Annotated in this window: 55 protein-coding genes, 1 tRNA gene and 1 pseudogene (1 of these 57 cut by a window edge); 23 read left to right on the top strand and 34 right to left on the bottom strand. The window is 71.6% G+C overall.

The genetic code is table 11. The features are described 5' to 3' along the window. The 3 genes and pseudogenes from AB0B33_RS41585 to AB0B33_RS41575 form a co-directional block, all read left to right on the top strand. A pseudogene (locus AB0B33_RS41585) lies at window positions 1-189 on the top strand (AsnC family protein); its annotated part reaches 90 nt to the left of the window's first position; the annotation flags it as partial. Between the two features lie 154 nt (window positions 190-343). Beyond that, window positions 344-673 carry a hypothetical protein gene (locus tag AB0B33_RS41580; protein WP_360782305.1) on the top strand — a complete coding sequence of 110 codons (330 nt, stop codon included), beginning with the start codon at window positions 344-346 and terminating at the stop codon, window positions 671-673. Further along, the gene (locus tag AB0B33_RS41575; protein WP_360782303.1) at window positions 580-993 is read left to right on the top strand and encodes an Lrp/AsnC family transcriptional regulator; all 414 of its coding nucleotides are present in this window, start codon (window positions 580-582) and stop codon (window positions 991-993) included. Before AB0B33_RS41580 ends, AB0B33_RS41575 begins: the two co-directional genes overlap by 94 nt. Before the next feature lie 3 nt (window positions 994-996). Here AB0B33_RS41575 and AB0B33_RS41570 read toward each other — a convergent pair whose 3' ends face one another. Continuing rightward, on the bottom strand, window positions 997-1,629 hold the full coding sequence (locus tag AB0B33_RS41570) for a methyltransferase domain-containing protein (RefSeq protein WP_360782301.1): 633 nt from the start codon (window positions 1,627-1,629) through the stop codon (window positions 997-999). Window positions 1,630-1,674: 45 nt separating this feature from the next. After that, window positions 1,675-1,851, bottom strand: coding sequence for a zf-HC2 domain-containing protein (locus tag AB0B33_RS41565; RefSeq protein WP_247018569.1), 177 nt, complete (start codon window positions 1,849-1,851; stop codon window positions 1,675-1,677). Between the two features lie 316 nt (window positions 1,852-2,167). Here AB0B33_RS41565 and AB0B33_RS41560 point away from each other — a divergent pair, with 316 nt between their 5' ends. Then, a complete protein-coding gene (locus tag AB0B33_RS41560; RefSeq protein ID WP_247018567.1) occupies window positions 2,168-2,416 on the top strand; it encodes a hypothetical protein in 249 nt (82 codons plus the stop codon). Window positions 2,417-2,767: 351 nt separating this feature from the next. Beyond that, window positions 2,768-3,784 (top strand): chitinase, encoded by a 1,017-nt coding sequence (locus AB0B33_RS41555; RefSeq protein ID WP_360782361.1) that lies wholly within the window; start codon window positions 2,768-2,770, stop codon window positions 3,782-3,784. A gap of 25 nt (window positions 3,785-3,809) precedes the next feature. On the opposite strand, the gene AB0B33_RS41550 is transcribed toward AB0B33_RS41555, so the two are convergent. The 5 genes from AB0B33_RS41550 to AB0B33_RS41530 form a co-directional block, all read right to left on the bottom strand. Then, window positions 3,810-4,556, bottom strand: coding sequence for an alpha/beta fold hydrolase (locus AB0B33_RS41550; RefSeq protein WP_360782299.1), 747 nt, complete (start codon window positions 4,554-4,556; stop codon window positions 3,810-3,812). Between the two features lie 133 nt (window positions 4,557-4,689). Beyond that, complete coding sequence (locus tag AB0B33_RS41545) at window positions 4,690-5,532, bottom strand: carbohydrate-binding protein (RefSeq protein ID WP_247018563.1); 843 nt, start codon at window positions 5,530-5,532, stop codon at window positions 4,690-4,692. A gap of 80 nt (window positions 5,533-5,612) precedes the next feature. After that, the gene (locus tag AB0B33_RS41540; protein ID WP_247018560.1) at window positions 5,613-6,509 is read right to left on the bottom strand and encodes an AraC family transcriptional regulator; all 897 of its coding nucleotides are present in this window, start codon (window positions 6,507-6,509) and stop codon (window positions 5,613-5,615) included. A 131-nt stretch (window positions 6,510-6,640) separates the two neighbouring features. Beyond that, window positions 6,641-7,774, bottom strand: coding sequence for a thioester domain-containing protein (locus tag AB0B33_RS41535; RefSeq protein WP_360782296.1), 1,134 nt, complete (start codon window positions 7,772-7,774; stop codon window positions 6,641-6,643). A 282-nt stretch (window positions 7,775-8,056) separates the two neighbouring features. Further along, on the bottom strand, window positions 8,057-8,665 hold the full coding sequence (locus tag AB0B33_RS41530) for a TetR family transcriptional regulator (RefSeq protein ID WP_360782294.1): 609 nt from the start codon (window positions 8,663-8,665) through the stop codon (window positions 8,057-8,059). A 67-nt stretch (window positions 8,666-8,732) separates the two neighbouring features. Between AB0B33_RS41530 and AB0B33_RS41525 the strand changes: the two genes are divergently transcribed. Then, window positions 8,733-9,953: a cytochrome P450 gene (locus AB0B33_RS41525; RefSeq protein WP_360782292.1), complete on the top strand. Its 1,221-nt coding sequence runs from the start codon at window positions 8,733-8,735 to the stop codon at window positions 9,951-9,953. A gap of 79 nt (window positions 9,954-10,032) precedes the next feature. Here the strand turns inward: AB0B33_RS41525 and AB0B33_RS41520 are convergent, their stop codons facing one another. The 4 genes from AB0B33_RS41520 to AB0B33_RS41505 all read right to left on the bottom strand — a co-directional run bounded on the left by AB0B33_RS41520 (window position 10,033) and on the right by AB0B33_RS41505 (window position 12,483). Then, complete coding sequence (locus AB0B33_RS41520; protein WP_360782359.1) at window positions 10,033-10,308, bottom strand: isoamylase; 276 nt, start codon at window positions 10,306-10,308, stop codon at window positions 10,033-10,035. A gap of 333 nt (window positions 10,309-10,641) precedes the next feature. After that, window positions 10,642-11,079: an STAS domain-containing protein gene (locus AB0B33_RS41515; RefSeq protein ID WP_360782290.1), complete on the bottom strand. Its 438-nt coding sequence runs from the start codon at window positions 11,077-11,079 to the stop codon at window positions 10,642-10,644. Window positions 11,080-11,550: 471 nt separating this feature from the next. Further along, complete coding sequence (locus AB0B33_RS41510) at window positions 11,551-11,958, bottom strand: STAS domain-containing protein (protein ID WP_360782288.1); 408 nt, start codon at window positions 11,956-11,958, stop codon at window positions 11,551-11,553. Between the two features lie 168 nt (window positions 11,959-12,126). Next, window positions 12,127-12,483, bottom strand: coding sequence for a hypothetical protein (locus AB0B33_RS41505; protein WP_360782286.1), 357 nt, complete (start codon window positions 12,481-12,483; stop codon window positions 12,127-12,129). Between the two features lie 488 nt (window positions 12,484-12,971). On the opposite strand from AB0B33_RS41505, the gene AB0B33_RS41500 reads away from it, so the two are divergent. Genes AB0B33_RS41500 through AB0B33_RS41460 form a run of 9 tightly spaced genes read left to right on the top strand, consistent with a single transcriptional unit; the run spans window position 12,972 to window position 22,850 of the window. Beyond that, entirely contained in the window at window positions 12,972-13,805 is an 834-nt protein-coding gene (locus AB0B33_RS41500; RefSeq protein ID WP_360782357.1) for a hypothetical protein, read from the top strand. After that, window positions 13,802-14,761 (top strand): polysaccharide deacetylase family protein, encoded by a 960-nt coding sequence (locus tag AB0B33_RS41495; RefSeq protein WP_360782285.1) that lies wholly within the window; start codon window positions 13,802-13,804, stop codon window positions 14,759-14,761. Before AB0B33_RS41500 ends, AB0B33_RS41495 begins: the two co-directional genes overlap by 4 nt. Further along, the gene (locus AB0B33_RS41490; RefSeq protein WP_360782283.1) at window positions 14,758-15,996 is read left to right on the top strand and encodes an O-antigen ligase family protein; all 1,239 of its coding nucleotides are present in this window, start codon (window positions 14,758-14,760) and stop codon (window positions 15,994-15,996) included. The genes AB0B33_RS41495 and AB0B33_RS41490 overlap by 4 nt, the downstream gene beginning before the upstream one ends. After that, window positions 15,971-17,026 (top strand): glycosyltransferase, encoded by a 1,056-nt coding sequence (locus AB0B33_RS41485; protein ID WP_360782282.1) that lies wholly within the window; start codon window positions 15,971-15,973, stop codon window positions 17,024-17,026. The genes AB0B33_RS41490 and AB0B33_RS41485 overlap by 26 nt, the downstream gene beginning before the upstream one ends. Next, the gene (locus AB0B33_RS41480) at window positions 17,023-17,901 is read left to right on the top strand and encodes a hypothetical protein (protein ID WP_360782281.1); all 879 of its coding nucleotides are present in this window, start codon (window positions 17,023-17,025) and stop codon (window positions 17,899-17,901) included. Before AB0B33_RS41485 ends, AB0B33_RS41480 begins: the two co-directional genes overlap by 4 nt. Further along, window positions 17,898-19,157 (top strand): glycosyltransferase 87 family protein, encoded by a 1,260-nt coding sequence (locus AB0B33_RS41475; RefSeq protein WP_360782279.1) that lies wholly within the window; start codon window positions 17,898-17,900, stop codon window positions 19,155-19,157. Before AB0B33_RS41480 ends, AB0B33_RS41475 begins: the two co-directional genes overlap by 4 nt. Further along, window positions 19,154-20,590, top strand: a complete 1,437-nt coding sequence (locus tag AB0B33_RS41470) for an oligosaccharide flippase family protein (RefSeq protein WP_360782277.1) — start codon at window positions 19,154-19,156, stop codon at window positions 20,588-20,590. The genes AB0B33_RS41475 and AB0B33_RS41470 overlap by 4 nt, the downstream gene beginning before the upstream one ends. Next, window positions 20,587-21,696: a glycosyltransferase gene (locus AB0B33_RS41465; protein ID WP_360782275.1), complete on the top strand. Its 1,110-nt coding sequence runs from the start codon at window positions 20,587-20,589 to the stop codon at window positions 21,694-21,696. Before AB0B33_RS41470 ends, AB0B33_RS41465 begins: the two co-directional genes overlap by 4 nt. After that, entirely contained in the window at window positions 21,693-22,850 is a 1,158-nt protein-coding gene (locus tag AB0B33_RS41460) for a glycosyltransferase family 4 protein (protein ID WP_360782273.1), read from the top strand. The genes AB0B33_RS41465 and AB0B33_RS41460 overlap by 4 nt, the downstream gene beginning before the upstream one ends. Here AB0B33_RS41460 and AB0B33_RS41455 read toward each other — a convergent pair. Both AB0B33_RS41455 and AB0B33_RS41450 read right to left on the bottom strand, forming a co-directional pair. Continuing rightward, window positions 22,798-24,090 (bottom strand): putative glycoside hydrolase family 15 protein, encoded by a 1,293-nt coding sequence (locus tag AB0B33_RS41455; protein WP_360782272.1) that lies wholly within the window; start codon window positions 24,088-24,090, stop codon window positions 22,798-22,800. The genes AB0B33_RS41460 and AB0B33_RS41455 overlap by 53 nt on opposite strands. Beyond that, window positions 24,072-25,502 (bottom strand): exopolysaccharide biosynthesis polyprenyl glycosylphosphotransferase, encoded by a 1,431-nt coding sequence (locus tag AB0B33_RS41450; RefSeq protein ID WP_360782270.1) that lies wholly within the window; start codon window positions 25,500-25,502, stop codon window positions 24,072-24,074. Before AB0B33_RS41450 ends, AB0B33_RS41455 begins: the two co-directional genes overlap by 19 nt. Before the next feature lie 229 nt (window positions 25,503-25,731). Between AB0B33_RS41450 and AB0B33_RS41445 the strand changes: the two genes are divergently transcribed. Both AB0B33_RS41445 and AB0B33_RS41440 read left to right on the top strand, forming a co-directional pair. Beyond that, window positions 25,732-26,544: a glycosyltransferase gene (locus AB0B33_RS41445; RefSeq protein WP_360782268.1), complete on the top strand. Its 813-nt coding sequence runs from the start codon at window positions 25,732-25,734 to the stop codon at window positions 26,542-26,544. Window positions 26,545-26,551: 7 nt separating this feature from the next. After that, window positions 26,552-27,880, top strand: coding sequence for an NAD(P)/FAD-dependent oxidoreductase (locus AB0B33_RS41440; RefSeq protein ID WP_360782266.1), 1,329 nt, complete (start codon window positions 26,552-26,554; stop codon window positions 27,878-27,880). On the opposite strand, the gene wecB is transcribed toward AB0B33_RS41440, so the two are convergent. Further along, complete coding sequence (gene wecB / locus AB0B33_RS41435; protein WP_360782264.1) at window positions 27,850-29,013, bottom strand: UDP-N-acetylglucosamine 2-epimerase (non-hydrolyzing); 1,164 nt, start codon at window positions 29,011-29,013, stop codon at window positions 27,850-27,852. The genes AB0B33_RS41440 and wecB overlap by 31 nt on opposite strands. Window positions 29,014-29,117: 104 nt before the next feature. On the opposite strand from wecB, the gene AB0B33_RS41430 reads away from it, so the two are divergent. Next, entirely contained in the window at window positions 29,118-30,056 is a 939-nt protein-coding gene (locus AB0B33_RS41430) for a lysyl oxidase family protein (RefSeq protein ID WP_360782262.1), read from the top strand. 172 nt (window positions 30,057-30,228) lie between these two features. Here the strand turns inward: AB0B33_RS41430 and AB0B33_RS41425 are convergent, their stop codons facing one another. Continuing rightward, a complete protein-coding gene (locus AB0B33_RS41425) occupies window positions 30,229-31,122 on the bottom strand; it encodes a hypothetical protein (RefSeq protein WP_360782260.1) in 894 nt (297 codons plus the stop codon). Between the two features lie 189 nt (window positions 31,123-31,311). Next, window positions 31,312-32,148, bottom strand: a complete 837-nt coding sequence (locus AB0B33_RS41420; protein WP_360782258.1) for a hypothetical protein — start codon at window positions 32,146-32,148, stop codon at window positions 31,312-31,314. Between the two features lie 439 nt (window positions 32,149-32,587). On the opposite strand from AB0B33_RS41420, the gene AB0B33_RS41415 reads away from it, so the two are divergent. Continuing rightward, window positions 32,588-32,785 carry a hypothetical protein gene (locus AB0B33_RS41415; RefSeq protein ID WP_360782256.1) on the top strand — a complete coding sequence of 66 codons (198 nt, stop codon included), beginning with the start codon at window positions 32,588-32,590 and terminating at the stop codon, window positions 32,783-32,785. A gap of 124 nt (window positions 32,786-32,909) precedes the next feature. Here the strand turns inward: AB0B33_RS41415 and AB0B33_RS41410 are convergent, their stop codons facing one another. Beyond that, on the bottom strand, window positions 32,910-33,506 hold the full coding sequence (locus tag AB0B33_RS41410; protein WP_360782254.1) for a TetR/AcrR family transcriptional regulator: 597 nt from the start codon (window positions 33,504-33,506) through the stop codon (window positions 32,910-32,912). A 66-nt stretch (window positions 33,507-33,572) separates the two neighbouring features. Here AB0B33_RS41410 and AB0B33_RS41405 point away from each other — a divergent pair, with 66 nt between their 5' ends. Then, complete coding sequence (locus tag AB0B33_RS41405; protein WP_360782252.1) at window positions 33,573-34,496, top strand: alpha/beta fold hydrolase; 924 nt, start codon at window positions 33,573-33,575, stop codon at window positions 34,494-34,496. A 35-nt stretch (window positions 34,497-34,531) separates the two neighbouring features. Here AB0B33_RS41405 and AB0B33_RS41400 read toward each other — a convergent pair. From AB0B33_RS41400 to AB0B33_RS41385, 4 genes are all read right to left on the bottom strand, one after another. After that, window positions 34,532-34,608, bottom strand: a tRNA-Leu gene (locus tag AB0B33_RS41400). A gap of 23 nt (window positions 34,609-34,631) precedes the next feature. Continuing rightward, window positions 34,632-35,960, bottom strand: coding sequence for a ricin-type beta-trefoil lectin domain protein (locus AB0B33_RS41395; RefSeq protein WP_360782250.1), 1,329 nt, complete (start codon window positions 35,958-35,960; stop codon window positions 34,632-34,634). Window positions 35,961-36,146: 186 nt separating this feature from the next. Then, entirely contained in the window at window positions 36,147-38,285 is a 2,139-nt protein-coding gene (locus AB0B33_RS41390; protein WP_360782249.1) for a hypothetical protein, read from the bottom strand. Beyond that, window positions 38,282-39,160, bottom strand: a complete 879-nt coding sequence (locus AB0B33_RS41385) for a 5'-methylthioadenosine/S-adenosylhomocysteine nucleosidase (protein ID WP_360782247.1) — start codon at window positions 39,158-39,160, stop codon at window positions 38,282-38,284. The genes AB0B33_RS41390 and AB0B33_RS41385 overlap by 4 nt, the downstream gene beginning before the upstream one ends. Window positions 39,161-39,329: 169 nt before the next feature. On the opposite strand from AB0B33_RS41385, the gene AB0B33_RS41380 reads away from it, so the two are divergent. Both AB0B33_RS41380 and AB0B33_RS41375 read left to right on the top strand, forming a co-directional pair. Then, a complete protein-coding gene (locus tag AB0B33_RS41380; RefSeq protein WP_247018399.1) occupies window positions 39,330-40,040 on the top strand; it encodes an NUDIX domain-containing protein in 711 nt (236 codons plus the stop codon). A 79-nt stretch (window positions 40,041-40,119) separates the two neighbouring features. Then, the gene (locus AB0B33_RS41375; protein ID WP_247018397.1) at window positions 40,120-40,311 is read left to right on the top strand and encodes a hypothetical protein; all 192 of its coding nucleotides are present in this window, start codon (window positions 40,120-40,122) and stop codon (window positions 40,309-40,311) included. Between the two features lie 241 nt (window positions 40,312-40,552). Here AB0B33_RS41375 and AB0B33_RS41370 read toward each other — a convergent pair whose 3' ends face one another. The 3 genes from AB0B33_RS41370 to AB0B33_RS41360 all read right to left on the bottom strand — a co-directional run bounded on the left by AB0B33_RS41370 (window position 40,553) and on the right by AB0B33_RS41360 (window position 43,311). Then, a complete protein-coding gene (locus AB0B33_RS41370) occupies window positions 40,553-41,887 on the bottom strand; it encodes an NAD(P)/FAD-dependent oxidoreductase (protein ID WP_247018393.1) in 1,335 nt (444 codons plus the stop codon). 84 nt (window positions 41,888-41,971) lie between these two features. Beyond that, window positions 41,972-42,655: a uracil-DNA glycosylase gene (locus tag AB0B33_RS41365; protein ID WP_360782245.1), complete on the bottom strand. Its 684-nt coding sequence runs from the start codon at window positions 42,653-42,655 to the stop codon at window positions 41,972-41,974. Then, window positions 42,652-43,311, bottom strand: a complete 660-nt coding sequence (locus tag AB0B33_RS41360) for an endonuclease V (RefSeq protein ID WP_360782244.1) — start codon at window positions 43,309-43,311, stop codon at window positions 42,652-42,654. The genes AB0B33_RS41365 and AB0B33_RS41360 overlap by 4 nt, the downstream gene beginning before the upstream one ends. Window positions 43,312-43,342: 31 nt before the next feature. On the opposite strand from AB0B33_RS41360, the gene AB0B33_RS41355 reads away from it, so the two are divergent. Beyond that, window positions 43,343-44,836: a peptidase S10 gene (locus AB0B33_RS41355; protein ID WP_247018388.1), complete on the top strand. Its 1,494-nt coding sequence runs from the start codon at window positions 43,343-43,345 to the stop codon at window positions 44,834-44,836. Here the strand turns inward: AB0B33_RS41355 and AB0B33_RS41350 are convergent. From AB0B33_RS41350 to AB0B33_RS41305, 10 genes are all read right to left on the bottom strand, one after another. Next, on the bottom strand, window positions 44,814-45,605 hold the full coding sequence (locus AB0B33_RS41350; protein ID WP_360782242.1) for a hypothetical protein: 792 nt from the start codon (window positions 45,603-45,605) through the stop codon (window positions 44,814-44,816). The two genes, AB0B33_RS41355 and AB0B33_RS41350, sit on opposite strands and share 23 nt — an antisense overlap. Further along, window positions 45,602-46,429, bottom strand: coding sequence for a hypothetical protein (locus tag AB0B33_RS41345; protein WP_360782241.1), 828 nt, complete (start codon window positions 46,427-46,429; stop codon window positions 45,602-45,604). Before AB0B33_RS41345 ends, AB0B33_RS41350 begins: the two co-directional genes overlap by 4 nt. Continuing rightward, complete coding sequence (locus tag AB0B33_RS41340) at window positions 46,426-47,220, bottom strand: hypothetical protein (RefSeq protein ID WP_360782240.1); 795 nt, start codon at window positions 47,218-47,220, stop codon at window positions 46,426-46,428. The genes AB0B33_RS41345 and AB0B33_RS41340 overlap by 4 nt, the downstream gene beginning before the upstream one ends. 166 nt (window positions 47,221-47,386) lie before the next feature. Next, a complete protein-coding gene (locus AB0B33_RS41335) occupies window positions 47,387-48,142 on the bottom strand; it encodes a hypothetical protein (RefSeq protein WP_360782239.1) in 756 nt (251 codons plus the stop codon). A 45-nt stretch (window positions 48,143-48,187) separates the two neighbouring features. Continuing rightward, window positions 48,188-49,024, bottom strand: coding sequence for a hypothetical protein (locus AB0B33_RS41330; protein ID WP_360782237.1), 837 nt, complete (start codon window positions 49,022-49,024; stop codon window positions 48,188-48,190). An 80-nt stretch (window positions 49,025-49,104) separates the two neighbouring features. Continuing rightward, window positions 49,105-50,796 carry a S8 family serine peptidase gene (locus AB0B33_RS41325; protein ID WP_247025510.1) on the bottom strand — a complete coding sequence of 564 codons (1,692 nt, stop codon included), beginning with the start codon at window positions 50,794-50,796 and terminating at the stop codon, window positions 49,105-49,107. 103 nt (window positions 50,797-50,899) lie between these two features. Continuing rightward, window positions 50,900-51,898 carry a dipeptide ABC transporter ATP-binding protein gene (locus AB0B33_RS41320; protein ID WP_247018375.1) on the bottom strand — a complete coding sequence of 333 codons (999 nt, stop codon included), beginning with the start codon at window positions 51,896-51,898 and terminating at the stop codon, window positions 50,900-50,902. Continuing rightward, on the bottom strand, window positions 51,891-52,886 hold the full coding sequence (locus tag AB0B33_RS41315) for an ABC transporter ATP-binding protein (protein ID WP_247018373.1): 996 nt from the start codon (window positions 52,884-52,886) through the stop codon (window positions 51,891-51,893). Before AB0B33_RS41315 ends, AB0B33_RS41320 begins: the two co-directional genes overlap by 8 nt. Before the next feature lie 6 nt (window positions 52,887-52,892). Next, window positions 52,893-53,846, bottom strand: a complete 954-nt coding sequence (locus AB0B33_RS41310) for an ABC transporter permease (RefSeq protein WP_247018371.1) — start codon at window positions 53,844-53,846, stop codon at window positions 52,893-52,895. Then, window positions 53,839-54,768: an ABC transporter permease gene (locus AB0B33_RS41305; protein ID WP_247018370.1), complete on the bottom strand. Its 930-nt coding sequence runs from the start codon at window positions 54,766-54,768 to the stop codon at window positions 53,839-53,841. Before AB0B33_RS41305 ends, AB0B33_RS41310 begins: the two co-directional genes overlap by 8 nt. Between the last annotated feature and the right edge of the window lie 130 nt (window positions 54,769-54,898).

The raw sequence follows: 54,898 nt of genomic DNA, 5'->3' as shown, positions 1-54,898 counted from the left end.
TCAGCAGCACGGCGAGTGCGGCCCAGCGGTGACGCGTGGTGGTCGGCACGAGGTGTCCCCTTCGTTGGCCGCCACTCTGGATCGAACGCCGCCGTGCTCGACCGCGCGCTGCACGTCGACGGCCGGGCGCCGTTCACGAAGGTTGGTGACGTCCTCGGTGTCTCCACGCAGACCGTCGCGCGGCGCTACCGGCGGCTTCGCGCCGAACCGGAACTTCGCGTCGTCGGCTTGCCGGATCCGCAACGCCCCGGGCAAGCCGAGTGGATGGTCCGGCTGACCGCGACACCGCACGCCGCGCGGGACCTCGCCCGCGCGCCGCGCCGATACCGCGTGGATCAAGCTCATGTCCGGCGGTACCGAGATCTGCGTGAACGTCCAGACGCCCGCCGCGAGCGACCATTCCCTGCTGCTGCGGGACATCCCGCGCACGGCGAGCGTCACGGTCGTGTCGGCGCACCAGCTCCTGCACCGCTACTTCGATGGCCCGACCGCGTGGCTCGGCCGGGCGAACGCGCTCGACGCGGCGCTGACACCGCCGTCGCCGGGCGAAGGCAAGCCGCTGACCGGTGACGACGCCGCGTGCTGGCCGCGCTCCAGCGCGACGGGCGCGCGAGCCTCGCCGAGCTGGCCACGGCCACCGGCTGGTCGGCGGCGACCGTCGCCCGACGGCTGACCGATCTCCAGGCCGGGGGCACCGTGTTCTTCGACCTCGAGTTCGACCCCGCCCTGCTGGGCGCGACGACGCAGGCGCTGCTCTGGATGGGCGTCGCGCCGGCGCACCTCGACCACGTCGCGAAGACGCTGGCGACGCACCCGGAACTCGCCCTCGTCGCCGCGACGACCGGCCCGGCCAACCTGGTCGCGCTCGCCCTCTGCCCGGACGCGGCCGCGTTGCACCACTACCTGACCCACCGGCTGGGTGCGCTCGACGCGATCCGGACGCTGGAGACCGCGCCCGTGCTGCGGACGATCAAGGCCGCCGCGTCCCGCTGAAGTTCACTCCGGTTTCCGCGCCAGCACCCTCCCCTGCGGCACCCGCGCCGCCGGATCGCGCAGCACCTGCGTGACGACCTCGAACCCGGCGTCGGTCACCAGCCCGCAGACCCGCTCCACCGGCAGCCAGTAGATGTCGAGCGAAAACCCGTCGTGGCCGTAGCCGTCGCTGCGGTGGTGCCGCCGGTCGCCGACGTGGAAGCCCAGCTGCAGGTAGCCGCCCGGGCGCAGCACCCGGAACAGCTCGGCGCACACCGCAGGCAGCCGCGACGGCGGGGTGTGGATGATCGAATACCACGCCACCGCGCCGGCGAGACCGCCGTCCGGCAGGTCCAGCGCGAGCAGCGATCCCTCGGAAAACCGCAGGTCAGGGTGTTCACGACGGGCGACGGCGAGCATCTCCGGCGACAAGTCGACACCGACGGCGTCCAGGCCGGCTTCGGCCAGGAACGCCGTCACGCGACCCGTGCCGCAGCCGAGATCGGCGACCGGGCCGCCGCGGACGAGGTCGGCGAACGCCGTGAACAGCGCGCGGTCCTGGACGTCTTCGGCGAGCGGGGGCACGAAGCTGTCGTAACTCTCGGCCACGATCGCGTACGTGGCCCGGGTGGGGTCGAGGAACTGGTCGTCGGTCACGCTGCGGACCGTACCGGCGGGCACCGACATTTTCCGGCGACCGTCCTAAGTGGACTTCACCTCGGCGAGGTGGTCGAGCATGCTGCGGACGGCCTCGAACTCGCGGACCTCCTGGCGGCAGTCCTGGCACGCCGCCAGGTGCCGCTCCACGCGCGCCGCCTCGGCGGTCTCGAGCAACCCCAGGCTGTAGGCCCCGAGGTCGGTCCGGTCGTACCGGCCCATCGATCGCGTCTCCGTTTCCGCGTCCCGCGAAGGAACACCCGCACTACCGGACGTCTCCAGGGTCCTGGCCGGGACGCGCCATCGGCGAGGTTCCCTCGTTTTCCACCCGATCGGCGGACAACTACCGGCGGCGGACGGTCCGTGTGAGTGACAAAAGCGGTCACGGTACCCACCGGTCACGACACGGAAAGCATTTGTGCGCGGAACTTCGGCGATTCCGCGTCATGGGTCCCCGGCTGCGTCGTCCGACCTGCGTCGGACCGGGATTTTCCGGCTTCGACCTGAAGAAGCAGGGCGATCCGAAACGAGGAGAGCGATGACCGTACGGAGCCACCGGGCGGACGACGTCGTGGACGAGGTCGGGGTGTGGCTGGCCGGGGAGTTCGCGGGGCGGCTCCCCGCCTCGGAGATCGACCGCGTCGTCAAGGTGACGCGGGTCGACCTCGAAGGGAGCATCGCGCCGGAGGAGCTCGGGGAGATGCTCCACCGGCTGGGCCGCGCCCGGCTGCAGCGCATCCTGCAGTTCGCGCCGGCCGCACGGGTGCGGATCCCGCAAGCGCGGTGACGAGGAACGGCCGGGCACCGTCCCGGCCACTCCCGCGCTCGAACCCACGCACGGCCACGACCTCCGAAACCGCGTGATCCCGCGGTGAAGTACCGCCTCGCCGACCGGATCCGGGGCCACGTCCCGGCGGACGTTCGCGCAGACCCGTTGCCCGGATCGCCGGGTTTCTTGACTGGACTAGACCAATCTGCTCTAGTGACCGGTGTCACCCTCGTCTCGGCCGGATGAGCACAACCCCCTCCGACACCGGGCGCCCCCGCGTCCGGACTCCGTCGTGGCCGAAGGAGTGAGCCAGTCTTGAGAAGACGTCTTGTCGCGGTCCTGTCAGCATTCGCCGCCGCCGCCGCGCTCGTGCTCGGCGTGCCCGCCGCCACCGGCCAGGCCCCGCGGGCCGCGGCCGCCGCCTGCAGCGGGCCCAACTGGGTCGCGGGCCAGTGGTACGACGTGGGCGCGGTCGTCAAGTACACCAACGGCAGCTACTACCGCGCCAAGAACGCGAATCCGGGCTACGACCCGATCATCAGCACCTGGTACTGGGAGCCCTACAGCTGTGACGGTGGGGGCGGCACGACCTGCACCGCGCCCAACTGGGTCGCCGGCCAGTGGTACGACGTCGGCGCGGTCGTCAAGTACACCAACGGCGGCTACTACCGCGCCAAGAACGCCAACCCGGGCTACGACCCCGTCATCAGCACCTGGTACTGGGAACCGTACGACTGCGGCGGCGGCACGAACCCGGGCAACCCCGGCTCGTTCGTCGTCAGCGAGGCCCAGTTCAACCAGATCTTCCCCGGCCGCAACAGCTTCTACAGCTACAGCGGCCTGACCGCGGCCCTGTCGGCCTACCCCGGCTTCGCGAACACGGGCAGCGACACCGTGAAGAAGCAGGAAGCGGCCGCGTTCCTCGCGAACGTCAACCACGAGACCGGCGGCCTCGTCTACATCGTCGAGCAGAACACGGCCAACTACCCGCACTACTGCGACTACGGCCAGTCCTACGGCTGCCCCGCGGGCCAGGCGGCGTACTACGGGCGCGGCCCGATCCAGCTGAGCTGGAACTTCAACTACAAGGCCGCGGGTGACGCGCTCGGCATCGACCTGCTCGGCAACCCCTGGCAGGTCGAGCAGAACTCGGCCGTCGCGTGGAAGACCGGGCTCTGGTACTGGAACACCCAGAGCGGCCCCGGCACGATGACCCCGCACAACGCGATGGTCAACGGCCGCGGCTTCGGCGAAACGATCCGCAGCATCAACGGCTCGATCGAGTGCAACGGCGGCAACCCCGCCCAGGTCGAGAGCCGGGTCTCGAAGTACCGCCAGATCGCTTCCGTCCTCGGCGTCGACCCCGGCGCGAACCTCTACTGCTGATCCGGGACGCGGACGGCTCGCTCGCTCAGCGGGCGAGCCGTTCGCCGATCAGCCGGATGACCGCCGCGGCGTGGTCGTTGAGGTAGAAGTGCCCGCCCGGGTACGCGTGCAGCTCGAACCCGCCGGACGTGCGCTCCGCCCACTGCCGCGCCTCGGCCTCGGTGACCTTCGGGTCGCGGTCGCCGATCAGGGCGACGACCGGGCAGCCCACGTCCGGGCCCGGGCGGTAGCGGTAGAGCTCCGCGGCCTTGTAGTCGCTGCGCAGCGCGGGCAGCACCATGCGGAGGATCTCGTCGTCCTCCAGCACCCGCGAATCGGTGCCGCTGAGCCGTTTGACCTCGGCCAGCAGTTCGTCGTCGGCCTTCTCGTGCACCCGCTCGTCGCGGAACGCCGAAGGCGCGCGCCGCCCGGAGACGAACAGCGCGAGCAGCCGCGTGCCGCGCTCCTCGAGCCGCCGCGCCACCTCGAACGCCAGGCTCGCGCCCATGCTGTGGCCGAAGAACGCGACCGGCCCGGTGAGCTCCGGCGCGAGCACGTCCACCAGCTGGTCGGCGAGCACGAACAGGTCGTCCACCGGCGGTTCGGCGTAGCGGTCCTGGCGGCCGGGGTACTGCACGGCCAGCACCTCCACCGACGGCGCCAGCGCGGCCGACACGGGGTGGAAGTAGCTCGCCGAGCCCCCGGCGTGCGGGAAGCACACCAGCCGCGCCGGCGCGGTCGGCGCCGGGTGGAAGCGCCGGATCCACTCCGCGGCCTCGAGGGAAATGCTCATGCTCGCCAATCTGGCAGGCGCCCCGCCCCGCGTCGACCCCTAACGGGCGGATTCTGGGGTCGGCGGGCCCCGGTGTGCGGACCGGGACCCGCCGGTTCTTCCCTCCCTCCTCAGGAGCGCCTCGGCGGGGACGTCACCCGGCCCGCCACAGGGCGGGGACGTTCGGGGGTTCCCAGCCCGGCTGGGCCGTGTGCCCCTGCAGGCACACGTATCCCCCGCCGCCGTAGGTGACCCGGGCACCCGCCGCGTAGGTGGTGCCCACCGCCCAGGAGGTGCCCCCGGGCGGCGTGGAGGTGGTCGGCCCGCTCGTCGGCGTCGTCGTGGACGTCGGCCGGGTCGGGGTGCCGGTCTGCGGCACGTTCAGCACGAAGTCGAACGCGGCCTCCTTCGCGGAGCCGTTGTCGCGCACGGTCATCAGCAGCCGCGCGTCGAAGATCGTGTCGGTGTTGTTGCGCGGCTCGTTGGGGAAGTAGAGCTGCGTGGTCAGGATCGGCCGGCCGGGGGCCTGCACCTTGACGTGGATGTGCCGCGTCCGGCCCGGGTAGAGGCCGGGCACGATCGTGGAGAGCGTGAACGCGCCCTGGGCGTTGGTGTACTGGTGGCCGCGGAACGTGTAGCCGGTGTTGTCGTAGGCGCCGTTGACGTCGGCCTGCCAGAAGTCCAGCAGCGCGCGGTTCACCGGCTGGCACGCGAGGCCGAAGACGTACCCGGTGACGGTGAGCCGGGTGCCCTGGGTGCCGGGCGTGACGAGGTTGGTCCGCTCGGGTGAGTTCGGCTTGAAGTAGGGGCCTTCGGTCTGCTCGATCGTCGGCTCGTCGCCGTCGTGGCACTCGGGGGTCAGCGCCGGGGCGGTGCCGGTGGCGACGGTGGTGCGGGCGAGCGCGGGGCCGCCGATCAGCGCGACCGGCGCGGCGACACCCGCCGCGAGCGCGGCCTTGAGCACCGTCTTGCGGCTGAGCTTGTTCTCTTCGTCCATGCCTTGCTCCTCGTGGGGGCGTCGGGGGATCCCCTCGAACGTAGGCAGCGCACCGGGCGGGCGACGATGGACTGGACCGGTCAGTCGTGGTGAATCTCCCCGACGCGGCGGAAGTCGCCGGGGCTGAGCCCGGTCTCGCGGCGGAAGAACCGGCAGAAGTAGGCCGGGTCGGCGAACCCGACGCGGCTCGCGACCTGGCGGACGGTCAGGTCCGTCCGGAGCAGGAACCGCTGGGCCTCCCGCGTCCGGGCCTCGCGCAGCAGCTGCGCGGCGGTGCGGCCGGTCGCCGCCTTCACCGCTTCGGTGAGGTGACCGGGGGTGACGCCGATGCGTTCGGCGTGCGCGGTCACCGACCACAGCCCGAGCTCGGTGCGGGCGGCGAGCCGGGCGAACTCCGCGGCCACCGCCCCGGCGGGCGCGGGCGGCGCTTCCGGCGTCCCCGGCAGCCGTCCCGCGCGCACGACGAGGACGTGCAGCAGCGCCCGCAGCACCGACTCGGCGTCGTCGCCACCGCGGCGGTATTCGTCCTCCAGATCGGCGATGAGCCGCGTGACGCCGGCGTTCGCGCGGGCGTCCAGCCCCAGCCACGGCCGTGCGCTGAGGCGTCGCAGCAGCTCGCGGTCGGCCGGGTAGTCGAGGAGGAAGTCGTCGGTGAACACGACGACGTGGCCGGTCAGGCCGCGGACGTCCGCCCACTGGTGCACCTGCCCCGGGGCGATGAAGCCGAGGTGCGGCGGCCGCAGCGGCCAGCGCGCCAGCTCGACGACGTGCGTCCCGGTGCCGCCGGTGACGTGGACGAGCTCGTGGAAGGTGTGCCGGTGCGGGAAATCCGCACGCGCCAGCGGCCCGATCGAATCGAACGTGCCGACGGCGATCGGCGGCGCGTTCGGGGCCGGCACCTCCAGCCGGTGCATCGGCAGTTCGCCGGCCCGCGGCGGCGGGCAGGGCGTCCCCGGCGGAACGGTGGTACCGCGCATGGCGGAAAAGTCTAGACCAATTACCGGGCGTTTCGTCCGGTTGTGCCCCGATGATCGCAATCCGAACGTCGTAGTCCGGACACGAAAACGGGGCCGGTCCACAGTGGACCGGCCCCGTTCACGGGTCTTGCTTACGCGCGGCTGCGACGCCGGTTCACCAGCAGCATCAGCGCGCCGCCGCCCAGCAGCAGGCCGCCCACGCCGAACGGAACCGCGGCGTCGACACCGGTGTTGGCCAGGTCGCCGCCACCGGACTGCGCGCCACCCGGGGTGGTGGTCGGCGCGGTGCTGGTGGCCGGGGCGCCCGCCTCGGTCCAGGTCGCGGCCGCCTTCGCGGTCACCTGGGTCTTCTCCGAGTCGGCGACGATCAGCGACTGCGCCGGCTTCTTGGCGTAGTTGTCGGCGACGAACAGGCGGCCGGTGTCCAGCTCGCCGGTGACCTTGAGCGAGAACGAGCCGTTGCCCGGCTTCGCCTCGGCCGGGACGTCGACGAACAGCTTGCTGCCGTCCTTGACGTCCGCGGTCTTCAGCTCCTTGCCGTCGGCGTCGGTGACCTTGACGCCCTCGGGCAGCTCGGTGGTGAGCGACGTGATGTCACCGGACGTGGCGACCTCGAACGGGCCGATCTTGGTGCCGGCCTTGCCCTCGGTCTTCGGCGACGCGATGTTCAGCGCCGGCTTCGGCTGCTCGCCGATGCCCTTGTTCTCGTCACCGGTCAGGTAGCTGTACAGCGACGCGACGTCGGCGTTGGCCTCGGCCGGGTTGTCCTCGGCCAGCGGCTTCGTGAGGTTCAGGTTCACGCCGTCGCTGAAGTGCCACACGGCGGCCTGCGTCGCGGCGATGGCCTCGCGCTCGGAGATGCCGTCGTTGACCTTGACGCCGGACTTCGCCAGCGCGCTGCCCAGCGCGTCGAGCGCGACACCCGGGTAGCCGTGGTGCAGCACCCAGTTGATCTTCGCGCTGTTCTTCTCGAAGGGCGAGTTCGCGGCGGGGTACTTGTTCCACGGGCGCTCGACCATGTCGACGTCGGTGCGCATGCCGACGGTGATCTGCACGCAGTAGAGCTTCAGCGTGCTGCCGTCGGTCAGCTTCAGCGAGAACAGCTTGGTGATGTAGTCACCACCGCCGTCGAGGTTCAGCCGGTAGCCGACGGTGCCGGCGTTTTCGCTGACCCGGCCGCGCGCCGCGCCGTCGTCCGCGAGGGCCGACGGGGCGCCGACCATGACCGCGGCGGCCGCGGCGAGAACCGCGATCCCGCCACGCACGAGAGTGGACCTGACCTGCATAAATCTCCTATCCGAGCCCGAACCACGACGTGGGGACCGCGCAGATGAGCAGCGTCGATCGCGGCGGTCACCGATTCGGGTGAGTGATCACCCGGTCAAGCGAATCCGGAGCTTACACAGACACCACAAGTGCTACGCAGGGTGCCCCCTCAAACACGAATGTGTCCGAATAGCCGCAGAAATCCTCTTGAAAAAGGCGCACGGCACTGTTCTTTCCGGACGGAGCGGCGTCGCCTCCGGCGAATCATCGCCGGGGCGCTGTCAAGCCGGTCTGCGCAACCCGGAAGCCATCCTCCCGATGACGGACGTGTACTCCGCCTTCAGCTGTGGTTTGTCCACATCGGACGCCTCGGCCAGCGCCATCCCGGCCGTGCCGAGCATGCCGAACACCAGCCGGGTCGTCGTCTCCAGCGGCTGCTCGTCGAAGTCGCCGCCGTCCACCAGCGCCTTGATCAGCTGCTCGACGAGGCCGTAGGCGAACTGCGCTTCGGCCGCCTGCCAGCGCACCCAGCCGAGGGCGATCGGCGCTTCCTGCCAGACGAGCCGGCCGTACACCGGGTCGCAGCAGCGGTCGAGGAACGCGTCGAGCGCCGCGAAGGCCGCCGCCCACGGGTCCGCAGCGCGGGCGGCCGCGCTCGCGGACAGTTCCATCGCCTCGGTTTCCAGCTGCTCGAACACGGCCTCGAAGAGCGCCGTCTTGTTCGCGAAGTGGTGGTAGATCGCGCCGCGCGTCGCCTGGATGTCGGCGGCGATGTCCTCCAGCGCGGTGCCGCTGAAGCCGTGCTCGCCGAACCGGCGGGTGGCCGCCACCAGCAGGGCGGCCCGGGTGGCCTCGGAGTACTGCTCCCGCCGGCTCTTGACGGTCGACATGCGCAGAGCATACGACATACACTGCGTATGTCACCGACACGGCGTAGGTCTCTCTGGGGGTTTGCTGATGACGAACACCGACGAGCTGCTGTTCAACCCGTTCGCACCGGGGTTCTTCGAAGACCCGTACGCGCAGTACCGGCTGCTGCGCGACGAGGACCCGGTGCAGAGCCACCCGCTGGGCTTCTGGTTCGTCTCGCGCTACGAAGACGTCTCGGCGCTGCTGCGCGCGGGGCTGTCGGTGGAGATCGAGAACCTGGCCGCGGGCCCGTTCCTCGACCAGCAGGCCGCGCTGACCCCGGACGCGAACCCCGGCGCGCTGAACCTGTCGATGCTCGACCGCGACCCGCCCGACCACACCCGCCTCCGGTCCCTGGTGACGAAGGTGTTCACCCGCCGGGCCGTCGCGGCGTTGGAACCGCAGATCGTCTCGCTCGTCGACGCCTCGTTGGACCGGATGGCGGAGAAGGGCACGTCGGACCTGGTCGAGGAACTGGCGTTCCCGCTGCCGTTCGCGGTGATCTCGACGATGCTCGGCATGCCGCCGACCGACCACGCGCGCATCCGCGAGCTGAGCGGAACCCTGGTGCGCTCGCTGGAGATCGTGGCGGACGAGGAAACGGCCCGGGCGATCGCGTCGGCGGACGCCGAGCTGTCGGCGATCACCCGTTCGGTGATCGAGTGGAAGCGCAACCACCCGGCGGACGACCTGCTGACGGCGTTGATCGCAGCGGAACACGACGGCCAGGTCCTGGACGGCGACGAGCTGGTGGCCCAGGTGGTGCTGCTGTACGTGGCGGGCCACGAGACGACGGTCAACCTGATCGCCAACGGGGTGAACGCGTTGCTGCGGAACCCGGATCAGCTGGCTTTGCTGCGCTCTCGGCCGGAGTTGGCGTCGAACGCGGTGGAGGAGTTCTTGCGGTACGACTCGCCGGTGCAGCAGACGCGGCGGATCACGACTTCGCCGTATTCGGTGGCGGGGAAGGAAATCCCGGCGGGGACATTTGTGCTGGCTTGCTTGGCCTCGGCTAACCGGGACGAACGGTTCTTCGGGCCGGACGCTGACGAGTTGCGGTTGGACCGCCCGGAGGCCCGCCACCAGGTTTCGTTCGGCGCGGGGCCCCACCACTGTCTGGGTGCGGCTTTGGCCCGGCTGGAAGGTCAGGTGGCGATCAGCCGCCTGGTGCAGCGGTTCCCGGACCTGGGGTTCGCGGGGCAGCTGGAGTGGAACGGGCGGATCAACCTGCGGGGGCCGGCGAAGTTCCCGGTGACCGTTCGAGGTTGAGCCTCACGCCGAAGTTCTTGCCCCGCGGCAGGAGGGTGGGTCCGAACCGGTCGGTGCACACCCCGCACACCCCGCCGAATCAGTTGTCGGCCCGATCGAGTGCGTCCGGATTATCGGGGTCGTCGAACCAATAGCCGTTCTCCCCGAGGTAGCGGAACTGGACGGCGGCGTCGGGGGCGACTTCGACGGTGGCGGTGCGGCGGCCGGTGGTGTGGGGTTGCAAGTGGTGCCGCCCGGGAGTCCAGCCGTTGAACGATCCCACGACGCTGACGCGACCCGGAGGCTCGTCGGTGGGCAAGTTGAAGACGAGGCGCTTCGCGCCGTTTCCGTCACGGCCTTGGCAAATCTTGATCACTCGGCGGAAGCCTCTCGGGATGTCCATTCGGAACAGTGCACTCGACGCTGAGCGCGTCCATGATGCCACTCGGACGCCGCGTATTTCACCCTCGCCGACGCGACCTTCACCCCATCGATGGGTCGCCGACACAACGCACAACGGCGGCTCGGGACGGCAAGCTGGCTGCCGGAGCACCCGGCTGTGCGGGGTGAGTACGGGCGCGCCGGGTAGCCCGATCGAGTGGGCGCTGCCGACCGGCGTTCCGGACGTCACGGTGGACGGGGTCGCGCGTGCGGTGGAGTGAAAGCGCATTGGAGAACTGGCGAGTCTTGGCTGTGGCCGGCGCGGACCTCACGCGCTTGGCGGGTACCCGCCGGCGTCCAGGCTGGTCGGATCGACGGACAGCGCCAGCCAGTTCAGAGCTTCGGCGACGCTGCGGTGAACGGGCAGAACGTGCTGCAGCCCCAGCGCGGTGATCGGCCGCACCAGCGCTCGTGGTCGCCCGGCCACGGCGAACGGCACCTGAGCCACGGCCGCGTCGGCGGTGGCGTCGATCAAGATCGTCAGGATGCGTGCGGCGCAGAACTGGACCGCCGAGGTGTCGCAGACGAGCGCCGGTGGTTGGCGGCGTAGTTCCCCGGCCAGCAACGCGGAGAGCTGAGCGGTGACGGACAAGTCGAGCTCGCCCGCTGCGATGACCACGCTCGCTTCGCCGGTCCGGCCCACTGACAACGTCGCCGGCGGGCGGCGACGTGGATCCCGCGGCCGCGGCACGGACATCGACGGCATGACCATGGCCTCCTCACCTCTTGTGAGACCGCACTACCGCGCCACCCGGTTCAACCCCACCACCGGGTCGCCGGGCCGGCGATTTGCACCACAACATCGACGGTACCGCCGTCGAGCAGCCGCTGCAGCATCGCCGCGGTCTCTTCTCGTACAACGGAACACGACGACCGCGAATGCCTGCGGTCGCACCGTCGGAGCCAGTCGTCGCATTCCGCGGCAAACGTACTCAAATTTCTTTCCAGGGCCGTACTCCCCGCATGCAGGAGTAGCCGATCGTGTGGTTTCGGCGGCGAGGAGGTAACGAACCCACACGGTTGTCCGAGCACCCGAAAGAAATCTGTCCGCCGGAGGTCCTCCGGCACGGGGAATTGAGGGTGATCACCTGGCACCTGCCGCCGGCCGAACACACCGTCCCGGTCACGGCTCGTTTCGCCTTCCCCGACGTCACCCCGTTTCCTCGCCCAGTGGGGCTCACCGTAGCCGCGCTACCAGCGACAGCCATTTCTCCGCGTCGGCCCGGTCGGCGTGGATCGGCAGGATGCGGTCGAGGCGCAGGAGCTTGATCGGGCGGACCACGGCGCGCTGGTGGGCGATGACCGCGCAAGCGAGTCCGCGGGCGTCGGCGCTGGTGACGGTGTCGACCAGGACCGACAGGGCGCCGGCGGAGCAGAACCCCACGGCGGCGAGGTCGATGATGAGCGCGGCGGGGCGCAGCGTCAGTTCGTCGTCCAGCCTTTCCCGCAGTTGCGCCGTGTTCGACAGGTCGAGGTCGCCGATGACGGCGACGGTGGCCGCGTCGGCAGTCGTGGTTACGGCGAACCGGGTCTGGACGGAAAGTCCGAGTTCGAAGTGACTGCGGGGTCCGGCGGTGGAGGGCATGCGGTGGCCTCCTCGTCGACGCGGGAGGGCCGGGCATGCCGGGCCTCCCCGCAGTGCCGGGCCGGAAGAACCAAGCCGAAACCGCCGCGCCGGAATGGGCGCGGCGGTTTCGGCTTGGGGCGATCAGTCGCCCTTCCTTGTACACCAAGGGCGGCTCGGCAGGCGGACTCAGTTGTCCTGGCTGGTGCCGCCGTCGGTGACGCCGCCCGAGGCGCAGTTGTACGGCGACTCGCCGCTGGCCTCGGTCTCGCCCGGCGACAGGACCGGCACGCCGATCCCGTCCAGCGAGTCGCGGACCGGCACCTGGACGCCGAGCACGTTGACGTCGTTGCCGCAGAAGCCGACCGTGCCGTTGACGTTGTGCAGCACGTCGGTGTTGTTCAGGTTGACCACGCCGACCTGACCGGTGTAGTCGTAGCCGTGGTGGTGCCCGTCCTCGTCCGGCGTTCCGGCGGCCGCGATCCCGCCGGTCACGAATGCGCCGGCCGCCATGGCGGCCGCGATGAAACCGATCTTCTTCAGCATGGGTGACTCCCTCGATTGATGGTGAGACTGCGGCGACGGCAATGAAGGTGTGTTCCGCCTCGGTGGGGAGAACGTACTGATGCCGTGCTATTCATTCCAGCCGGTTTCGCCGATCGTGTGGGGTGCGCGAGCCCCTGACCGGGGTTCGCGTAACTCGAATGGGTACCTACCCGACGTCCGGAGATATTCACGCCAGGGCGTTCGGCGAATCGGCCGGCTGAATGGGCCGGCCGCCGGATATTCAGGCCAGGTGCGTCGGGAAATCCGGATCCCCATTACGCACTGTGGCTCGTCCCCGCTCGAACCCCTTTTCACTTCACGCGTTAGGGCTTGATTTTCGCGCGCCCACCGTGCCACTGCGTCACAAAACCCCTTTTCCGGTCCTTCGAACGAGAAACCCGTTGGCCGTTCCTACGCTGCGACGTGGGCACCCGCCCCTGTTGTCAGCCGGAACCCGTCCGCGGTACCCGGCTAGGGAGTCGTTCGTGATGGATTACGCAGTGCTCGTGGCGTCCGCGGTGTGTTACGCCGCGGGGATCGTCGCCCAGAGCGTCGCTGCCCACCGGGCCGAGCACCGGCCGGGCACCGGGCTGGGGTTGCTCGCCCGGCTGGCTGCCGACCGGCTGTACCTCCTCGGCTTCGCCGGGCAAGCCGGGGGCTTCGCATTGGCGTTCTTCGCGCGCGCGTCGTTGCCGCTGTACCTCGTCCAAACCGCGTCGTCCTCGGCGATCGGCCTGGCCACGGTGTTCGGGGTCGCGGTCCTGGGCTGGCGGATCCGCGCCGGAGAGGTCGCGACGCTGGTGCTGCTGGCGACCGGGCTCGTGGTGCTCGCGGGGTCGTCGGCGACCTCGGTGGCCGACGACCTCCGGCCCGCCGGCACCGCGACGCTCGCCGTCGTCGTGCTCGGGACCGGGCTGGCCATGATCCCGGCCGGCCGGACGGGCGCGTTCCTGCCGGCCGCGGTGCTGTCCGGAGTGGCGTTCGCCGTCGTCGCGGTCGCGAGCCGCTCGCTCGCCCACCTCGATCTCGTTGCCGTGCCGGGTAATCCGCTGACCTGGCTGATGCTGGCCGCGGCCGTGCTCGGCCAGGCGTCGATGGCCGTCGCGCTGCAGCGCGGGCCGGCGGCGGCCGTCGTGGCCACCGCGGATGCCACCACCCTCGTGCTGGCGTCGGTCACCGGCATCACCGTGCTCGGCGACCACGTCCTCGGCGGACACGGCCCCTGGGTCGCCTTCGGGCTCGCCGTGGTGGTGTGCGGTGTCCTCCTGCTCGGCGCGCAGTCGCGCACCGGCGCGAACCGGCTCGCCCGGGAGGCCGCGTGACCCCGCGGCCGCTCGCGAGCGTGTCGGTCGACCTCGACAACCTCTGGGCCTACCTGAAAACCCACGGCGACCCGAGCTGGCGGGACCACCCCAGCTTTCTCCCCGCCGCGGTCCCCCGGCTGCTGGAGATCTTCGGCGAGCACCGGCTCACGACGACGGTGTTCGCGGTGGGCGCCGACGTCGTCCGCGAGGACGGTGCCGAGGCGGTCGCCGGGATCGCCGCGGCGGGGCACGAGGTCGCCAACCACTCGTTCGGTCACGAACCCTGGCTGCACCGCTATTCCCGCGACCGGCTCGAGGACGAGCTGAGCCGGACCGAGGAAGCGATCGTCGCCGCCGGAGCGCCGCGGCCCCACGGCTTCCGCGGTCCTGGCTACAGCGTCACGCGCGACTTGATCGAGCTGCTCGCCGAACGGGGTTACGCCTACGACGCCAGCACCCTGCCGACGTGGATCGGTCCGCTGGCCCGCGCCTACCACAACCGCACCGCACCGCGCGGAGCCGCGAACGAGCTGTTCGGCGGCTTTTCCCGCGTAGCGGCACCGGTGCACGCCTACCGCTGGCGCACGTGCGACCGCAGCGCCCTCGTGGAGGTGCCGGTGACGACGATGCCCTTGCTGCGCACGCCGATCCACTGCTCCTACCTCGTGCAGCTGCACGAGTTTTCCCCGAGGGTGGCGCGCGGCTACTTCCGGGCGGCGCTGAGGTTGTGCCTCGCCCGGGGAGTCGCCCCTTCCCTGCTGGTGCACCCGACCGACGTCCTCGGTGGCGCCGAAGCGCCCGGCATGGAGTTCTTCCCCGGTATGGCGGCGTCGGCCGGCCGGAAAGCGGCGTGGCTGGGCTGGGTGCTTTCCGCGCTGCGCGAGCACTTCGACGTCGTCGGCACCGGCGAATACGTCCGCCGCGCGGACGTGCGGCGGACCCGTCCCGTCACGCGGCTGGACGACGGGCGGTGACCGCGTTCGCCGTAGTCGTCCCGGCCCGCACCGGGACGCGGGCGGTCACCCTGCTGCGGGTCCTCGCGTGCGCCACCGTCGGGCTGGCGCCGGTCGAGGGGTACCTCACGGCCGTGCAGGGCCAGCTCGGCAAGCTCGCACCCGCCCTGCTCACGGCGACCTGGCTCGCCGTGCGGGTCCGTGAGCGGCGCTTCCCCCCGCCGACGCCACTGCACGCGGTGCTCGCGTCGCTCGCCGTGGTGCTGGCGGCGACGGCGGCGCTGCACTCCAGCGGCCCGTTCACCGCGGAGTACACCGTGCGGTGGCTGCCGTTCCTGGTGGTCACGGCGGTGCTGGCCGACGTCGCGAGCCACGAGGTGCCGATCCGGTGGCTGCTGCTGGCCGCGGCCGCGGGCGCGACGGTCGCCGGTACGGGCGCCCTGTACAGCCTCGTCGTCGAGGGCCAGGCCCGCGCGAGCGGCCCGCAACCGGACCCGAACGACCTGGCCTACTTCCTCGTCGCCGCGCTTCCCCTGCTCGCGGCCCTGGATCGACGGCGCTGGAGCGTGCCCTTGGCCGCGACCGGAGTCGTCCTGGTCGTGGGCGCGGCGGCGACGTTCTCGCGCGGGGGTGCGCTGGGCCTGGCCGCCGCGGTCGGCTGGGTGCTGCTGCGCCGGGTGCTGCCGTGGCGGGTGCTGGCCGCCGCGACCGCGGCGGTCGTCGTGGTGGGTGCCGGCGTATTGCTGGTAGCCGGTCCGCACCTGGACCGCGCCGTGCGGGAGAAGACGTTCATCGCCGCGTCCAATGTGGACACACGGGAGCTGCGCTGGCAGGCGGCCGCCCGGATGGTGACCGCCCACCCGGTGCTCGGCGTCGGCCCCGGCGGGTTCCGCGAGCGGTACGCCGCGGAGTCGCACGACGCCGAAGTCGACGAACAGACACCGGTGGCGCACAACATGTACCTCGAGGTCGCCGCCGAGCTGGGCCTGCCGGGGTTCGCGTTGTTCGCCGCGGTGCCCGGCGTCGCCGCGGTCGCGAGCGAGCGGACGGTCCGGCGGGCCGGTTCCGGTCCGCGGCGGGCGGAAGCGGCCGCGATCCAGGCGGCGCTGCTCGCCGTGCTGGTGACCTCGACGTTCCTGTCCGAGCAGTACTACCTGCCGTTGTGGTCGCTGACCGCGCTGGCCGTCGCGGCCGAAACGCGGATTCGCCGAGAAGGAGGGGAAAGCGCCGATGCGGGTGCTGCACGTGATCAGTGAGATGGGGTCCGGCGGGGCGGAAACACTCGTGGCCGGGATGGCCGGCCGGGGCGAGGAGTACGGCTGGGTGTCCGCGGTCGCCAGTGCCGGGGGCTTCCGCGCCGACGCGCTGGCCGCGGCCGGCACGCAGGTGTTCCCCGTCCCGCTCGCCCGCCGCAGCGAGGCGGGGGTGCTGAAGGCGGCCTGGGCCACCCGCCGCGCGGTCGCGCGGTTCCGGCCCGACGTCGTGCTGGCCCACAACGTCGGCGCGAGCCTGGTGGCCCGGCTGGCCATCCTGCCCCGGCGGCGGCCCGTGCTGACCGTCTTCCACGGCGTCGCCGAGGACGACTACCCCGCTGCCGCCAGGGTCCTGCGCCACGTGTCCGACGGAGTCGTCGCCGTCTCCCCCGCCACCGCGGACCGGCTCGCCGAAGCGGGTGCGGACCGGCCGAGGGTCATCCGCAACGCCGTGTTCGCCCGGCCGCCGGTCTTCGGGCGCGCGGAGGTGCGCGCGTCCCTCGGTGTCCCGGAGCGGACGCCGGTCGCGCTCTGCCTCGCCCGGCTGGAGCCGCAGAAGCGCCACGACGTGCTGCTGGACGCCTGGGCCGCGGTCGAGTGCGACGCCGTGCTGTGGCTGGCGGGTGACGGCAGCCTGCGCGCGGACCTCGAGCGGCGCGCCGAGGCGCTGGGCCGCCGGGTCGAGTTCCTCGGCACCCGGGCGGACGTACCCGATCTGCTCGCGGCCGCGGACGTCACCGTCCTCACCAGCGACTGGGAGGGCCTGCCGCTGGCGGTGCTCGAGTCGATGGCGGCGGGCCGGCCGGTGGTCGCCACCGACGTCGGCGGGGTCGCCGAGGTCCTCGCGGACGGCGGCGGGCTCCTGGTGCCCCCCGCCGATCCGGCGGCGACGGCCGAAGCGCTGAACACGCTGCTGTCCGACCGGGCCAGGCGGGACCGCGCGGGCGCCGACGGGCGCCGCGCCGTCGAGCGGGAGTACGACGCGCACACGCTGATGAAGTCCTACGACGAACTGCTCCGAGGTGCCCGGTGAAGGATCTCTTGACGCGCTTCCCGCGCACCGTCCTGCTGAGCGTCGCGGTGGCGCTGCTGGCCGGGGCGATCGTGCTCGTCGCCGGCCTCACGCGCGGCGCCGAGTACCAGGGCCGGGTCAGCCTGCTCGCCGGGCCCGTCGCCACCCCGGAAGCGGCGCCGCAGTACGGCGAAGTCGTGTCACTCGCCCTGCCCGCGCTCGTCGAGCTGGCCCGCAGCCCGTCGGTGCTGCAGGCGGCGGCTCCGGTGTCCGGCTACGGTCCCGGCGAACTCGGCGAGCACGTGTCCGTGGAGCTGGTGCCGGCGTCCGGCCTCGCCCGCCTTTCGGTGCGGGCGCCGTCGGCCGGGCAGGCGGGCGCGGCAGCGGCGGCGCTGGGCCAAGCGGTGATCAAGGCGGACCTGCTCGCCCCGGCCGGCAAGCTGCGGACGCTGGATCCGCGGCCCGAGGTGATCGCGGTGGCCCCGGACGCGCCCCTGGTGACCGGGCTGGCCTTGGTCGCCGCGGTCGCCGCGGGGCTGGCGACGGCGGCGGTCCGCCGGCTTTCCCCGGCCGGCGGACCACGCTCGCTGCGCCGGGCGCTGGCCGCGGCGGGCATCCGGCGCCCGGTGGCGGTGCTGCCCGAGGGCGATCCGGCGACCGCCGACCGGCTCGCCGTCCTGTGCCGCGCGGCCGGCCGCCCCGTTCGCGTGCTGCCGGTGAGCCCGCACCTCGCGGAGGTCGCGGCGAAGCTGGGAGCCGGTCTGCCGGACGGGCAAAGCGGAACCGGCACGTCGGTGGTCGCGGTGGCGGCCGGCGGACGCGGCCACGACGAGCTGACCGCTGTCACCGGGGTGCTGCCGGGCGACGCCGTGCTCGTGGCGGTGGTGCTGGCATGAGCCCGAAACAGCGGGCCGTGCTCCTCGTCGCGGCCGTCGCCGGGGTGCTGGGTGCGTGGCACGCGCTCGCGCCCTCGTGGCGGGTGCCGCTGCCGACGCCGGCCGACCTGGCGGAGGAAAGGCTGCAGGACTTCCGCGACGCCCTGTACTTCCCGATCCGGGAGTTCCTCGGCGGCGGCAACCCCTACGATCCCGCCGCGATGTTCGCGCACTGGCCGGTGCGCCAGGACTTCAACCTCTACCAGCCCTACCACCTCCTGCTGCACGCGCCGTTCGCCGTGGCGGGGTACCGGGCCGGCGCGGTCGCGTTCTCGGTGTTCTCGTTGCTGCTGCTGGTCGCGCTCGGGGCGCTGGCCGCGCACGCGGTCCGGCGGCACGTCCCGGTGCCGTTCGCGGTCACCGCGGTCGTGGTTTCCGCGCTCCTGGTGACGAGCCAGGTGGGGAAGGCGCAGCTCTACGTCGGCCAGGTCAACCCGCTGATCGCCCTCGGCGCCGCGGGGGCCCTGCTGGCGAGGCGGGACCGGCCGGGGTGGGCGGCGGTGGCGCTCGCGCTGGCGTGGCTGAAGCCGCAATACGGCTTCCCGCTGGCCGTCCTGCTGTTCGCCCGTGGCTCGCACCGGGTGGCGGTGCGGGGCACCGCGATCGCGGCGGCGGCCAGTCTTCCGGTCGTGCTGCTCCTGGTGGTGCGCGGTGGCGGGATCGGCTCGTTCCTCGACGTCGTGACCGCGAACCTCACCCACGCGCGGGCGACCGACTACGGCGCGGTGGATTCGCCGACGGCGCAACGGATCGACGTCGCCGCGGTGCTGTTCCGCGTCACCGGCTGGGCGCCTTCCGGGATCGAGCTGGTGGTTTTGGCCGCGGTGCTGGTCGTGAGCGTGCTGCTGGTCCGGCGCCTGGACCGGGTCTCGGCGGGGCCGGTCGCCGACCTGCTGACGTGCCTGGCCGTGGTGGTCTGCGTGGTGCACCAGCCCGGCGACGTGCTGATCGCCGTGCCCGCGATGGCGGCGACGGCCGCGCTGGGGTGGCGTCACCGCGCCGAGCCGGGCTGGGGCGCCGCGGCCGCGGCGGTCCTCGCGCTGGCCGTCCCCTTCGCGCATCTGTACACAGTGGACACCGCGGTGGTCTCGGTGTTCGGGGCCCGGGCGGCGGTCACGGTGGACGGTCTCGCCGTGGTCCTCGCGTGGGGCTTGGCGGTGTTCGCCGCGGTCCGGCTGACTCCGGCGCGGACCGCCGAACCCGTGGTGGCCGGATGACCGACACGCTCGGGAGCCGCGCGGTCCGCGGTTCCCTGTGGCTCGGCGTGGTCAACCTCGTCAGCAAGAGCAGCCAGATGCTGGTCACGCTGGTGCTGGCGGCCCTGCTGACCGAGGGGCAGCTCGGGGCCGTGGCGCTGGCGGTGGCGGTGGTCAACCTCGGCCAGGTGGTGCAGTCGATCGGCGTCTACGACCTGATCGGCCGCACCGAGCGGGACCCGCGCCGGGTGGCGGGCACCCTGCTGACGTCGAGCGTGGGCGCATCCCTGTTTCTGACCGCGGCCCTGGTGGCCGTCGCCGGTCCCCTCACCGCGCTGCTCGGCACCCCGGAGGCGGCCGGCTTGGTCCGCTTGGCCGCGCTCGGCTTGCCGTTCTCGGCGGCGGGCGGTGTGCAGCTGGGCCTGATGCACCGGGAGCTCGACTTCCGGCGCCGGATCGTGCCCGACGCCGGCGGCGCGGTGCTGGGCGCCGCGCTGACCGTGGTGCTCGCGGTGGGCGGGGCCGGGCCGGTGTCGCTGGTGCTCGGCCTGCTCTGCACCGCGGTTGCCCAGCCGCTGCTGGGATCGCTCGTCCGCGGCGGGGTGCGCCCGTGCTGGGACACCGGCGCGGCCGGGGAGGCGCTGCGGTGGATCGCGGTGGTCGGCCCGGCCGCGGTCGTGGCCGCCCTGCTGGTCAACCTCGACTACCTCGCGGTGGGACACGTGCTCGGGCCGGCCGCGGTCGGCGTCTATTCGCTGGCTTACCGGCTGGCCTGGGTGCCGTACATCATGGTGGCGGTCGTGCTCGGCGCGGTCGCCTTCCCGGTGTTCGCGCGGTTGCGGCGCGAGGGCCGGGCACTGGACGAGGCCGTCGCCCGGTTCACGGGGGCGGTGCTCGTCGTGACCGGTGGCCTGTACCTCGCGCTGGCGCTGCTCGCCGACCGCGTCGTGCTCCTGGGTGCCCGGTGGGCGGACGCGGCGGGCCCGCTCGTGCTGTTGTCGGGCTACGGCGCGGGGATCTGCCTGCTGCAGATCTGGTACCAGGCGCTGAAGGCCACCGGGCACGTCCGGCGGTACCTCGTGCTGGAGACGACGCACCTGGTCCTGCTCGGGCTGGGGCTGGTCTCGCTGACCAGTGCGGGGATCGGGGCCGTCGCCGCGGTGCAGCTCGGCGCGGCGTGGCTGGTCGTGCCGTTCGCGTGGCGGCTGCTGGCCGGGATCGGCGTGGCGCCCCCGGCGGCGAAGCTGGCCGGGATGGTGGTTCGCGTCCTGCTCGCGTGTGCCGCCGCGGCCGTGCCCACCGTGACGCTGGCCCACGCCGGGTGGTTCGGGACCGCGGATTCCCTGCCGGGCGGGATCGCCGAGGCCCTGCTCCTCATGGCGACCTACGCCGGCGCGACCCTGCTGCTGCAGCGACCCGCCCTCGCCGAACTGCGCCGAGGTGGCCACGGATGAGAGTCGTGCACGTTTCCCAGCCGGTGGCGGCGGGCGTCGCCGTCGTCGTGCTGGAACTCGCGGTGGCCCAGCGAAACCGGGGCTGGTCGGTGACCGTCGTGTGCCCGCCGTCGGGCTGGCTGGCCCGCCGTGCCCGCGAACTCGGCGTCCCTGTCCGCGCCTGGACGGCGACCCGTTCCCCCGGTGTGCGTTCCGTCGCCGAAACGCTGCGGCTGCACCGGCTCCTGTCCGAGCTGGACCCGGATGTCGTGCACCTGCACAGTTCGAAAGCCGGGCTGGCCGGCCGGCTGGCCGTGCGCGGCGGCCGGGCGACGGTCTTCCAGCCACACTTGTGGTCCTTCGAGACCGCCCGCGGGCCGCTGCGCCGCGCGACCGCGGCGTGGGAGCGGTTCGCCTCGCGCTGGACCGATCTCGTCGTGTGCGTGAGCGACGACGAACTCGTCGCCGGCCGGGCCGCCGGCGTGCGGGCGAGAGCCGAGGTGGTCTGCAACGGCGTCGACACCGTGCGGTTCTCCCCCGGTGATCGCGGCTCGGCCCGCCGTCGGCTCGGCCTGCCCGAGCACGCCCCGATCGCCGTCTGCCTCGGCCGGCTGGCCGAGCTCAAGGGCCAGGACCAGCTGCTGTCGGCCTGGCCCGCGGTGCTGCGGCGGGTGCCGGGCGCCCGGCTCGTGCTCGCCGGCGACGGGCCGATGGGTGCCGTGTGGCGGGAGCGGCACCCCTTGGCGGGCCACGAATCCGTGCTCTGGCCGGGGCACACCGACGACCCGGTGGCGTGGTACACCGCCGCGGACGTCGTGGTCCTCCCGTCCCGCGCCGAGGGCATGGCCCTCGTCCCGCTGGAGGCCATGGCGTGCGCCCGGCCGGTGGTCGCGTTCGACGTCGGCGGCGTCCTCCAGAGCGTCTCCGCCGCCGGCGCGGTGCTGCCGCCCGGCGACCTCGCCGGCCTCGCGGACGCCGTCTCGGCCCGCCTCGCCGATCCGGAGCTGGCCACCTTGGAGGGGAAACGCGGCCGCCGGCGCGCGGAGCTGTCCTTCGACCGCGGCCACATGACCGCGCGGATCGCCGCCCTCGTCGACGACCTCAACCGCAGGGAGCACGTCTCATGACCCGGATCGCCTACTTGCTCACCCAGGATCGGGGCGGCCCGGTCGACGTCACCGTCCGGTTGGCAGCCGCACTCGCAGCCCGTGACCTCGACGTGCGGATCTTCGGTCCCACGCCCGCTCGCGGCGCCGAATCGGTCCGGGGACTGCACGACGAGCTGCGGGTGGCCGGCAAACATGACCTCACGGCGGCGGCGCGCGCCCGGGCCGCGATCCGCGGGTGGCAGCCCGACGTCGTGCACGCGCAGGACCGGCGCGCCGGCCTGGTGATCGCGGGCTTGCGTGCGGGCCGCGACCCGCGGCCCGCACTGGTCCAGACCTACCACGGAGTGCCGGACGACGTGACCGAGCCGTGGTTCCGCGGCGAGCGCCCCGCCGCCGGTCCGGCCGCCTACACCAGGACCGTCCTCGCGGCCGACGCCGTGGTCGCCCGGCTCCTCGACCGCACGGTCGTGCCCGCCGAAGCGATGGGCCGTTTCCTGCACCGCCGCTTGAAGCTGCCCGTGGCGCGGCTGACGCACATCGACAACTGCGTCGACCCGGCCGAGCCGGACCCGCCGCGCGGACCGGTGCGGCACCTCGTTTTCGTCGGGCTGCTGGTGGACCGCAAGGGCATCCTCGATCTGCTGGCCGCGCTGGCCCTGCCCGGTGTGTTGCCGCCGGACGCCCGGCTCACCGTGGTCGGCGACGGGCCTCAGCGCGCCGACGCGGAACGAGCGGCGCAGACGTCCCCGCTCACCGGTCGTGTCACCTTCCTCGGGTTCCGGCCGGATGCGCCCGCGCTGCTGGCCGGGGCCGACGCGCTGGTGCTGCCCTCTTCGATGGAGCAACAGCCGTTGGTCGTGGCCGAAGCGATGGCGGCGGGCAAGCCCGTGGTGGCCACCGCGACCGGCGGCGTGGCCGACATGCTCGACGTCGCCGGTGTCCCGTCCTTCCTCGCCCCGCCCGGTGACGTACCCGCGCTCGCCGACCGGCTCCGGACCCTGTTCGCCGAACCGGATCCCGGCCGGATCGGGCGGCTCCTGGCCGCGCGCGCCGACGCGCGCTACCGGCCGGAAGCCTGCGCGCGAAGGCATCTGGCCCTGTACGAAGAGCTGGCCGGGGCTAGGGTTTCGCCGGCTGGACGAGCACGACTGCGTCCGCGGCTTCGAGCGTGATCGGCGTGGGTGTCGGAGAAGGCGACGTCGGAGGCGTAGCCGGTGGCGGGCTCGGGGGCGGGGAGCCGGGCTCGACGAGCCCCTCGGGGGGAGTCACCGTCTGCGTCGCCGCGGTCGTGTTCACCGCGACCCAGCCGTGGCTGAACGTCCGCGTCCAGACCCCGTTCGGCAGGCGGCCCGCGGCGTCCACCGCCTCCCCGAGGCCGCTGTCCTGCAGGGTCGACCACTCGGGTTCGCGGTAGTCGTCCGTTGTCGCCCGGGTCCAGCAGGTCCGGGGGCCGGCGAGCAACGCCGCGCTCGCGTACCCGGCCCGCTCCTCCCGGGCGTTCCGTGTCCGCGTCACCAGCAGCAGCAACGACTCGCCCAGCGCCGCCTGGGCACGCAGCTCCTGGAACTCGTTGCCGCGGAACGTCAGGAGACCGCCGGTGCCGCCGTCTTCGCGGAAGCCGAAGTTCTCTTCCATGGCGCCGCCGAAGCGGGAGTGCGCGGTCCACCGGCCCGGGACCAGGTGCGTCTCGGACACGTTGGGCACCAGCAGCTTGCCCGCTTTCACGAAGGCGTCGCCGGTGAGGGAGAGGAACGCGTCGAGCCCGTCGCGGAGCTTCCGGTCGGTCTCCGCGACGTTCGCGGTTCCGGCGAGGACCGCGGACGAGTAGTGGCTCAAGGAGTTGAAGTCGTTGTCCGCCAGGACCCCGTCCCAGCCTTCGCGGATCGTCTCCGCGACGACGGCGTCGGTCCAGGCCTGCTGGTAGTCCGGGTTCCACACGGTCATCTGCCAGTGCTTCGGGTAACCCTGCCACTCGATGCGGCGGCCGTTGCGGTCCGTGGCGAACCAGTCGGGATGGTCCTGCTGCGCGGCGACGTAGCCGATCCCGCTGGGCAGGAAGGCCGCGTCACGGCCACCGTCGACGGCGCCCGGGTAGTTGCGGGTGCTGGAAAGATCCTTGTACACCAGCACCTTCACCTGCGGGTTGAGCTGGTGCAGCCGGCGCATCGCCGCGCCCTGGTCGGCGTTGAGCACGACGAACCGGTACCGCTTGGCGGCCAGCTCGATCTGGCCGGCCGTGGGCGGCCGGCCGATCCCGTACCACCACGCGCACGGAGCCGACGGCGTCGGCGGCGGGACCGACACCCCCTGCGCCGAACTCGTCACGCACCCGGAAAGGCAGCCGGCGACCAGCACGAGCAGACCGGTCCAGACCCGGATGCGGTTCCGGCGCATCAGCGTTGCCTTCGGCACAGCAGTTCTCCCACGGTGAGGATGATGATCTTCACGTCCAGCCAGAGCGACCAGTTCGCGATGTAGTAGTTGTCGTAGCGCGCCCGATCAGCGATCGAGGTGTCGCCGCGAAGGCCGTGCACCTGAGCCAGCCCGGTCAGCCCGGTCGGAACGCGGTGCCGCGCCCAGTACAGGTCGTGCACGGCGGAAAACTCGTGCACGAACACCGGCCGTTCCGGCCGCGGCCCGACCAGCGACATGTCACCACGCACGACGTTCCACAGCTGCGGGAGCTCGTCCAGCGACGTCTTGCGCAGGAACCGGCCGACCGGCCCCACCCGGCTGTCCCCGGCGACCGACCAGCGAACCTGCGAATCGTCCACACCGGACGGTCGCACACTGCGCAGCTTGTAGAGCAGGAAGGTGCGGCCGTCCATCCCCACCCGCACCTGGCGGAAGAAGACCGGGAAGCCGCTTTCCAGCAGGACGGCGAGCGCGCACCCGGCGATGACCGGCATGAGCACGACGAGCGCGGCCGCGGCCAGCGCCGTCTCCACGAAGCGCTTGACCCACCAGCTGGGCCGCCGGGTCGGCACACCGCCCAGCCACACCAGCGGATAGCTGCGGAGCCGGTCGACTCCGGGTCCGTCCGGGCAGAGCTCGAACAGGTGCGGCAGCACCAAGGTGACGCAGCCGGCCCGGTGGGCGCTGATCGCGGCGGCGACGACGGCGCTGTCCCGGTCGTCGCCGGGGGCCAGGATCACCGTCCCCGCGCGCAACCGGGTGATGGCTTCGGTGAGGTCGTCTCCGATCGTCTCGATCGGCAGGCCGGCCGGTGCGGGATCACCGGCCGGCACGGCCACGCCGACCGGCAGCAGGCCGAACTCGGGGTGTTCGAGCATGGTCCGGACCAGCTCACCGGCGAGGTGCCCGGACCCCACGACGACGGCCCGGTCGCACCGCCGCAACCGGCGACGCCCCCACCTGCCGAGCGCGAAGACCAGCGGACGGACGCTTTCGCCGAGGACAGCGGAGAACAGGACGACCTCCTGCATCTCCGCCGTGCGGTTTCCGTCCATCCCGGCCACGATCCCCACGCCCGTGACGAGCGCGAACGCGAGGGCGGCGGTGGTGACGGAGCGCGGGAGGTCCTGCAGCCAGGAAAGCCAGAGACGGCGGCGGTGCACCCGCCCGCCCAACCGGGCACCGGCCAGCGCCGCAGCGGTCACCGCGGCACCGGCGGGTCCCGGGGCCGTCCGCACGACCGCGGTGGCCCAGGCGGCGCAGTCGAGCGCGAGGAGCAGCACGGCCACCGCGTTGACCCGGGCCAGCAACGGGCGGGAGCCCGCCGGGGTTCCCGACCGGAGATTCGGCCGCGGGCGGCGCGGAAAGGGCAGAGATCCGGTGACGACCGCGTCTCTCAGTTCGGTCATCGGTCTCGGCCTCTTCGGGGGCGATCGGTGGTGGTGGTCATTTCTTCCTTTTCTTCACGCGTCAGCCTTTCGAGGCGAAGCCGGTTCTATCGAGTGAAGCTGACGCCCATCCTTCCGGGGGACATTCAAGGCCGCTAAAGAAACCACACAACATAGCCGAATACGTCCTGCCGACCAGCCGGAGATCGATGCCGGTCGGGTGACAAGCCGATCGAACAAAGGAACCGTGGTGCACGAAGAAGCCACCTTGGCCACACTCCCGGAAACGGACCGCGCCGAGAGACCGACCGGTGGACGGGCGCACGTCGTCCTGCCCGCGTTCAACGAGGAAGCGTCGTTGCCGGCCCTGCTGCGACGGCTCGCCGAAGTGGCCGGCACCGAACGGCTCACCGTCTGGGTCGTCGACGACGGTTCCGCCGACGCGACCGTCGCGGTGGCCGAATCGGGTTTCGGCGGGCTCGATGTCCGCGTCGTGCGGCACCTGGTCAACCTCGGACTCGGCCGTGCCGTGCTGTCCGGGCTGCGCGCGGCGCTGGAAGAGGCCGGCCCCGACGACTCCGTTGTCGTCATGGATGCCGACGACACCCACGATCCAGCCCTGATCCGCGGGCTGCGGGCGGAAATCGCCGCCGGTGCCGACGTCGCGATCTGCTCGCGCTTCGTCCCCGGTGGCGACGACCGGACCGCCCCGGCCGCGAGGCGGGTGTTGTCGCGCGGCGCGGCGAAACTCTTCCGCCACACCCTCGACGTCGACGGCGTGCGGGACTTCACCAGCGGCTACCGCGCCTACCGCGCGTCCCTGCTCGAACGCGCCACCGCCCATTGGGGCGAACGGCTCATCGAAGAGCAGGGTTTCGCGTGCATGGTCGAACTCCTGCTCAAGCTCCGCCACTGCCGGCCGGTCATCACCGAAGTACCGCTCACCCTGCAGTACGACCGCAAGCAGGGGCCGAGCAAGCTCAAGCTGCGGCGGACCGTCGTGCAGTACCTGAAGTTGCTCGCTCGCGACCGGCTGAGCCCGGCGCCCTTCCGAAAGCTGTGACCCACCGGTGACTCCATCGACCACCGCCCCGCACGTCGTCGTCATCGGCGGCGGCATCTGCGGCCTCGCCACCGCACACCGCCTCGCCCACCGCGGCACCCGGGTGACCTTGCTGGAGGCCGGCGACCAGCTCGGCGGCCTCGGAACGTTCTTCCCGTACGACGACCGGCGGATCGAGCGGTTCTACCACTGCATCATGCCTTCGGACGCCGGCCTGCTCGGGCTGCTGGACGAGCTCGGCCTGAAGGACTCGGTCCGGTGGCGGAAAACGACGATGGGCATGGTCGTGGCCGGACGGCGGTACCCGTTCAACTCGGCTTTCGACCTCCTGCGGTTCTCCCCCTTGCGACTGCGCGACCGGCTGCGCTTCGGCCTGGTCTCCGTGCTGCTGCGGCGGTTGGGCCGGGGACGCGATCTCGACGCGCTCCGCGCCGAGGACTGGCTCCGCGGACTCTACGGGGACACCGTGTGGGACCGGCTCTTCGCGCCGATGTTCGGCTCGAAGTTCGGGCCGTCCTTCGGCGACGTGCCCGCGCTGTACTTGTGGCAGCGGCTGGGCCGCGAGCGCAACGTGGCCACCCGCGGCTACCCGGCAGGCGGCTACAAGGTCATCATCGACGCGGTGCGGGACTCCATCGAGCAGGCCGGCGGAACCGTGCGGACGTCGACCCCGGTCCGGCGGCTGCACAGTGCGGGCGACAGCTCGATCATCACCTTGGACGGGGGCGAGGTGCTCGGCGCGGACCACGTCGTGTCGACCGTGCCGCTGCCCCTGCTGCGACGCATCGCCGACGACGCTCTGGCCGCGCGGCTGCCCCGGACCGACTTGCCCTACCAGGGAGTCGTCACCGCCGTGTTCTTCCTGCGCCGGCGGCTGACCGGACACTACTGGACGCCAGTGCTGCGTTCGGGGACCGAGTTCGACGGTGTCGTCGCGATGTCCGAGCTCGCCGGCACGGAGGCCACCGGCGGTCGCCACCTCGTCTACGTCATGCGCTACACCGATCGCGACTCGCAGCTGTACCTCGACGACGAGACGGCGATCGCGGCACGGTGGTCGGCACAGCTCAGGGGGCTGTACCCGGACCTCGGACCGGAGGAGATCGAGGACGTGCGGGTGTTCAAGGCGCCGTTCGTCGAGCCCGTGTACCCGCTGGGCTACCTGTCGCAGCGCCCCGCCGTCGCGGTGGCGGGCACGAACCTGCTCCTGGCGACGACGGCCCACGTCTACCCCGAGGTCACGAGCTGGAACTCCAGCGTCGCGCTCGCGAACGACGTCGTCGACCGGATCGCGGCCGAGCTCGATCAGCCCGCGGCCGCCGAACCGGTCCGGTGAACCGGAACCGAGCCCGCGGCAGCCGCGATCCGGGCAGCCGCGGTCCCGTCACCGTAGGGCGAAGGGAGGTACCGGAGACGCTCGCGGTGACCGGCGACGTCCTCGAGCCAGCGTGCCGCCTCCTCCCCGATCCGCGGTCCGGCGGGCACCCGCACTCCGAACGTCCCGGCGATCTCGGGTCGCTCCGTGCTCCGCCGCACGACGATCACCGGTCGCTTGAGGACACTCGCTTCCTCTTGGATGCCACCCGAGTCGGACACGAGCACCGCCGCCTCCGCGGCCAAAGCGAGGAAAGCCGGGTAGGCCTGGGGCTCCAGCACGACGAGCGGCTCGAGCAGCCGGCCCAGCCCGAACCGCGTCACGCTCTTCGCGGTGCGCGGGTGCAACGGGAACACCACCGGTACCGGCAGCCGGCCCAGCTCCTTGAGGATCAGCGCCAGCGGCCCGGGATCGTCGACGTTCTCCGGCCGGTGCAGGGTGGCCAGCGCGTAACCGTCCCGCACCAGGCCCCGGGCCGCCAAGACGGCTTCGCGTTCGCAGGCGGGCGGGAGCGCGGTGTGCAACGCTTCCACGACGGTGTTGCCCGTGACCACGATCCGTTCGGCGGGGACGTTTTCGGCGAGGAGGTTCTCGCGGTTGAGTCCGGTCGGCGCACAGCACAGGTCGGCCAGGTGGTCGATCAGCACCCGGTTGTGCTCTTCGGGCATCGCACGGTCGTGGCTGCGCAGCCCGGCCTCGACGTGCACGAGGGGAAGGCTGTGCGCGTTCGCCGCCAGCGCGCCGGCGAGCGCCGAGGTCGTGTCGCCTTGCACGATGACCACCCGGCCGGGGTGGACCGCGAGGACCTCGTCGACGGCACTGATCGTCCGGCCGAGCTGGTCCCCGCGCCGGCCGCCGCCGACGCCGAGTTCGTGGAACCGGTTCGACGGTGGGAGATCCACGCGGATGCGCGAGTAGAGCGACTCGTCGTAGTGCTGTCCCGTGTAGACGATGGAACACCCATCGCCGAACAACCGCACCAGCGGGGCCAGCTTGATGAGTTCCGGCCGGGTCCCGCACACGAGCGTCGCACCGCCGGCCGCCGCCTCCGGGCAACTCGTGACGGCTTCGCGAATGTCAGCGGTGGTCGACATAGTTTTCCTTTGCGACGGCGGTGTTCGCCCGCACGCTACTCACCGAGAACCCGAACCCCGTGACGTATCAGTCCATTGTGTGAATCGACAGGACGGTCCAGCTCTTGCTCAAGAAACTTGTGACGTTGGCGGCGGTGGCCGTGCTGGTCGCGGGCTCAGCCCCGGCTCCGCGCGCCGACGCAGCTGCTCTGCTGCTGCCCGATCTCCGCCAGGTCCCTCCGGGGTGCGCGAGCGGCAACGCGGGCGATCCCGCACAGTGCGGCGACTGGGACGTGTGCCTGGTGGTCGATCCCGCCGCACCCAACGGGCGCTGCGTTCCGCCGACCGCGGCCAAAGCCGTCCGGCTGCGCTTCACCAGTTCGGAAGAAAACGTCGGCGACGGGCCCCTGCTGCTCTACGGTCGCCGCGACAGCACGGGGCAGAGCACCATGTCGGTCCGGCAGGCGTTGCGCAACGGCACCGACGGTTCCATCCCGGCCGGCTACGCGTCCGCGCAGCGCGCCACCCGTGCCTTCACCTACTACGAACCGGCCATGGCGCACCAGCACTGGCACCTGATGAACTTCGAACACTTCGCGCTGGTTTCCCCGGCGGGCAAGACGATCGTCACCGATCGGAAGAACGGCTTCTGCCTCGGCGACCGGTACCCGGTGGCCGGGAGCGACCGCCTGACGCACGTACCGGGCGACACCGGCGCGGACGCCGACCTCGCCGGACGTCTCCGCGCGAACCGGTGCCGCCACCACGAACCGACGGCTCTCGAGGTGGTGGAAGGAATCTCGGTCGGGTCCGGTGACGACTACAAGTACGACGTGGATTTCCAGTGGCTGGACATCACGCACGTGCCTTCAGGGACTTACGAGCTCGTGAACACCGTGAACGACGACCGGACACTGCTGGAAACGAACTACGGGAACAACTCCTCGGCGGTCTCGGTCTCCATCCGGTGGCCGCAAGGCACGCCGGGGCCGGACCAGGCGATCACCGCCGCGCCGGTCGTCAAGTTCCTGCGTACGTGCCCTGGCCGGCCACGCTGTCCTTGACGACGTTGACGGGGCCGCGTTACCGGATTTCCTTGCCCTCGGCCGGCTTCCGAACACACAACGGACGGCCGGGGCCGGAGGGCACCTGTGGCGGGATGACGGCCGAACCCGGACAGAGCTCAGGGCCGGAAGCGTTCGTGCTTCCGGCCCTGAGCGTGACTGCGCGGTGCGGCTACTTGCCCAAGAGTGCGGTCGCCGGCTCGAGGGAGTTCGAACCGTGCTGGCTCACCGGCGAGGTGAGCGCACCGGCGTTGTAGCGCCCGCCGTGGGTGAGCGGAGTGCTCCCGGCCAGCTGGGTCAGCCCGGCGAGCGAGGTCAGCTGGGCCACGTCGGGCACCCCGGTCAACCCCGGCATCCGCGTCGGGAGGATTCCGCCGGTGCTCGGCAGCAGCCCGCCCAGCAGCGGAATCGTCCCCGCGTCCGCCCGCTGCCCGTGGGGCGCCGCGGAAGTGCGCAAACCGGTGACCCGAGTCCCCGCACCGGGGTTCAGGGGCTGGGCCGAGACGTCCCCGCGCAGCGGCAGCTCCGCCAGCTGGCCGACGATCGGCGTTACCGCCGCCTGTCCCGGCAGCGTGCCCGGCGTCGCCGTCAGCGGCAGGACGACCGGCAGCACGGGCAGATCGGAAGCGGCCAGCTCACTGCCCAGTGGCGCGGTGAGGTCCTGTTCCGGCAGAGCGCCGTCGACGTCGGCGCTCGGAGCCAGATCGTGCTGGAACAGGTGCACCGGCACCGTGTGCAGCACCGTCGCGGTGGCCGGAGCGTCGGCGACCGGGCCGGGACGCTGTTGCCGGGTGTCCGTGGGCAGCACCGTGCCGAGAGCCTGGACGGGGTGCTGCAAGTCCGCTACGGGCGTTGCCTGCTGCAGCGGCCGCGCCGACTGGAGGTCGCCGGAGGCGCCGTTCACGCCGTCCGCGACCCCGTGCAGGCCGGTGGCCAGCTGACCGAGCGACGAGGCCGGGACATCGGGGGTGGCGGTCTCGGCCGCGGAGGCAACGCCGGTGCCCAGCATCAGCAGGCCGCCACTGACCAGCGCGACCTTCAGGGTCCGCTTCGTCTGGATGCGCATGACAAATACTCCTTCGATCAACATTAAAATGGTTCGCCGGACAACGAAAAGTTGTCGACGAAAGGGAATGGGAAAAATGCAGAGCAGGCAGGATCAGCCGACGGGACTGGGCACGGGCCGGCGTCCTGAGGGGTACCCGCACCAGGCACACGAATGCGCCGCGGGATTACGAGCCAGAAGGCGAAGGGGTCAGTCCGGTGTGACGCCGGGCTGGATTTCGGTCGACGTCACGGCTCGGCACGACACGCCATTCCGGCTGTGCGACGACCGCGGGTGTGCCGCGGCAGGCGGCTGGACCGCGTCGCTGGAACTGCGGTCGTGACCGGCGGCAAGACCGGTACTGGCCGGAACCACGCAGGACGGCAGCGTTGACCGTCCGGGCCCACCCGCACCGAGGTCAGCCCGCTGGTCAGCGCGCGACTCGCTCGCGATCGCTGCGGTAGCCGCGCCGACCGCGATCGCCGAGGAATGACCGGCCGGTCGTTCCTTCGGGCCGGTGCCGGGCGAGGAACCCGCGGAGTCTTCCGGTCCTGCGGCACCGGGGCCGGCGGGCGGGTGTTCGACGAGGTCGCGGGCGTCGTCAGCCGGGCCGACCAGCCCCGTCGTCGAATCGGCCGCCACCACGGCGATGCGCCCGACCGCGAGGACGGTAGCGGGGGTCGAAGCCACGGCATCGGTCACGTTCGCCTCGAGCACGTCGACCAAGCGGTCCGTGTGCGCAACCGCTCGGGACAGGTCGCGCACGCGGACAAGCGAGGGCGTCGCACCGGTCACCGCCGAGAGCGTCGGCGGCTTCAGGTCGTCGGCGACCGTCACGACGGCCGGAGTTCCCGGCCCGTCGGCGATCTGGGTGATGGTGCTGGCGAACGCCGTCGCGGTGAGCCACGCGACCGCGGAGAGCGCGACAGCACCCCCGATCACGACCAGTGCGCGCACGAGGATCCGACCGGCATTCACCACGTCGCCTCCCCGCTTCGTCGCACTCGTCACGATCTCGATCCCGCCTGTCGTCAGCTTTTCCACCATCGGCGGTCAATCACGCCGATTCGACCGCTCCACCAAACCACATGCCATTCACCCCTTTCAATTGACCCCGCTCCAGGAGCCGCACAGATCTGGATCCTTTCCATTCGAGTGCCGATATCGAGGCCGCCGACCAGCAGAAACCCTTCCACGGGGCCGAGCGATCGCACATATGGCACGACATCGTCGATTCACCTGATGTAGCGACAATCCCGCTGAATTTCGGCGATGTGCCGCAACACGATCGGGGAGATCAGAGCGTGAATCGCGGTCACGGTGCTCTCCACACACGGTCGTCCGACGTTGGAGATCCGCTGTGGGGCTCCAGTGGGTGTCACCCGAGACGGTGTCACGAGCCGTCGATCCGTTCCGCCACCCCGGTTCCGGGGCAATCCCCGACGGCACGACCAACGAAGACCGGCTCTAGGACAGGAGTATCGCCATGCGACGCATCACTGCCACGATCGGTGCCCTCACGTTGACGACCGGAATCCTCCTCGGTGCCACCGGAACAGCCTCCGCCCAGACGGAATCCACGCCGGGCGTGAGGTGCGTGGGCAGCTCGCTCGCGATGTGGGCCACCAACGCCCTCTGCGTCGTCGACCGCACCTACCCCATCCTCATCGTCCCAGGCGCCTGACCGTCCGGTTCCGGCCGGCGACCATCCCGCGACCGAGAGCAGGATCGAGCACAGCCGGCTTTCGCCGGTGGCGCCCTCGATCCCCCGTGCCCGGCGACCGTCCTCAATGGACAGGTCGCCGTGCTCATCGGGGCGAGCGGGCCGAGCCGTCGTCCGTCGGCGTCCGCCGATCGGGGTCGACGGCGTGGTGCAGGCGCTCCGCGACGATTTCGCAGAGCTGGCCGGTGGTGGTGTCGTCGAGGTCGTGGACGAGGGCGCCTTCCAGGGCGAAGGTCGCGGCGGCGGCCTCGGCGGCGCGGCGTTCGGCGGGGAACGGACCGGGCAGCTGACGTTCGAAAAGCGCTTCGATGCTGCGGTGGAACCCGGTGTGCCAGGCGGCGACCGACTCCGCCGCCGCGACGCGGTTGTGCACGGTCGCCACCAGGTGATTGACCGGACGCAGGCGCTCCACCAGCCACCGCAGCTGCTCGGCGAGCGGCCGGTCGGCGACCGTGGCGTGGTGGCGGAGCAGGCCCTGCAGGTAGCGATCGGCGACCGCGACCAGCAGCTCGTCCTTGTCCCGGAAGTACCAGTACAGCGTGTTCGCGGTGACTCCGGCGTGCGTGGCGAGCTTGCTCATCGACGTCGCGTCGTAGCCGTCGCGCACGAACAGCTCCGCGGCGGCGGCCAGCAGCTCCTCGCGCTTCTGCTCCTTGGGGACCGGGCGGCGGTTGGTCGGCACACCTCATCTTGACAGGCATTCAAGAAACCGCCAACCTCTCTTGAATACCCATCAAGAGAGGTGGCCATGACCGGTTCCGCACCCGAGCGCCGCGACCTGCACTTCCCCGCCGGGGACGGCCGCTGCCACGCCTGGCTGTACCTGCCCGCCACCGCCGTAACGCCGCCGCCGGTTCTGGTGATGGCCCACGGGCTGGGCGCGGTCAAGGCGCTGCGCCTGGACGCCTTCGCCCGGCGTTTCCAGGCCGAGGGCTACGCCTGCCTGGTCTTCGACTACCGCCACTTCGGCGAGAGCGACGGGCAGCCCCGTGAGCTGCTCAGCGTCCGCCGCCAGCGCCAGGACTGGCACGCCGCGGTCGCCTTCGCCCGCACCCTGCCCGAGGTCGACGGCGACCGGGTGGTGCTGTGGGGCACCTCGTTCGCCGGCGGGCACGCCATCACCACCGCCGCCGAGGACCCGCGGATCACCGCGGCGATCGCCCAGTGCCCGTTCACCGACGGCCTCGCCTCGACCCTGGCGTTGTCCCCGCGCACCACCGCGCGGCTCACCATCGCGGCCGGCAAGGACCTCGCCGCAACGGCCCTCGGCCGGCCACCGGTGCGGATCAAGGTCGCGGCCCGCCCGGGCGAACTGGGCCTGATGAGCACCGACGACGCCCCGGATGTGTTCGACGGCATCATCGGCCTGCTGCACGCCTCCGGCCTGACCGAGGCCGACTACCGCAACGACGTCCCCGCCCGGGTGGCCCTGCAGATCCCGCTCTACGCACCGGGCCGCAAGGCCGCGCGGATCCGCTGCCCGATCCTGTTCTGCGTGTGCGACGACGACACGGTCGCGCCCGCCGAAGCCACCCTGCGCCACGCGGGCAAAGCACCCCACGGCCAGATCAGGCGCTACCCGGCGGGGCACTTCGACATCTACACCGGCGAGCCTTTCGAGCGGGTCGTCACCGACCAGCTGGACTTCCTGCGCACTCACGCCCACCCCTAGCGGGCAGGGGGGGGATGACAACGTGCGGATTGCGCTGGTGCCCCCGACGGGACTCGAACCCGCACTGCGTCGATTTTAAGTCGACTGCCTCTGCCGATTGGGCTACGGGGGCACCACACACTCTAGGTCACGCGCTCAGTTCAGCGTCCACGACTGGTTCGCCGCGCCCGTGCAGGTCCAGATCTGCAGGGGTGTCCCGTCCGCCGAGCTGGGGCCCGTCGCGTCCAGGCACTTGCCCGAGGCCGGGTTCACCAGCTGGGCGCCCGACCGGGTCCACTGCTGGGCACCCGTTCCGTTGCAGTCGTACAGCTGTACGCGGGTTCCGTTGGCCGTCCCCGCCGAGGCGATGTCCAGGCACTTGCCCAACGCGCGGAGCGTGCCGGCCGAAGACGTCCACTGCTGGGCGTTCGTGCCGTTGCACGTGTACAGGTCCACCGCCGTCCCGTTCGCCGGCGACGCGCCCGCCACGTCGACGCACTTGCCGCCGTAGCCCGTGATCGTTCCGCCCGTGGACGGGGGCGGGGTGGTCGTGCCGCCGGTGATCGCGTTGAAGATGCGTGAGTACGCGTAGCCCGTTGCGCGGTCGTAGTCCTGGAGTTCCCAGAACGACAGTTCCGCGACGCCGTTCGACGCGGCGAAGCTCTCCAGCTGCTGGGCGTCGGACTGGCTGAACTGGGCGCCGTCGTCGTTGCGGCCGGCGATGGGGGTCAGGCCCATCATCGCGTACGCCGCCGACGTCGAAATGCCGTACAGGCTCGCCAGCTGGGAGGCCGATGCGCGTGCCGCCGAGAGGGCGTCGCCCAGGACCGGCTGGCCGTCGTAGAAGTCCATCACCATCAGGTTGACCACGCTGACCTTGACGCCCTTGCTCTTCGCGTCGCGCAGCAGGTCGAGCTCGTTCGACGGGATGCCCGTCGGGTCGACCGCGAGGGTGTAGTCGACCTGGACCGCCGGGTTCTGCTGCTGCAACGCCGCCAGCGCCGAATTGCGGCGCTGGTTGGACGCCGTGTCGTTCAGGACGCCACCCTCGATGTCGAAGTCGAGGCGGGGCGTTCCGTAGGTGGTGACCACGTTCGCGTACGCCGCCGTCAGGCTCGCCGTGTTCGTGCAGGTCTGGGCCAGTTCACCGCCCTCCGCGCCGCCGAAGGACGGGATGACGTTGCCGCCCGCCGCCTGCAGGGAGCTGATCTGGGACTTGAACGAGCCGACGCCGGTGCCGTTCGCCTCCCAGACCGGCGTGCAGCCGGACTGCGGGGTGAGGAACGCCAGCGTGAAGAACTTCGTGCCGGTGGCGTTCATGTCGGCGGCCATCTGGCCGGCGTCGGCGTCGCTGATCTGCAGGTACGGCGCCGCGTAGTGGGCCGGGAACGCCGGCCCGGCCGCGGCCGCGGTGGACGGGATCGCGACGACCGCGGCGCTCAGCGCCGCCGCGCCGAGAGCGGCTCTGGTACGGGAAAAGGGCATGGGAGCTCCAGGGGACCGTGAGGGGAGGGAGCCGGAGCGGACTTATTCCGCGTTGTGAAGAAAGGGTTTACCCGCTCACCGGCCCAGTTGTCCAGACCATGTCGCTCACCGGCACACAACCGGTTTTTCCCGACAATCCGCCGAAATCCGCTGTTCCGGCGCAGAAGGCCGGAACAGCGGACACCGCTATTCCTCGGCGGCACCGGCCTCGAGCAACCCGGGACCGCGGTCGTCGCGGGGCCGGTTCTCCGAGCGACGTCGGCGTCGCTCCCGCTCGCGGCTGATCCAGTCGCGCCCCTCCGCGGAAACCGCTTCCAGGACGTGCAGGGCGCCGGAGATCCCGGACACCTCGAGCGCGATCCGCTGGAGCGCCGTCCCGCTCTCGAGGCTGGCGTCGGTCAGGCCGTCGAAGCTCTCCGCCACCACCGAAATCTGCTCACCGCTGATCAGGCTGAGCCGCAACGCGCGGCGCCGCAGGGATTCCGACTGCAGGAGCGTCGCCTGGTCCCCGTTGAGGATCTGGTAGCGCCAGCCGTCGGCGTACCGGACGCCCACTTCGGCGACCCGCGCGGCGGCGAGCGAGCTGTACTGGAACGACGTCCGCTGCTCGTTGTGCACGTTGCCGGTGAGGAAATCGAGTTCGACCTCGATTTCGCGCACGCCGCTCCCGGACAGCAGGAAGATCAGCACGACGTAGCGCGAGTACCGCATCGGACCGTGGATGAACCGCGCCCGCAGCGCGTTCGCCGCCCCTTCGGTCAGCACCACGTAGGTGACCAGGTCCCGGTTGCTCAGGCCGGACCGGCGCAGCGCCTCGGTCGTCAGAAACGTCTTGTCCAGGTCGAGCCAGTCCGCCATCTCCGTGTCGTCCGGCCGGTCGCGCAGGACCGCGAGCCAGTCCGCGAAACCCTGCTCTTCTTCCGCGAGCAGCTGCTGTCCGCGCAGTTCCTCTTCGGCCCGGTGCCGCCGGTCCGCGACGATCTCCGTGGCGCCCTTCAGCGCGAAGAACCCGCCCGCCGCCAGGAAGAGCGCGGCCACGGCGAAACCGTTCTGCCCGCCCACCATCGTGAGCGCGCCGACGATCGACGCGCCGATCCCGGCCCGGTGGACGGCGACCGCCGTGCCCGACGGCCGCAGCTCCTGCCGGTAGGCGAACAACGTCCCCGCGCGCCACTGCGCCGCCACCCGCTTGGCGTGCCAGCGGATGAGCCAGTCGACGGCGTTGGCCTCGACCTGCGCGTTGCCGAACAGGGCCACGAACCGCCACTTGTAGTACTCGCAGAGGCCCCTGGTGTCGTTCAGCCAGCTGCCTTCGACGTGCGGGCGCGCGTCCCAGAAGCGTGCCTCCACCAGCTTGTGGATCTGCTGGACGAAGTCCGTCCGCACCCAGTGGCCCGGCGAAGCGGCGGCTTGGTACTGCAGCGGGATCCCGTGTTCGCGATCGCGCTGCACGAGCCGGCGCAGCGCCACTTCCCGTTCCGCGCCACCCCAGAACGCGGCCGCGACACCGGCCGCGAAGATCAGCAGCGCCGGGATCGCGATCCCGGGACGGCCGGTGCCGAAGCTACCGAGGAACGTGATCAGGCCGAGCAGCAGGCCGAGGCCGCCGAGCACCGGCTTCGCCCACCCCGGCCGCGTCAGCGACGTCGCCGGGGTGGTGAAGTACCGCGGCGCCGCGGGGTCCGGTTCGAAGAACTTCCACGCCCGCCCCGCGCGGTCCGGCTGCAGCCGTTCCTCGCGGACGCGCTGCGCGTCCTCGGCGTTCAGGCTGTCCTGCAGCGCGCCGCCGAGGACCCCGCGGAGGTGCCGGGTGATCTCGCCCTGCCGCTCCCTGGGCAGGTCGCCGAAGTTCGAGATCGCTTTCGCGAGGTCGGCGGAATCGAGCGTCTCCCCGATCTCCTGCCGCCACACGCAGGAAACCAGCTCCGCCACGACGATGAACGCGGCGCGCCAGCTGTCGTGCGGGAACCGGCGCGCGGTCAGGTCCGCCGCACGGAACCGCAGGTGGACTTCGTCGTCGATCTCGTTGAGGGAGCGTTCGCTGAACACCGACAGCGCGTAGTAGTACGCGAGCCGGGTCGACGCGTCGCCGTGGTGCAGGAGGTCCTGGAAGATCGACTCCGCCATCCGGGACGTGCCGCCCTGCAGGTGGTTCAGGGCCACCTCGAACTTCCGCTCCGGCGGGTCGGACTCGTGGATGTGGTAGGTCGTCTCGTTGCGGTGGAAGGTGCCCCCGAAGATCGCACCCACCTGCTGCTCGACGTGCGCCTGGCCGCTCGCCTCGTTGGTGTTGCGCACGCCGGGGAACCCCTGGGGGAACGTCATTTCCGGTCTCCTCGTCGCGACCCGACGGTCAAGTCCCCGTACACGGCGCCGATCTGCTGGCCCACCCGCGCGTGGTCGTTGGCGACGTTCTGGTTGCTGAACCCGCGCGGCTCCTCCGCCGGACCGCCGGGTGCTTCCTCGTCCTCGTCCTCGTCCTCGATCTCGGCGATGAGCGCCTCGGCGAAGGCGGCCGCGTTGCCGGCCGCGACCGGCTGCCAACCGGCTTCGTCGGTGACGTCCTTGGCGCCGCCCGCGCGGTCGCTGACGCCGCGGACGCTGACCACCGGGAGGTCGTCGTTGAGGTGGCCGGCCAGCGCGAAGCCGGCGCTTTCCATTTCGACGGCGACGGCGTCGGTGTAGTTCTCGTGCAGCCACCGCGCGACCTCGGACGTCCGCGAGTCGAGCACGACCTCGCCGGAGGCGACGGGCTCGAAGTGGACGCCGGGACGGCCGCCCGCCGGCACCGCGGCGCACCATTCGCCCGCGCGCCCGACCGACCGGGCGAGCTCCAGCAGCCGGTAGGAGGGGGTCCACGCCTGCGGGCTGCTCCGCATCCCGGCGTCCGTGCTGCGGCCGCCGTGGTAGGCGTAGACCTTGGTGGCCACGACGACGTCGCCGAGCCGGGTCCAGTCGCGGAGCCCGCCCGCGACGCCGACGAACACCATCGCGGCCGGCGAGAACTCCGCCACGGCGCGCTCGGCGACGGCGGCGGCCGCGGCGTTGCCCGCCCCGACGAGCCCGAGGGCGACCCGGCGCCGGCCGAGCTGCCCGACGTGGAACAGCGTGCCGGCCCGGTGCGCGCGGACCGCGGCGCCGGTCATCCGGTCGAGCACGGCGGCCCGCTCGATCTCCAGTGCGGTCAGGACCACGATCACGTGACCACCGCTTCCCCGCGTTCCACCATGGCGTTTCCTCCCTCGTTGCGATTTGCAGGGTGCAAGGTAGTCCTGACGGACCGTTCTCGTCAACGAGACGAATATTGACCGGGCGGTACACTGTGCACTATGGACAGTTCCGTCACGGTCGCTCCCCCGGCTGTCGAACATGCCTGAAGCCGAGGAGTGGACGATCCCCGAGGTCGCGCTCGCCGTCGACCTGGCCGTGTTGACCATCCACGACGGTTCCCTGCAGATCATGCTGATCAAGCGGGGAATTCCCCCGTTCGAGGGAATGCTCGCACTCCCCGGCGGCTTCCTCGCCTCCGCGTCCGAGGACCTCGACCACGCCGCCACCCGCGAGCTGTCCGAAGAAACGGGTCTGGACGCGGAAGCGTTACACCTGGAGCAGCTGCGCACGTACGGCGCGCCCGGCCGCGACCCCCGGCAGCGGGTGATCACCGTTTGCTACGTCGCGTTCTCGCCCCAGCTCCCGGCGCCCATCGCGGGCGGCGACGCGCGCGACGCCGTGCTGGTGCCGGTCGAGAAGGTCCTGCGGCCCCGGACGCGGATCGCGTTCGACCACAAGAAGATCATCGCCGACGCGGTGGAGCGCGCCCGCGCCAAGCTGGAGTACACGACGCTCGCGGCGGCGTTCTGCGCGCCGGAGTTCACGATGACGGACCTGCGCGAGGTGTACGAAATCGTCTGGGGCGAGCAGCTCGACCCGCGCAACTTCCACCGCAAGATCATGGGGGTGGAGGGATTCCTGATCCCGACCGGCGAACGCGTTTCCCGGCAGCCCGGCCGCCCGGCGGCGCTGTACCGCCGGGGGCCGGCGACCGTGTTGCACCCGGCGATGCTGCGGAGCCGGCCTTAATCGTCACCTTGACGCTAACTGGCCGGACGGGTTACCGTCGTCAGGTCAGTAATCGTCAGAGTGACGGGAAGTGGTCGGGATGGAGATCCACTGCGGGGCCGGGCGCGCGTTCCGGACGGTGGCACTGGCGTTCACCATCGGCGCGGTGCTGGGCGGCGGGGTCGTGGGGTACGCGGCCGGGGAGCCGAGTGGCCAGAGCGACTTGCGGGGCACCACGGCGCCCGCGCACGCCATCGTGAAGACTGGTGTCACGGAACTGGCATCTCGCTGAAAGCGGGCGACAGCCTGTCGCTGTCGATCGACAAGGGGCTCGCGACCGCCCGCCACGGCTTGGTCGTGCTCAGCCGGGCGTTCCTGGCGAAACGCGATGATTTCTTCGGGCGACTTCGATGAGCCCGAGCGAGCAGAGCTTTCAAAGACGAGCGAGTCCGGTTCTCCACCGAAGGCATGCCCGAGGACTGAAACGCCGAAGGCCTCCCATGCGGACACGGGAGGCCTTCGAAACGCGAACGTCAGGACTTCGAAACGCGCGCGAACTCGTCCTTCGGGTTGTTGATCTGCCCCAGCGAGATCACCTCACGCCGGAACAGCCCACCCAGGATCCAGTCGAACAGGATGCGGATCTTGCGGTTCCACGTCGGCATCGCCTTGAGGTGGTACGCGCGGTGGAAGAGCCACGCCGGGAAGCCCTTGATCTTCAGGTTCAGCGCGTCGGCCACGCCCTTGTGCAGGCCGAGGCTCGCGACCGCGCCGAGGTTCTTGTGGTAGTAGTCCTTCGGCTTGCCGCCGCGGAGCACCTTGATGATGTTCTTCGCCAGCAGCGTCGCCTGGCGGACCGCGTGCTGCGCGTTCGGCGGGCACGTCGCCGTCGGGTCCTCCTCCGTGCGGGAGAGGTCCGGGATCGCCGCGTTGTCGCCCGCGGTCCAGACGTCCGGGTGGCCGACTACCTGCATGGCGGCCGTCGCCTCGAGGCGGCCGCGCTTGTCGACCGGCAGGTCCGACTGGCCCACCACCGGGTTGGCCTTCACACCCGCCGTCCAGATGATCGTGTCGGTGTCGAACTCCGTGCCGTCCGAAAGCACGACGTGGCCGTTTTCGAACGACTTCGCCGCGGTCGACAGGTAGACCTCGATGCCGCGCTTCTCCAGCTGCTCGACCGTGTACACGCCCAGGGTCTCGCGGACCTCGGGCAGGATGCGCCCGGCGGCCTCGACCAGCACCCAGCGGACGTCGGACGGCTGGATGTTCGGGTAGTAGTTCTCCACCGCGAACCGGGTCATGTCCTCGAGCTCGGCCAGCGCCTCGATGCCGGCGAACCCGCCGCCGACGACCGTGAAGGTCAGCAGGCGCTTGCGGAGCTCGGGGTCCAGCGTGCTGGCGGCCTCGTCGAGCTTGGTCATGATGTGGTTGCGCAGGTAGATCGCCTCGCCGATGGTCTTGAAGGCGATGCCCTCTTCGACCAGGCCGGGGATCGGCAGGATGCGCGCGACGGCGCCGAGCGCGACGACCAGGACGTCGTAGCCGAGCTGCTCGATGTGGCCGTCGGCGGCCTCGACCGTGACGGACTTCTTGTCGTTCTCGATCTTGGTGACGCGCGCGGTCAGCACGTGGCAGCGCTTCAGCACCCGCCGCAGCGGCACGACCACGTGCCGGGGCTCGATCGCGCCGGCCGCGGCCTCCGGGAGGAACGGCGCGTAGGTCATGTGGGGCTGCGGGTCAACGACGGTCACGGAGGCCTCGTTGGCCCGGAGCATCTTCTGGAGGCCGTACGCCGTGTAGAGCCCGACGTACCCACCACCGAGGACGAGGATCCGAGTCGGTTCCGACTTCGACTTCGCAGCAGCCATGTCCTCATGGTGACACCTTCGCGGGCACCCCGCTCGGGGACCCCATCCGGCTGTGACCAGCGTCGCTGCGGTTTCCGTAACGATTCAGTCGTGACCTGTCACCGAGGTCGCGGCGCGGAAGACGGCCGCCACCATGTCGTGGGTCACGCGGTGTGTCTGGACATTGCGCGGCGACACGTGGTAACAGCCGAAAACACGCAGGTCGTCCAGTTCCAGGACGGCTCCGTGGGCGAACGCCGGACGCGGCTGCGGGACCGGCCAGCCCGCCGCCGCGAGCACGGGCAGTAACGCCTGCCAGCCGAACGCCCCGAGCACCACGATCGAGCGCAGTGTCGGACGTAACAACGACAGCTCCTCCGCGAGCCACGGGCGGCACGTGTCGCGCTCGGCCGGCGTCGGCTTGTTCTCCGGCGGGGCGCAGCGCACCGGTGAGACGAGCCGCGTGCCGTAAAGCTCCAGGCCGTCGCCGACGCGCTCGGACGTCGGCTGCGACGCGAGCCCGACCTCGTGCAGCACCCGGAACAGGAAGTCACCCGACGGGTCGCCGGTGAACATGCGGCCGGTGCGGTTCGCGCCGTGCGCCGACGGCGCCAGCCCGACGACCGCGAGCGACGCGTCCGGCGGCCCGAAACCCGGGACCGGGCACGCCCAGTACTCCTCGCCGCGGAAGGCCGCCTTCGTGCCCGCGACGCCTTCGCGCCAGGTCACCAGCCGCGGGCAGGCGCGGCACCCCGCCACGGCGACGTCCAGCTCGGCCAGCGACCTCATTTCAGCGCCACCCGGGACAGCCGGTCGGCCAGCCGCGTCGTCTCCGGCAGCCGGTAGCGCGCCGTCAGCGCGAGGGTCAGCCGGCAGGCGTGCGCGAGGTCGATCCGGTGGCCGGCCGAAACGTACACCGGTTTGACGCCGTCCTGGGTCCGCAGCACCGCGCCGACCTCCTCCCCGGCGTCGACCAGCGGCACCGACGACCCGCGCTCGGGCCCCGGCACGTCGTGGGAGCCGACGAACCGCGTCTTGCCGACGCCGAAAGCGGGCAGCCCGGTCAGCACGCCGAGGTGGCAGGCCAGGCCGAAGCGCCTCGGGTGGGCGAGGCCGTGGCCGTCGCAGACCAGGACGTCGGGCCGGTGTTCCAGCTCGCCGAGGGCGGCCAGCAGCGGCGGCAGCTCGCGGAAGGCGAACAGGCCCGGCTCGTACGGGAAGACGGCCTTCGCGCGGTGCGTCCGCTCCTCGACCACGGTCAGCCCCGCGGTTTCGAGGGTGACGACCGCCGCGGCGATGCCGTCGGCCTCGTCGTAGGCGACGTCGAGGCCGGTCACCGTCGGCGGCAGCTCCGGCAGGTCGCCGTGGAGTTCGACCCGGCCGCGCAGCGCTTCCTGGACGGCGAGGGCCTCCTCGGCCGTCGACGGCCAGTCCCCGGTGTGCACCAAGTCACCCTGCCACAACTAAGTTGGGGCCATGGCGGACACGACCCCCGAAGAGGCTCCCGAGAAGAAGACGCCGGACACCGCGGAGATCCCGGCCGAGCCGACCGACGACATCGTCACGACCCAGCACACGCTGACCGTGAAGCGGAAGAAACTCGCGTACACGGCGAAGGCGGGCCGGGTCGTCCTCCGCAAGGAGGTCGTCAAGGACGGCAAGTCGGAGGGCTTCAAGGCGAAGGCGGAGGTGTTCGTCACCTCCTACACCCTCGACGACGCCGACCCGGGCACGCGGCCGGTGACGTTCGCCTTCAACGGTGGCCCCGGCTCGTCGAGCATCTGGCTGCACCTGGGCCTGCTGGGCCCGCGCCGGGTGCTCTCCGGCGACGTCGACGACCTCGTGCCGCCGCCGTACGGGCTGGCCGACAACCCCGAGACGCTGCTGGTGCACAGCGACCTGGTCTTCATCGACCCGGTGTCGACCGGCTACTCGCGGGTCGCGGGCGGCGAGGAGACCAAGGACTTCCACGGCTACCAGGGCGACATCGAGTCGGTCGGCGAGATCATCCGGCTGTGGGTGTCGCGGCACCAGCGCTGGCTGTCGCCGAAGTTCCTGGCCGGCGAGTCCTACGGCACGCTGCGCGCCGCCGGGCTGGCCGCGCACCTGCAGGACCGGCACGGGCTCTACCTGAACGGCCTGCTGCTCATCTCCTCCGTGCTCGACCTGGGCACGCTGCAGTTCACCGAGGGCAACGACCTGCCGTACTCGCTGTACGTGCCGACGTACGCGGCGATCGCGCACTACCACGGCCTGCACGGCGACCGCCCGCTCGACGACGTCCTGGCCGACGCCGAGGACTTCGCGGCGAAGGACCTGCCGTGGGCGCTTTCGCGCGGTGCGCGGCTGTCCACGCAGGACCGGACCGACGCGGTGGCCACGCTGGCGTCGCTGACCGGGCTCACCGAGTCCTATGTGGACCGGGTGAACCTGCGGATCGAGCACGTCCGGTTCTTCACCGAGCTGCTGCGCGACCGGGGCCTGACGGTCGGCCGGATGGACGGCCGCTTCACGACGTGGGAGCCGGACGGCGGCCGCGAGCACATGAGCGACGACCCGTCGATCTCCCGCGTGATCGGCGCCTACGCGGCGGCGTTCAACCACTACGTGCGGGCGGAGCTCGGGTACGAGAACGACCTGCCGTACGAGATCATCCACGAGGACACGTTCAAGGCCTGGTCGTACAAGGAGTTCGAGGGCCGCTCGGTGTCGGTGGTCGACTCGCTCGCCTCGGCGATGCGCACGAACCCGCACCTGCAGGTCCACGTGGCGTTCGGCCACTACGACGGCGCGACGGCCTACTTCGCGGCCGAGCACGTGCTGGCGCGCCTGCAGATCCCGGAGGAACTGCGGGAGAACATCGACACGGCGTACTACCCGGCGGGGCACATGATGTACGTCCACGAACCGACCCGGGTGCAGCAGTCGAAGGACCTGGCGAAGTTCGTCAAGAAGGCTTCGAACCGCTGAGTTCCGGCCCGTAGCGGGCGCCCGGCGGCAGCGGGGGAACCCGCCGCCGCTGGGCGAACCACCCGATGACGTGCGTGGTCACCGCCAGCGCGACGTAGCCGGCGAGCCACGGCTTGCCCGGCAGGGCGGTGTACCCGAGGTCCGCGACCACCGGGACGGCGAACAACGACGGCAGGGCGAAGTGGACGTCCTGGAGCCGCGTCACGGCGTCGACCGCGAGCGAGCCCTCGTCCTCCGCGATGACCGGGCGCCGGAGGATGCCGGTCAGGACGACGGCGTCGACCGCCGCGCCGAGGACGAGCAGGCCGAGCCAGAAGCGTGCCCAGACCGAGCCGCCGGCCACCATCGTGAGCGCGAGGACGGCGCCGCCGCCGAACGTGACGGCCAGCGAGGCCGCGTACCAGCCGTTCACCACCTCCCGCCACCGCGGGCGGGGCCGGATCAGCCGCCGGTCGCCCAGCCAGGCGACCGCCCGCCGGTCGCCGGCGCGGATCTGCAGCCAGTTCGTCAGGACCAGCGACGTCCAGATGAACCACGGGATCCCGGCGTCGGGCAGGTCGGCGTGGCTCGGGGGCAGCAGCTGGTAGGCCAGCAGGCCGGCGCAGAGCAGCGCGTTGGCGACGAACACCGGTGTGAAGGCGCCGGCGTCGCTCTTCCCGCGGCGGACGCCCAGCCGGTAGGTCAGCAGCTCGGTCGCCTCGGAAACGCGGACACCGCGCAGCGCCAGCCACTTGACCGCCGCCCGCTCGGCGGGAGTCACCGCGATCACCGGGCCACCCCGGGCTGGGCCGGCAGCGGGACGCCGTAGTCGCCCGGCGGGAGCGCCGGGCGGTACCGCCGGTAGCGCAGGCCGCCGACGATCTGCAGGGCCAGCGCGAGTCCCACGTACCCGATGAGCCAGGGCCCGGAGCCGGGCGGTTGCCGGTTGCCGGTGAGCAGGTCGAAGAGCACCGGCCACGCGTAGTACGACGGCATCGCCAGGTAGAGGTCCTCGATCCGCACCACCGCGTCGACGGCGGCGGACGGCTCGTCCTCCGCGAGCACCGGCCGCCGCACGATCCCGGTCACGATCACGCCGGAGACGACTCCGCCCAGCGCGAGCACGCCGAGCCAGCTCCAGGCGTAGGTCTTGTACGGAGTCGCCAAGAACATCGTGATCCCGAGTGCGGCTCCCCCGGTGAACGTCACCGCCGCCGACGCGAGGAACCAGCCGACCGGCAGCTCCCGCCACGACGGCCGCGGCCGGTCGAGCCGTCGGCCGCCCAGCCGGTGCGCGGCCTGGCGGTCCTGCCGCCGGATCGCGAACCAGAAGGCCAGCTGGAAGCCGGCCACCACGAAGTAGAGGATCTTGCTCTCGGTCATCTCCACGCCGCGGACGCCGGGCAGGTACTGCAGGCACTGGTAGCCGACCGCGCCGGTGACCGCCAGCGCGAGGAACACCGCCAGCCGGATCAGCAGCGGCAGCGTGATCCCGCCCGCGCGGACGCCGAGGCGCGCCGCCAGCAGGGGTGTCGGGATCCCCACGCGGACGCCGTGCTTGCCCAGCCACACCGCGGCCTGCACGAACTCGCCGCGGCTCGGTTCGGACCTCATCGGGGAACCACCGCCAGGGTGGGCCGGAGGACACGGGACCGCCGGCGGTGCAGGACCCAGCCGACCACCTGCGTCCCGACCGCGAGCACCGCGTAGGCGACGACCGCGGGCCGGGACGACGGCGGAACCGGCACCGCGAAGAGGAGGTCACCACAGGCCAGGTACGGCAGGACGGCCGGCGCCGCGTAGGAGTGCGCGTCCTCCACCCGCAGCACCGCGTCGACCATGAACGACGCGGGATCGACCGCGACGACCGGCTCGCGCAGCACGGACCACCAGACGAACCCGGACTGGACGGCGCCGAGCACCAGCAGCCCGAGCCAGAGCGACGCGGCCGCCGGCGCCACCGGGGCCAGCAAGAGGAAGAGCACCAGCCCGCCGGCGTAGGCGACCACCGCCGATGTCAGGTACCAGGCGCCGAGAAGACCGAGGGTCCAGCTCAGGGCCGGCCGCGCGGCCGGGCGCACCAGCGCGGCCGCCGGCCGGTCGGACTCGCGGACCGTCACCCAGCGCCAGACCTGCGCCAGGACGGCCAGCGCACCCAGGAGGAAGCCGCTGCCGATCGGCAGGTCCCCGAACGCCTCCCGCGCCAGCTCCATGCCGAACGGGGCGACGAAGCCGATGACGAGCCCCACCACCAAGCCCAGCTCGGGGCGCCTGGTGCGCAGCCGTTCCCGCACGCCGAGGCGCAGGGACAGCAACGGGGTCGGCGTCCCCACCACCACCCCGTGCCGGGCCAGCCACTGCACGGCCATCGCCGCGTCGATCGGTCTCGGTACCCCGCCACCCACGAAAACCTCCCCCTGCCCCGGCCGCGCCGGTTCACCGTGTCCGAACTTCTCCCGTGACTCCGCCGAACGCGGCCTGAGGCCGCCGCCGCCGAAGGTGATCAGCGGCACCGCCAGAAACCAGCGACGCCAACCCGACGGCGAACCACCGCCGCCTCCGTCAAGGCGCTCACCGGGGCTCGGTTCCGTAGTGGCCGGGCGGCAGGCGGCGGTCCCGGACCTCGAACACGGCGCGGAGGTGGAGCACCACCCCCAGGACGAAGTACGCGACCACCGGTACGAACCGCGCCGGGGGCCACGGCCAGTCGGCGGACAGGTCGATCCACGCGAGGAACGTGAACGCGAACGGCATCGCGAACGCCCGGGTGTCGTAGGTCCGCAAGGCCGCGTCGACGGCGCGTGAAGCCTCGTCCTCGGCGATCACCGGGGCGCGCAAGGCCTGGCCGAGGACCAGTGCCACGCTCGCGGCGCCGAGCACCAGCGCGGCGGCCCAGCCCACCGGGTCGGCGGCGAGCGTCGCGCACAGCACCACGCCGCCGCCGAAGGTCGTTGCCACCGCCGCCAGGTACCACCGGCCGACCTGTCCCGCCGCCACCCGGAACGACGGCCGGGCGCCCGGGGCGACCACGCGGGTGGCGGCGCGATCGGCCGTGCGGACCCGACGCCACTGCAGCAGCGGGTAAGCCACGACGAGCGCGGTGAACCCCAGGAACCGGGCCGGCACCGGGATCGGCGGGAGCACGGCGACGATCCAGAACACGGAGGAAAGCGCGCTGTAGAGCCGGTAGGACCGCGTGGCCAGCACCCGGGCCCCGACGCGCACGGCGAGCAGCGGCGTCGGCTCGTCCACCTCCGCGCCGTGGCGAGCCAGCCACGTCCGCGCGGCCTGCCTCTCGGCGAGCGTCGTCGACGCCACTTCCACCATCGAACCTCCCCTGTCCCGTGGTAACGCCCGACGAGCCGGCCCGGTTTACCCCCCGTAGCAGCCGGGTGGGAGCGAGCGGGACCGGCGGCGAGCCAGCAACCAGCCGATCAGCTGGAGCGCGAAGACCGTCACCAGGTACGCGAGCGAAATCCAGCCCAGCGGGCCCGGCCACGCCCAATCGACCACGTACACCGGCATCGCCAGCACGACGTACGGGGCGGTCGGGGCGAATAAGTAGGGGTCCAGGGTGCGCAACGCCCCGTCGACCGCGTGCGACGCCGCGTCCTCGGCGATCACCGGCCCGCGCACCACCCGGCCGAGCACGAGCGCCGTCGCGCCGGCGGCGAAGGCCAGCGCCACCGTGTTCACCCCGATCGCGACCTCCGGCGGGTACCAGTGCTTCCAGGTGAACCGCGGCCCGGTCAGGAACGCCGCCGCGCACAAGGCCGCCCCGCCGAGGAACGTGAGGCCCGTCGACACCAGGTACCACCAGCCGACCTGCCTGACCGCCACCCGCAGCGGCGGTGGTGCGGTGGCCCCGGTCAAGCTCTCGGCGAGCCGGTCGCGCCGCTGCGCCCGGCGCCAGCGGGCCACGTGGAACGAGGCGTAGAGGACGGCGAGGACCGCCGCTTCCCCCGGCAGGTCGTTCCACTTGAACACGACCCCGGTGAGCGTCCACAGCACCGCGAGGACGATCGCGAAACCGGGAGTCCCCCGAGTACCGATGCCCCGGCCGCCGAGGCGCAGGGCGAGCACCCGGGTCGGCAACCAGACCGCCACCCCGCGCCGCGCGAGCCACCGCCGTGCCCGGCCCACTTCCAGCACCGTCGGCTCGCCCGGCCACCGCGGATCGACCGGTAGCGCCGGTTCACGCACGTTCAACGGAACTCCCCCCAGTCCCGCGGTAAACGCGAACCGCCCCGGACAGGTTGCCTGTCCGGGGCGGTTCGTTCGAAATTCTTCTACTTCAGGTACTGCGACCCGCGGGTCACCGCCGCGTAGGCGTCGACCGCGCCGTTGCCGTAGAAGCCGTTGAACGACGCGTCACCTTCGCAGGTGGCCGTGAACTCCGGCCCGCGGCCTTCGTCGGTGTAGTCGACCGTCCGCGGCACCGGGCAGGCGATGTCCGACGCCGTGCCCTCGAGGACCCGCTGGACCTTGTCCGGGTCCAGGCCGAAGTCGCCGTGGGACTTCTTGCCGTACTGCGAAACGATCAGCGCCGCGACGCCGGTCGCGTGCGGGGTCGCCATCGACGTGCCCTGCAGCCACTGGTAGTAGCCGACCCGGCCGTCCGGCGCAGTCGCCTTCTTGATGCCCGCGGCCAAGCCGGCCTCGGTGATGTTGCCGTCCGCGTCGATGTTGCCCTCGACGACGCCGACGTTCTTCGGGTACGCCGAGAGGATCTCGTTCTCGACCGTGCGGAACCACGGCGTGCCGAAACCGTCGCGGAAGTAGCCGCCCGGCGCGGAAACCGAGATCTGCTCGGTGCCGTAGTTCGAGTAGTCCGCCTTCGCCTGCGACGGCCCGAACGCGCTCACGCCGATCGTGTGGTTGCCCTCGACCGGCAGGCTGAGGCAGGAGCTGTTGTCGACCTGCCGCGGGTGCGTCGTGTTCGCCGGGTAGTCCGGGCTGGTGGTGTCCGGCTGCGGCGCGCCCAGGTCGGTGTGCTGGTTGCCCAGCGCGACGACCATCGTGACGCCCTTCTTGTGCGCGTAGTTCAGCGCGCGCTGCGTGGCTTCGATGATCGTGCGCTGCTCGGCCTGCTCCGCGGCCGAGTCGGCCGGGTTCGCCGTGCAGTTGTACAGCCACGGGTCGGTGTAGAACGACATGTTGACCACGTCGATGCCGGCGTCGCCGGCGTAGGTCAGCGCGTCGACGGTCGGCTGCAGGAAGAAGTAGCCCGAGTCCTGGCCGGCGCGGATGTTCACCAGCGACACGTTCGGCGCGACGCCCGAGATGCCGAAGCCGTTCGCCGCCGCGGCGATCGTGCCGGCGACGTGCGTGCCGTGCGCGCCGTCGTCGTGGTTGACCGGGTCGACGCAGCCGCGGAACTCGCACGGGCCGTCGACCTCGACGCCGTTGACGTCGAACGGGATGTCCTTGACGAAGTTGCGCGAGTCGGCCGCGTCGAAGTTCGGCGCGATGTCCGGGTGCGTGCCGTCGATGCCGGTGTCGATGACGCCGACCTTGACCTGCTTGCTGCCGGGCTGCTTGGTGCGCGAGAGGTCCGAGCGGACGGACTTGAGGCCCCAGAGCTGGTCGTCCAGCGGGTCCATCCCGACGGCCTTGTTCGCGGCGGCCTTCTTCGAAGCCGCGCCGCGGCCTTCCTTCTCGACGTTGTTGTTCTTGGTCTTCTTGCCGTCCTTCGGCACCGAGCCGATGACCTGCGCCTTGGCGGCGCCGAAGACCGCGCGGTTCGAGGACACGCGCTCGGTGAAGCCGGTGGCCGGGGCGCTGGCCTTGATCAGGCCGACCGCCGAGTTGGTCTCCAGCACCGTGCCGCCCGCGGCCCGGATCGCCTGCTGCGCGGTCGCGATGCTCTGGACGTCCTTGGCGAGCACGGTGAACTCGGTCGCCGGGCCGGCCAGCGCGGGCTGGGCCGAAGCCACCGGCACCGCGACGGCCGTGATCGCCCCGAACAGCGGGACGGCCATGGCCGCGGCGAAAAGCCTGGGTCTCTTCACGATTCTCCTCCTCGGGAAAGCGGTTCCTGCACCGTATAGACCGGACAATGCAGCCACAACGGCCTAACGGACGTTATGGAACAACCGACTTCTGCTCCGCGAAGTGACAAGCTGACAAGTGACCGTCCGTCCGCGGCACCAGTTCGGGCACCTCCTCCGCGCACTTCTCCTGCGCTTTCCAGCACCGCGTGCGGAACCGGCACCCGGACGGGGGATCCAGGGGACTCGGCACGTCACCGGTCAGCCGGATCACCTGGCGGCGGCCGCGCACGGCCGGGTCCGCCACCGGCACCGCGGACAGCAGCGCCTGGGTGTACGGGTGGGACGGTCGTTCGTAGATCTCCTCGTCGGTGCCGACTTCGACGATCTTGCCGAGGTACATCACCGCGACCCGGGTGGACAGGTGGCGCACCACCGACAGGTCGTGCGCGATGAACACGTACGACAGCCCGAACTCGCTCTGCAGGTCGCCGAGCAGGTTCATCACCTGCGCCTGGATGGAGACGTCCAACGCGGACACCGGCTCGTCGCAGATGATCACCTTGGGCCGCAGGGCCAGCGCCCGCGCGATGCCGATGCGCTGGCGCTGCCCGCCGGAGAACTGGTGCGGGTAGCGGTTGAGGTGCTCCGGGTTGAGCCCGACCACGTCCAGCAGCTCACGCACCTTCGCCGCGCGCGACCCCTTCGGCGCGACGTCGGGGTGGATTTCGAAGGGCTCGCCGACGATGTCGCCGACCGTCATCCGCGGGTTGAGCGAGGTGTACGGGTCCTGCAGCACGATCTGGATCTCGCGCCGCAGCTTGCGCAGTTCGGCGCCGCGCATCGAAAAGATGTCGCGGCCTTCGAACTTCGCGGTGCCGGCGGTCGGCTCCTCCAGGCGCATCAGCACCTGGGCCAACGTCGACTTGCCGCAGCCGGATTCGCCGACGACGCCGAGGGTTTCGCCGGGCTGCAGGTCGAACGAAACGCCGTCGACCGCCTTGACCTGCCCGATCGTGCGCTTGAACAGGATGCCGGTGCGCACCGGGAAGTACTTCTTCAGGTCGGTGACCGAGAGGATGGGGTCAGGCACGGGAGTTCACCACCTCTTCGGCGAAGTGGCACGCGCTGGTCCGGCCGAAGCCGATCCCCAGCGGTGGCGGGACTTCCTCGGAACAGCGGGCCTCGGCGCGCTTGCACCGCGGGTGGAACGCGCAGCCGGGCGGGATGTCGAGCAGGCTCGGCGGCAGGCCCTTGATGGTCTCCAGTGTCTGTCCTTTGAGGTCCAGCCGCGGCAGCGAGTCCATCAGCGCGGCGGTGTAGGGGTGCGCCGGGGCGCGGAACAGCTCGACGACGTCGGCCTGCTCGACGATCCGGCCCGCGTACATCACCGCGATCCGGTCGGCGACCTCGGCGACGACCCCGAGGTCGTGGGTGATGAGCACCAGCCCCATCTTGCGCTCGGCCTGGATCTCGGCCAGCAGGTCCATGATCTGGGCCTGCACGGTGACGTCGAGCGCGGTGGTCGGCTCGTCGGCGATGAGCAGGTCGGGGTCGAGCGCGAGCGACATCGCGATCATCGCGCGCTGGCGCATGCCGCCGGAGAACTGGTGCGGGTAGTCCTTGATCCGGCGCTCGGCGGCCGGGATGCGGACGGTGTCGAGGAGTTCGATCGCGCGCTTCCGGGCGTCCTTCTTGGACATCCCGAGCCGGACGCGCAGCTGTTCCTCGATCTGGAAGCCCACGGTGAACACCGGGTTCAGCGCGGAAAGCGCGTCCTGGAAGATCATCGCGACTTCGCTGCCGCGGACTTCGCGGCGCCGTTCCTCCGACGCCGTCAGCAGGTCTTCGCCGCGCCAGCGCACGGCCCCGGCGGTGATCACACCGGGCGGCATGTCCAGGATGCCCATCACGGTCTGCGCCGTGACGCTCTTCCCGGACCCGGATTCCCCGAGCACGGCCAGGGTTTCCCCGGCGTGCACCGAGTAGCCGACGCCGTTGAGGACGTTCGCCACGCCGTCGGCGGTGCGGAACTCGACGTGCAGATCCTCTACTTCGAGCAGGAGTTCGTTGTCGGACAAGGGGATCTACCTCGACTTCGGATCGAGCGCGTCGCGGATGCCGTCGCCGAGCATCACGAAGGCCAGCACGGTCAGGGTGACGAAGGCGCCGGGGAACAGCAGCATGTGCGGGTCGACGCGGAAGTAGTCCCGCGAGTCGCTGATCATCACGCCCCACGAGATCACCGGCGGGCGCACCCCGATGCCGAGGTAGGCCAGCGTCGCTTCGGCGCCGATGAACGCGCCGAGCGCGATGGTCGCGTACACCAGCACCGGCGCGATCGTGTTCGGCAGCAGGTGCCGGAAGATGATCCGCGGGGTGCTGGCACCGAGGCCGCGCGCGGCCTTGACGTAGTCGAGCTGCTTGGCCACCAGCGTCGCCGAGCGCATGATGCGCATGGCCACCGGCCAGCTCAGCACCGCGATCGAGCAGACCACCTGCACGATGATGGTGACCGCGCCGGGGTTCGCGCCGGGCGCGTTGAACGTCGTCAGGATGACGATCGCGCCGAGCACGAACGGCAGGCCGGCGAAGATGTCGCCGAAGCGGGACAGGAGGCTGTCGACGAACCGCCCGTAGTAGCCGGCCAGGATGCCGACGAGCGATCCGAAGAGGACGGTCAGCAGCGTCGAGAAGACCCCGACCAGCAGGGACGCGCGGGCGCCGTAGATGGTGCGCGCGTAGACGTCGTAACCCTGGTTGTCGTAGCCGAACCAAGCGTCCCCGGACGGGCCTTCGTTGGCGTGCGTGAGATCGCTGAAGCCGGCGTCGCGCGAGCTGAACAGGCCGGGCGCGATCGCGATCAGCACGATCAGGGCGATGATCACGGCCGAGACGACGAACGCGGGCTTGCGCCGCAGCTGGCGCCAGGCGTCGCCCCACAGGCTGCGGGGTTTCTGCGGGCCCTTGGCGGAGTCGTCGAGGCGGGACAGCTCGGCCGCGTCGGCCCCGCCGCCGCCCACCAGGTTCGGGTCAGTCATAGCGGATCCTCGGGTCGAGAACGGCGTACAGCAGGTCGACGATCAGGCTCATCAGCAGGTACACCACGACCAGCAGGACGACCACCCCGACGACGGTCGCGCTCTCCCGGTTCTGGATGCCGCGGAAGATGAGCCCGCCCAGTCCGTTGATGTTGAACACGCCTTCGGTGACGATCGCGCCGCCCATCAGCGCGCCGAGGTCGGTGCCGAGGAACGTGAGCACCGGGATCACCGAGTTGCGCAGCAGGTGGACGCCGACGACGCGGCTGTTCGGCTGGCCCTTCGCGATCGCCGTGCGCACGTAGTCGGCGCGGCGGTTCTCGGCGATGCTCGTTCTCGACAGCCTGGCGACGTAAGCCATCGAGAGGCTGCCGAGCGCGATGCCCGGCACGATCAGCTCGCCGACGCTCGGGTTGTCCGACACGCTGGCTTCGATCAGGCCGAGGCCGTTGCTGCCCAGGGCCAGCTGCAGCACGATCGCGGTGACGAACACCGGCAGCGAGATCAGGAACGTGGTCGAGACCAGCACCAGGTTGTCGAGGAAACCCTTGCCGCGCAGGCCGGTCAGCACGCCGGCGGTGAGCCCGATGACCGCCTCGATGACGACCGCGACCACGGCCAGGCGCAGCGTGATCGGGTACGACGTCGCGATCAGTTCGCCGACCGACGTGCCGTTGAAGGTTTCGCCCCAGTCGCCGGTGAACAGGCTCCCGAGGTACTTGAAGTACTGGACGAACACGTTGTCGCCCAGGTGGAACTTCTCCGTCATCTGCGCGATGTAGGCCTGCGGGCAGGCCGTCTGGCCGCACTTGCCGGAGAACGGGTCGCCGGGCACGGCCCAGACGAGGACGTAGATCAGGAACGTGGTGCCGAAGAAGACCGGGATCAGCTGGAGCAGCCGTCGCAGGACATAGCGGATCATGACGAGTTCCTAGTGCGCGCCGGCCGTCGTGAGTGTTCAGGGCGGTGGCGACAACCCGCGGAGCACCGTCACGCCCGGCCCCCGCTACCGCGACCGCCCGGGGGAGGAGCCCGTCGCCCGGGTCATCGGG

Source organism: Amycolatopsis sp. NPDC049159 (assembly GCF_040648295.1).
Taxonomy (GTDB): Bacteria; Actinomycetota; Actinomycetes; order Mycobacteriales; family Pseudonocardiaceae; genus Amycolatopsis; species Amycolatopsis pretoriensis_A.
This window is presented reverse-complemented; position numbering and strand designations above follow the sequence as displayed.

What these genes read in the sequence shown, in the direction of transcription:
- AB0B33_RS41580 (WP_360782305.1), top strand. Translation starts at nt 344, where the DNA reads ATGTCCGGCGGTACCGAGATCTGCGTGAACGTCCAGACGCCCGCCGCG.
- AB0B33_RS41565 (WP_247018569.1), bottom strand. Translation starts at nt 1,851, where the DNA reads ATGGGCCGGTACGACCGGACCGACCTCGGGGCCTACAGCCTGGGGTTG.
- AB0B33_RS41560 (WP_247018567.1), top strand. Translation starts at nt 2,168, where the DNA reads ATGACCGTACGGAGCCACCGGGCGGACGACGTCGTGGACGAGGTCGGG.
- AB0B33_RS41550 (WP_360782299.1), bottom strand. Translation starts at nt 4,556, where the DNA reads ATGAGCATTTCCCTCGAGGCCGCGGAGTGGATCCGGCGCTTCCACCCG.
- AB0B33_RS41545 (WP_247018563.1), bottom strand. Translation starts at nt 5,532, where the DNA reads ATGGACGAAGAGAACAAGCTCAGCCGCAAGACGGTGCTCAAGGCCGCG.
- AB0B33_RS41540 (WP_247018560.1), bottom strand. Translation starts at nt 6,509, where the DNA reads ATGCGCGGTACCACCGTTCCGCCGGGGACGCCCTGCCCGCCGCCGCGG.
- AB0B33_RS41530 (WP_360782294.1), bottom strand. Translation starts at nt 8,665, where the DNA reads ATGTCGACCGTCAAGAGCCGGCGGGAGCAGTACTCCGAGGCCACCCGG.
- AB0B33_RS41525 (WP_360782292.1), top strand. Translation starts at nt 8,733, where the DNA reads ATGACGAACACCGACGAGCTGCTGTTCAACCCGTTCGCACCGGGGTTC.
- AB0B33_RS41515 (WP_360782290.1), bottom strand. Translation starts at nt 11,079, where the DNA reads ATGCCGTCGATGTCCGTGCCGCGGCCGCGGGATCCACGTCGCCGCCCG.
- AB0B33_RS41510 (WP_360782288.1), bottom strand. Translation starts at nt 11,958, where the DNA reads ATGCCCTCCACCGCCGGACCCCGCAGTCACTTCGAACTCGGACTTTCC.
- AB0B33_RS41505 (WP_360782286.1), bottom strand. Translation starts at nt 12,483, where the DNA reads ATGCTGAAGAAGATCGGTTTCATCGCGGCCGCCATGGCGGCCGGCGCA.
- AB0B33_RS41500 (WP_360782357.1), top strand. Translation starts at nt 12,972, where the DNA reads ATGGATTACGCAGTGCTCGTGGCGTCCGCGGTGTGTTACGCCGCGGGG.
- AB0B33_RS41485 (WP_360782282.1), top strand. Translation starts at nt 15,971, where the DNA reads ATGCGGGTGCTGCACGTGATCAGTGAGATGGGGTCCGGCGGGGCGGAA.
- AB0B33_RS41475 (WP_360782279.1), top strand. Translation starts at nt 17,898, where the DNA reads ATGAGCCCGAAACAGCGGGCCGTGCTCCTCGTCGCGGCCGTCGCCGGG.
- AB0B33_RS41470 (WP_360782277.1), top strand. Translation starts at nt 19,154, where the DNA reads ATGACCGACACGCTCGGGAGCCGCGCGGTCCGCGGTTCCCTGTGGCTC.
- AB0B33_RS41465 (WP_360782275.1), top strand. Translation starts at nt 20,587, where the DNA reads ATGAGAGTCGTGCACGTTTCCCAGCCGGTGGCGGCGGGCGTCGCCGTC.
- AB0B33_RS41460 (WP_360782273.1), top strand. Translation starts at nt 21,693, where the DNA reads ATGACCCGGATCGCCTACTTGCTCACCCAGGATCGGGGCGGCCCGGTC.
- AB0B33_RS41450 (WP_360782270.1), bottom strand. Translation starts at nt 25,502, where the DNA reads ATGACCGAACTGAGAGACGCGGTCGTCACCGGATCTCTGCCCTTTCCG.
- wecB (WP_360782264.1), bottom strand. Translation starts at nt 29,013, where the DNA reads ATGTCGACCACCGCTGACATTCGCGAAGCCGTCACGAGTTGCCCGGAG.
- AB0B33_RS41425 (WP_360782260.1), bottom strand. Translation starts at nt 31,122, where the DNA reads ATGCGCATCCAGACGAAGCGGACCCTGAAGGTCGCGCTGGTCAGTGGC.
- AB0B33_RS41420 (WP_360782258.1), bottom strand. Translation starts at nt 32,148, where the DNA reads ATGGTGGAAAAGCTGACGACAGGCGGGATCGAGATCGTGACGAGTGCG.
- AB0B33_RS41415 (WP_360782256.1), top strand. Translation starts at nt 32,588, where the DNA reads ATGCGACGCATCACTGCCACGATCGGTGCCCTCACGTTGACGACCGGA.
- AB0B33_RS41405 (WP_360782252.1), top strand. Translation starts at nt 33,573, where the DNA reads ATGACCGGTTCCGCACCCGAGCGCCGCGACCTGCACTTCCCCGCCGGG.
- AB0B33_RS41395 (WP_360782250.1), bottom strand. Translation starts at nt 35,960, where the DNA reads ATGCCCTTTTCCCGTACCAGAGCCGCTCTCGGCGCGGCGGCGCTGAGC.
- AB0B33_RS41390 (WP_360782249.1), bottom strand. Translation starts at nt 38,285, where the DNA reads ATGACGTTCCCCCAGGGGTTCCCCGGCGTGCGCAACACCAACGAGGCG.
- AB0B33_RS41380 (WP_247018399.1), top strand. Translation starts at nt 39,330, where the DNA reads ATGCCTGAAGCCGAGGAGTGGACGATCCCCGAGGTCGCGCTCGCCGTC.
- AB0B33_RS41375 (WP_247018397.1), top strand. Translation starts at nt 40,120, where the DNA reads ATGGAGATCCACTGCGGGGCCGGGCGCGCGTTCCGGACGGTGGCACTG.
- AB0B33_RS41370 (WP_247018393.1), bottom strand. Translation starts at nt 41,887, where the DNA reads ATGGCTGCTGCGAAGTCGAAGTCGGAACCGACTCGGATCCTCGTCCTC.
- AB0B33_RS41365 (WP_360782245.1), bottom strand. Translation starts at nt 42,655, where the DNA reads ATGAGGTCGCTGGCCGAGCTGGACGTCGCCGTGGCGGGGTGCCGCGCC.
- AB0B33_RS41355 (WP_247018388.1), top strand. Translation starts at nt 43,343, where the DNA reads ATGGCGGACACGACCCCCGAAGAGGCTCCCGAGAAGAAGACGCCGGAC.
- AB0B33_RS41345 (WP_360782241.1), bottom strand. Translation starts at nt 46,429, where the DNA reads ATGAGGTCCGAACCGAGCCGCGGCGAGTTCGTGCAGGCCGCGGTGTGG.
- AB0B33_RS41335 (WP_360782239.1), bottom strand. Translation starts at nt 48,142, where the DNA reads ATGGTGGAAGTGGCGTCGACGACGCTCGCCGAGAGGCAGGCCGCGCGG.
- AB0B33_RS41325 (WP_247025510.1), bottom strand. Translation starts at nt 50,796, where the DNA reads ATGGCCGTCCCGCTGTTCGGGGCGATCACGGCCGTCGCGGTGCCGGTG.
- AB0B33_RS41310 (WP_247018371.1), bottom strand. Translation starts at nt 53,846, where the DNA reads ATGACTGACCCGAACCTGGTGGGCGGCGGCGGGGCCGACGCGGCCGAG.
- AB0B33_RS41305 (WP_247018370.1), bottom strand. Translation starts at nt 54,768, where the DNA reads ATGATCCGCTATGTCCTGCGACGGCTGCTCCAGCTGATCCCGGTCTTC.